53 protein-coding genes (1 of these 53 running past the window's edge) are annotated in these 57,671 nt (G+C 54.7%); 25 read left to right on the top strand and 28 right to left on the bottom strand.

Features of this window, described 5'->3' with window-relative positions:
* Positions 1–1,731, top strand: partial view of an excinuclease ABC subunit UvrA gene (uvrA, locus tag EDC54_RS11045; protein ID WP_132456107.1) — the 3' portion only. Its footprint begins 1,104 nt before the window's first position; the window shows 1,731 of its 2,835 coding nt (coding positions 1,105–2,835); its start codon lies beyond the left edge, outside the window; it ends in the stop codon at positions 1,729–1,731.
* A 49-nt stretch (positions 1,732–1,780) separates the two neighbouring features.
* On the opposite strand, the gene EDC54_RS11040 is transcribed toward uvrA, so the two are convergent.
* The 4 genes from EDC54_RS11040 to cfa form a co-directional block, all read right to left on the bottom strand.
* Positions 1,781–2,476 carry a LutC/YkgG family protein gene (locus EDC54_RS11040; RefSeq protein WP_132456105.1) on the bottom strand — a complete coding sequence of 232 codons (696 nt, stop codon included), beginning with the start codon at positions 2,474–2,476 and terminating at the stop codon, positions 1,781–1,783.
* Positions 2,476–3,909: a LutB/LldF family L-lactate oxidation iron-sulfur protein gene (locus EDC54_RS11035; RefSeq protein WP_132456103.1), complete on the bottom strand. Its 1,434-nt coding sequence runs from the start codon at positions 3,907–3,909 to the stop codon at positions 2,476–2,478. Before EDC54_RS11035 ends, EDC54_RS11040 begins: the two co-directional genes overlap by 1 nt.
* 9 nt (positions 3,910–3,918) lie before the next feature.
* A complete protein-coding gene (locus EDC54_RS11030; protein ID WP_132456101.1) occupies positions 3,919–4,638 on the bottom strand; it encodes a (Fe-S)-binding protein in 720 nt (239 codons plus the stop codon).
* A gap of 102 nt (positions 4,639–4,740) precedes the next feature.
* A complete protein-coding gene (cfa, locus tag EDC54_RS11025; RefSeq protein WP_132456408.1) occupies positions 4,741–5,889 on the bottom strand; it encodes a cyclopropane fatty acyl phospholipid synthase in 1,149 nt (382 codons plus the stop codon).
* A 362-nt stretch (positions 5,890–6,251) separates the two neighbouring features.
* On the opposite strand from cfa, the gene EDC54_RS11020 reads away from it, so the two are divergent.
* Positions 6,252–7,049: a helix-turn-helix domain-containing protein gene (locus tag EDC54_RS11020; protein WP_132456099.1), complete on the top strand. Its 798-nt coding sequence runs from the start codon at positions 6,252–6,254 to the stop codon at positions 7,047–7,049.
* Between the two features lie 7 nt (positions 7,050–7,056).
* Here the strand turns inward: EDC54_RS11020 and EDC54_RS11015 are convergent, their stop codons facing one another.
* The 8 genes from EDC54_RS11015 to dnaB form a co-directional block, all read right to left on the bottom strand.
* The gene (locus EDC54_RS11015; RefSeq protein WP_132456097.1) at positions 7,057–7,752 is read right to left on the bottom strand and encodes a CidB/LrgB family autolysis modulator; all 696 of its coding nucleotides are present in this window, start codon (positions 7,750–7,752) and stop codon (positions 7,057–7,059) included.
* Positions 7,742–8,158, bottom strand: coding sequence for a CidA/LrgA family protein (locus EDC54_RS11010; RefSeq protein ID WP_132456095.1), 417 nt, complete (start codon positions 8,156–8,158; stop codon positions 7,742–7,744). Before EDC54_RS11010 ends, EDC54_RS11015 begins: the two co-directional genes overlap by 11 nt.
* Positions 8,159–8,269: 111 nt before the next feature.
* Positions 8,270–8,773, bottom strand: coding sequence for a M48 family metallopeptidase (locus EDC54_RS11005; protein WP_132456406.1), 504 nt, complete (start codon positions 8,771–8,773; stop codon positions 8,270–8,272).
* Positions 8,774–8,982: 209 nt separating this feature from the next.
* A complete protein-coding gene (locus EDC54_RS11000) occupies positions 8,983–10,176 on the bottom strand; it encodes an amino acid aminotransferase (protein ID WP_132456093.1) in 1,194 nt (397 codons plus the stop codon).
* Positions 10,177–10,340: 164 nt separating this feature from the next.
* The gene (locus tag EDC54_RS10995; RefSeq protein WP_132456091.1) at positions 10,341–10,820 is read right to left on the bottom strand and encodes an Lrp/AsnC family transcriptional regulator; all 480 of its coding nucleotides are present in this window, start codon (positions 10,818–10,820) and stop codon (positions 10,341–10,343) included.
* 140 nt (positions 10,821–10,960) lie between these two features.
* Positions 10,961–12,604, bottom strand: coding sequence for an ABC1 kinase family protein (locus EDC54_RS10990; RefSeq protein WP_132456089.1), 1,644 nt, complete (start codon positions 12,602–12,604; stop codon positions 10,961–10,963).
* 212 nt (positions 12,605–12,816) lie between these two features.
* Positions 12,817–13,896, bottom strand: coding sequence for an alanine racemase (alr, locus tag EDC54_RS10985; RefSeq protein WP_132456087.1), 1,080 nt, complete (start codon positions 13,894–13,896; stop codon positions 12,817–12,819).
* A 41-nt stretch (positions 13,897–13,937) separates the two neighbouring features.
* Positions 13,938–15,344, bottom strand: coding sequence for a replicative DNA helicase (gene dnaB / locus EDC54_RS10980; protein WP_132456085.1), 1,407 nt, complete (start codon positions 15,342–15,344; stop codon positions 13,938–13,940).
* A 280-nt stretch (positions 15,345–15,624) separates the two neighbouring features.
* Between dnaB and EDC54_RS10975 the strand changes: the two genes are divergently transcribed.
* Positions 15,625–16,608 (top strand): quinone oxidoreductase, encoded by a 984-nt coding sequence (locus tag EDC54_RS10975; protein WP_132456083.1) that lies wholly within the window; start codon positions 15,625–15,627, stop codon positions 16,606–16,608.
* Positions 16,609–16,681: 73 nt separating this feature from the next.
* Positions 16,682–16,810, top strand: a complete 129-nt coding sequence (locus EDC54_RS18145) for a hypothetical protein (protein ID WP_268991106.1) — start codon at positions 16,682–16,684, stop codon at positions 16,808–16,810.
* A 135-nt stretch (positions 16,811–16,945) separates the two neighbouring features.
* Here the strand turns inward: EDC54_RS18145 and pspG are convergent, their stop codons facing one another.
* From pspG to EDC54_RS10955, 4 genes are all read right to left on the bottom strand, one after another.
* Entirely contained in the window at positions 16,946–17,218 is a 273-nt protein-coding gene (pspG, locus tag EDC54_RS10970; RefSeq protein ID WP_132456081.1) for an envelope stress response protein PspG, read from the bottom strand.
* Positions 17,219–17,398: 180 nt separating this feature from the next.
* Positions 17,399–18,427 carry a tRNA dihydrouridine(20/20a) synthase DusA gene (gene dusA / locus EDC54_RS10965; protein ID WP_268991105.1) on the bottom strand — a complete coding sequence of 343 codons (1,029 nt, stop codon included), beginning with the start codon at positions 18,425–18,427 and terminating at the stop codon, positions 17,399–17,401.
* A 211-nt stretch (positions 18,428–18,638) separates the two neighbouring features.
* Positions 18,639–19,292 (bottom strand): DsbA family protein, encoded by a 654-nt coding sequence (locus EDC54_RS10960; protein WP_132456079.1) that lies wholly within the window; start codon positions 19,290–19,292, stop codon positions 18,639–18,641.
* Positions 19,280–20,161 carry an MBL fold metallo-hydrolase gene (locus tag EDC54_RS10955; RefSeq protein ID WP_132456077.1) on the bottom strand — a complete coding sequence of 294 codons (882 nt, stop codon included), beginning with the start codon at positions 20,159–20,161 and terminating at the stop codon, positions 19,280–19,282. The genes EDC54_RS10960 and EDC54_RS10955 overlap by 13 nt, the downstream gene beginning before the upstream one ends.
* Positions 20,162–20,268: 107 nt before the next feature.
* Here EDC54_RS10955 and EDC54_RS10950 point away from each other — a divergent pair, with 107 nt between their 5' ends.
* Complete coding sequence (locus tag EDC54_RS10950) at positions 20,269–21,189, top strand: LysR family transcriptional regulator (RefSeq protein ID WP_132456075.1); 921 nt, start codon at positions 20,269–20,271, stop codon at positions 21,187–21,189.
* Positions 21,190–21,214: 25 nt separating this feature from the next.
* On the opposite strand, the gene EDC54_RS10945 is transcribed toward EDC54_RS10950, so the two are convergent.
* The gene (locus tag EDC54_RS10945) at positions 21,215–22,138 is read right to left on the bottom strand and encodes a LysR family transcriptional regulator (protein ID WP_132456073.1); all 924 of its coding nucleotides are present in this window, start codon (positions 22,136–22,138) and stop codon (positions 21,215–21,217) included.
* Between the two features lie 152 nt (positions 22,139–22,290).
* Between EDC54_RS10945 and lysA the strand changes: the two genes are divergently transcribed.
* Complete coding sequence (gene lysA, locus EDC54_RS10940) at positions 22,291–23,553, top strand: diaminopimelate decarboxylase (RefSeq protein ID WP_132456071.1); 1,263 nt, start codon at positions 22,291–22,293, stop codon at positions 23,551–23,553.
* A 77-nt stretch (positions 23,554–23,630) separates the two neighbouring features.
* Here the strand turns inward: lysA and EDC54_RS10935 are convergent, their stop codons facing one another.
* Positions 23,631–24,506 carry a DMT family transporter gene (locus EDC54_RS10935; protein WP_132456402.1) on the bottom strand — a complete coding sequence of 292 codons (876 nt, stop codon included), beginning with the start codon at positions 24,504–24,506 and terminating at the stop codon, positions 23,631–23,633.
* Positions 24,507–24,690: 184 nt separating this feature from the next.
* On the opposite strand from EDC54_RS10935, the gene EDC54_RS10930 reads away from it, so the two are divergent.
* From EDC54_RS10930 to EDC54_RS10910, 5 genes are all read left to right on the top strand, one after another.
* Positions 24,691–25,245, top strand: a complete 555-nt coding sequence (locus EDC54_RS10930) for a helix-turn-helix domain-containing protein (RefSeq protein WP_132456400.1) — start codon at positions 24,691–24,693, stop codon at positions 25,243–25,245.
* A gap of 387 nt (positions 25,246–25,632) precedes the next feature.
* Entirely contained in the window at positions 25,633–26,937 is a 1,305-nt protein-coding gene (locus EDC54_RS10925; protein ID WP_132456069.1) for a GntP family permease, read from the top strand.
* A 12-nt stretch (positions 26,938–26,949) separates the two neighbouring features.
* On the top strand, positions 26,950–28,107 hold the full coding sequence (locus tag EDC54_RS10920) for a glycerate kinase (RefSeq protein WP_230514504.1): 1,158 nt from the start codon (positions 26,950–26,952) through the stop codon (positions 28,105–28,107).
* A gap of 95 nt (positions 28,108–28,202) precedes the next feature.
* Positions 28,203–29,645 (top strand): pyruvate kinase, encoded by a 1,443-nt coding sequence (pyk, locus tag EDC54_RS10915; protein WP_132456067.1) that lies wholly within the window; start codon positions 28,203–28,205, stop codon positions 29,643–29,645.
* Between the two features lie 325 nt (positions 29,646–29,970).
* Positions 29,971–31,125, top strand: a complete 1,155-nt coding sequence (locus EDC54_RS10910) for a CdaR family transcriptional regulator (protein ID WP_132456065.1) — start codon at positions 29,971–29,973, stop codon at positions 31,123–31,125.
* 50 nt (positions 31,126–31,175) lie between these two features.
* Here the strand turns inward: EDC54_RS10910 and EDC54_RS10905 are convergent, their stop codons facing one another.
* Entirely contained in the window at positions 31,176–32,189 is a 1,014-nt protein-coding gene (locus EDC54_RS10905; RefSeq protein ID WP_132456063.1) for a LacI family DNA-binding transcriptional regulator, read from the bottom strand.
* 133 nt (positions 32,190–32,322) lie between these two features.
* Positions 32,323–32,634, bottom strand: coding sequence for a PTS lactose/cellobiose transporter subunit IIA (locus tag EDC54_RS10900; RefSeq protein WP_132456396.1), 312 nt, complete (start codon positions 32,632–32,634; stop codon positions 32,323–32,325).
* A 282-nt stretch (positions 32,635–32,916) separates the two neighbouring features.
* Here EDC54_RS10900 and EDC54_RS10895 point away from each other — a divergent pair, with 282 nt between their 5' ends.
* From EDC54_RS10895 to EDC54_RS10880, 4 genes are all read left to right on the top strand, one after another.
* Positions 32,917–34,254 carry a PTS sugar transporter subunit IIC gene (locus EDC54_RS10895; protein WP_132456061.1) on the top strand — a complete coding sequence of 446 codons (1,338 nt, stop codon included), beginning with the start codon at positions 32,917–32,919 and terminating at the stop codon, positions 34,252–34,254.
* Positions 34,255–34,278: 24 nt separating this feature from the next.
* Positions 34,279–35,715 (top strand): glycoside hydrolase family 1 protein, encoded by a 1,437-nt coding sequence (locus EDC54_RS10890; RefSeq protein WP_132456059.1) that lies wholly within the window; start codon positions 34,279–34,281, stop codon positions 35,713–35,715.
* A 29-nt stretch (positions 35,716–35,744) separates the two neighbouring features.
* Positions 35,745–36,062 carry a PTS sugar transporter subunit IIB gene (locus tag EDC54_RS10885; protein ID WP_132456057.1) on the top strand — a complete coding sequence of 106 codons (318 nt, stop codon included), beginning with the start codon at positions 35,745–35,747 and terminating at the stop codon, positions 36,060–36,062.
* Between the two features lie 121 nt (positions 36,063–36,183).
* A complete protein-coding gene (locus EDC54_RS10880; protein ID WP_132456055.1) occupies positions 36,184–36,951 on the top strand; it encodes an FCD domain-containing protein in 768 nt (255 codons plus the stop codon).
* A gap of 155 nt (positions 36,952–37,106) precedes the next feature.
* Here the strand turns inward: EDC54_RS10880 and EDC54_RS10875 are convergent, their stop codons facing one another.
* Positions 37,107–38,762 carry a methyl-accepting chemotaxis protein gene (locus EDC54_RS10875; protein ID WP_132456053.1) on the bottom strand — a complete coding sequence of 552 codons (1,656 nt, stop codon included), beginning with the start codon at positions 38,760–38,762 and terminating at the stop codon, positions 37,107–37,109.
* A 634-nt stretch (positions 38,763–39,396) separates the two neighbouring features.
* Here EDC54_RS10875 and aas point away from each other — a divergent pair.
* Genes aas through EDC54_RS10860 form a run of 3 tightly spaced genes read left to right on the top strand, consistent with a single transcriptional unit; the run spans position 39,397 to position 43,313 of the window.
* The gene (gene aas, locus EDC54_RS10870) at positions 39,397–41,613 is read left to right on the top strand and encodes a bifunctional acyl-ACP--phospholipid O-acyltransferase/long-chain-fatty-acid--ACP ligase (protein WP_230514502.1); all 2,217 of its coding nucleotides are present in this window, start codon (positions 39,397–39,399) and stop codon (positions 41,611–41,613) included.
* Entirely contained in the window at positions 41,610–42,830 is a 1,221-nt protein-coding gene (gene lplT, locus EDC54_RS10865) for a lysophospholipid transporter LplT (RefSeq protein ID WP_132456051.1), read from the top strand. The genes aas and lplT overlap by 4 nt, the downstream gene beginning before the upstream one ends.
* Positions 42,831–42,857: 27 nt before the next feature.
* Entirely contained in the window at positions 42,858–43,313 is a 456-nt protein-coding gene (locus EDC54_RS10860) for a GNAT family N-acetyltransferase (RefSeq protein ID WP_132456394.1), read from the top strand.
* A 100-nt stretch (positions 43,314–43,413) separates the two neighbouring features.
* Here EDC54_RS10860 and hemW read toward each other — a convergent pair whose 3' ends face one another.
* From hemW to EDC54_RS10830, 6 genes are all read right to left on the bottom strand, one after another.
* Positions 43,414–44,559 carry a radical SAM family heme chaperone HemW gene (gene hemW / locus EDC54_RS10855; protein ID WP_132456049.1) on the bottom strand — a complete coding sequence of 382 codons (1,146 nt, stop codon included), beginning with the start codon at positions 44,557–44,559 and terminating at the stop codon, positions 43,414–43,416.
* Complete coding sequence (gene rdgB, locus EDC54_RS10850; RefSeq protein ID WP_132456047.1) at positions 44,552–45,145, bottom strand: RdgB/HAM1 family non-canonical purine NTP pyrophosphatase; 594 nt, start codon at positions 45,143–45,145, stop codon at positions 44,552–44,554. Before rdgB ends, hemW begins: the two co-directional genes overlap by 8 nt.
* A gap of 16 nt (positions 45,146–45,161) precedes the next feature.
* Positions 45,162–45,452: a DUF167 family protein YggU gene (yggU, locus tag EDC54_RS10845; RefSeq protein ID WP_132456045.1), complete on the bottom strand. Its 291-nt coding sequence runs from the start codon at positions 45,450–45,452 to the stop codon at positions 45,162–45,164.
* Positions 45,449–46,003 carry a YggT family protein gene (locus EDC54_RS10840; protein ID WP_132456043.1) on the bottom strand — a complete coding sequence of 185 codons (555 nt, stop codon included), beginning with the start codon at positions 46,001–46,003 and terminating at the stop codon, positions 45,449–45,451. The genes yggU and EDC54_RS10840 overlap by 4 nt, the downstream gene beginning before the upstream one ends.
* A gap of 49 nt (positions 46,004–46,052) precedes the next feature.
* Entirely contained in the window at positions 46,053–46,874 is an 822-nt protein-coding gene (gene proC, locus EDC54_RS10835; RefSeq protein ID WP_132456041.1) for a pyrroline-5-carboxylate reductase, read from the bottom strand.
* Between the two features lie 67 nt (positions 46,875–46,941).
* Entirely contained in the window at positions 46,942–47,655 is a 714-nt protein-coding gene (locus tag EDC54_RS10830) for a YggS family pyridoxal phosphate-dependent enzyme (protein WP_132456039.1), read from the bottom strand.
* Between the two features lie 21 nt (positions 47,656–47,676).
* Between EDC54_RS10830 and EDC54_RS10825 the strand changes: the two genes are divergently transcribed.
* From EDC54_RS10825 to EDC54_RS10805, 5 genes are all read left to right on the top strand, one after another.
* Positions 47,677–48,693 (top strand): type IV pilus twitching motility protein PilT, encoded by a 1,017-nt coding sequence (locus EDC54_RS10825; RefSeq protein ID WP_132456037.1) that lies wholly within the window; start codon positions 47,677–47,679, stop codon positions 48,691–48,693.
* A gap of 429 nt (positions 48,694–49,122) precedes the next feature.
* On the top strand, positions 49,123–49,548 hold the full coding sequence (gene nsrR, locus EDC54_RS10820; protein WP_132456035.1) for a nitric oxide-sensing transcriptional repressor NsrR: 426 nt from the start codon (positions 49,123–49,125) through the stop codon (positions 49,546–49,548).
* Between the two features lie 41 nt (positions 49,549–49,589).
* Entirely contained in the window at positions 49,590–52,046 is a 2,457-nt protein-coding gene (rnr, locus tag EDC54_RS10815; protein ID WP_132456033.1) for a ribonuclease R, read from the top strand.
* 85 nt (positions 52,047–52,131) lie between these two features.
* Positions 52,132–52,863, top strand: coding sequence for a 23S rRNA (guanosine(2251)-2'-O)-methyltransferase RlmB (gene rlmB, locus EDC54_RS10810; protein WP_132456031.1), 732 nt, complete (start codon positions 52,132–52,134; stop codon positions 52,861–52,863).
* A 25-nt stretch (positions 52,864–52,888) separates the two neighbouring features.
* Positions 52,889–53,287 carry a DUF350 domain-containing protein gene (locus EDC54_RS10805; protein WP_132456029.1) on the top strand — a complete coding sequence of 133 codons (399 nt, stop codon included), beginning with the start codon at positions 52,889–52,891 and terminating at the stop codon, positions 53,285–53,287.
* 264 nt (positions 53,288–53,551) lie between these two features.
* Here EDC54_RS10805 and bsmA read toward each other — a convergent pair whose 3' ends face one another.
* Positions 53,552–53,857, bottom strand: a complete 306-nt coding sequence (gene bsmA, locus EDC54_RS10800) for a biofilm peroxide resistance protein BsmA (RefSeq protein ID WP_132456027.1) — start codon at positions 53,855–53,857, stop codon at positions 53,552–53,554.
* A 321-nt stretch (positions 53,858–54,178) separates the two neighbouring features.
* Between bsmA and yjfP the strand changes: the two genes are divergently transcribed.
* Both yjfP and EDC54_RS10790 read left to right on the top strand, forming a co-directional pair.
* Positions 54,179–54,949: an esterase gene (gene yjfP / locus EDC54_RS10795; RefSeq protein WP_132456025.1), complete on the top strand. Its 771-nt coding sequence runs from the start codon at positions 54,179–54,181 to the stop codon at positions 54,947–54,949.
* Between the two features lie 821 nt (positions 54,950–55,770).
* On the top strand, positions 55,771–57,671 hold a 1,901-nt coding region (locus EDC54_RS10790; RefSeq protein WP_132456024.1), incomplete at its 3' end, for an Ig-like domain-containing protein.

Below are 57,671 nucleotides of genomic sequence, written 5' to 3'. Positions count from 1 at the left end.
GTGCGCCGCCATCCGTTTGAAGGCGTGCTGCACAACATGGAACGCCGCTATAAAGAGACGGAATCCACGGCGGTGCGCGAGGAGCTGGCGAAATTCATCAGCAACCGCGCCTGCGCCAGCTGCGGCGGAACGCGTCTGCGTGAGGAAGCGCGCCACGTGTTCGTCGAGCAAACGACGCTGCCGCAGATTTCTGAGATGAGCATCGGCCATGCGATGACGTTTTTCCAGAATATGAAGCTCAGCGGGCAGCGTGCCAAAATCGCGGAGAAAGTGCTGAAAGAGATCGGAGATCGGCTGAAATTTCTGGTGAATGTCGGGTTGAACTACCTGTCGCTTTCCCGCTCGGCGGAAACGCTGTCCGGCGGCGAGGCGCAGCGTATCCGTCTGGCGAGCCAGATTGGCGCCGGGCTGGTCGGCGTGATGTACGTGTTGGACGAACCGTCCATCGGGCTGCACCAGCGGGACAACGAACGCCTGCTGGAAACGCTGATTCATCTGCGCAATCTGGGCAATACCGTGATTGTGGTGGAACACGATGAAGACGCGATTCGCGCCGCTGACCATGTGATCGACATTGGTCCCGGTGCGGGCGTGCACGGCGGTCGGATTGTCGCAGAAGGCACGATGGACGAGATTATGGCGGTGCCGGATTCGCTGACGGGGCAATTCCTCAGCGGTAAACGCAAAATCGAAATCCCTAAGCAGCGCGTGCCTGCCGATCCGACCAATGTGCTGAAGCTGATTGGCGCAAAGGGCAATAACCTGAAAGACGTCACGCTGACGCTGCCGGTTGGTCTGTTTACCTGCATCACCGGGGTGTCGGGGTCGGGGAAATCGACCTTGATCAACGATACCTTATTCCCTCTGGCCCAGCGCCAGTTGAATGGCGCAACGCTGGCGGAGCCCGCCGCCTACCGTGAAATTCAGGGGCTGGAACATTTCGATAAGGTGATCGACATCGATCAAAGTCCTATCGGGCGCACGCCGCGTTCCAACCCGGCGACTTACACCGGCATTTTTACGCCGATCCGCGAGCTGTTCGCCGGCGTGCCGGAGGCCCGTTCTCGTGGCTATAATCCCGGCCGTTTCAGCTTTAACGTGCGCGGCGGACGCTGCGAGGCCTGTCAGGGCGACGGCGTGATCAAAGTAGAAATGCACTTCCTGCCGGATATTTATGTGCCGTGTGACCAGTGTAAGGGCAAACGCTATAACCGCGAGACGCTGGAAATTAAATACAAAGGCAAAGGCATTCATGAAGTGCTGGATATGACCATTGAAGAAGCGCGTGAGTTCTTTGATGCCATTCCGGCGCTGGCGCGCAAACTGCAAACGCTGATCGATGTCGGGCTGTCCTATATTCGCCTTGGGCAGTCGGCCACGACGCTGTCCGGTGGGGAAGCGCAACGCGTGAAACTGGCGCGCGAACTGTCGAAGCGTGGAACCGGGCAGACGCTCTATATTCTTGATGAACCGACCACTGGCCTGCATTTTGCGGATATTCAGCAGCTTCTGGCCGTTTTGCATCAACTGCGCGATCAGGGCAATACTATCGTGGTGATTGAGCACAATCTGGACGTGATTAAAACGGCAGACTGGATTGTTGATTTGGGGCCGGAAGGCGGCAGCGGCGGTGGCGAGATTCTGGTCGCCGGCACGCCGGAAACGGTAGCGGCGTGCGAACAGTCTCACACCGCGCGTTTCCTGCGGCCTATTTTAGCGCAGGAAGGGTAAGTCTCTATCCCCCTGCCCGTGTGCGGTTCCCGGCGCGTTGTCAGGGGGATTAGCAATCCTCAATGATCAGGTACACCGCGTTTAGTGGTCCATGCACGCCCACCACTTTGATCAGTTCGATATCCGCCGTCGAGCTTGGCCCTGCTATCAGGTTGATACAGGACGGTAGCGCTTCCCCAGACTGTACCCGCTGGCGCAGGCGTTGAGCCAACTGCGCCACGCTCGGCAACAGGCGGCTTTTATGCAGAATGAACAGTGTCGAGGTGGGAAGCAGACTGATGGCGCGTCCTTGCTGCGGCGTTGAGAACACCACGACGCCGCCCGTTTCGCTCAGACCGTATTCGGCATAGACCACGCCGATATTGGCATCTTTCGCCACCCGCAGGTTTTCGTCACCGGCTTTGGGATCCCAGCACTGTGTCTGAAAGGCGTGTTGCAGGTGGTCGGTTACGCCGATTTCCTTCAGCCGGGCATCACCGCTGATGAGTAGCGGCGAGCCGCAATAGCGTTGGCATAAACGTTCGGCGGCCTGCGCGACCGTCGCCAGTGGAGTAAGCTCGCAGTGCGCCTGCATCACATGGGTGGCGTAAGCGATGAAATCATCACAGGATTGCTGCGGCGTCAGCCCGGCCCGCCGGTTAATGGCCGGGTGGTTTTTAACGGGCGGCAGCGGGTGCGGCGTCTGCCGTGGTTCCCGTCCCAGCCGCTGCGCGAGTTTATGCAGAAAGGCATCGCGGTTTTCCATTATTCTTTCTCCCCATTCCGGCGTTGTTGCCGATGTTTTTTGTACCAGCTACGGAAACTTTCACCGTCTGCGTCCGGTAGGTCGCGGGCTGCGGTCCACCCTTTGATCGCGCCAATGTTGAACGGCATCTTGCCGTCGCGAATCATCAACTGTGCTGCGCGTGCGCCAACCACCATACCCACCTTCCACAACCCGGAATGGCGGTTGGCGTAATTGAATAGCTGTACGGTGCGCCGTTCCAGCGTCGGCGTTATTCCGTTTTCCGCCATGGTGCGCCGATGTTGCAGAATCAGTGAAGACAAGGGGATGCTTACCGGACAGACATCGTCACAGGCGGTACACAATGAGCAGGCGTAAGGCAGATTTTTGAAGTCGTCATATCCACCCAATAACGGCGATAGCACCGCGCCCACCGGGCCGGGATAGATGGAGCCGTAACCGTGTCCGCCGATGTGACGATAGGCGGGGCAGGTATTCATGCAGGCGCCGCAGCGAATGCAGCGCAGAATATCGTGAAATGGCGATCCCAATACTTTCGAGCGGCCATTGTCCACGATGACCAGATGAAACGCTTCCGGGCCGTTGCTCTCCTCACTTCCTTTCGGACCGGTTAGCCAGGTGTTATAGCCGGTGAGTCGGGCGCCGACCGCGCTGCGTGCCAGCATGGTGAGAATGATGTCCAATTCTTCAAACGTGGGAACCACGCGTTCCATGCCCATGACGGCGATATGAGTGTGTGGCACGGTAGTGCAGAGCCGGGCGTTGCCTTCATTGCTGACCAGACTGAGCGTACCGGTTTCCGCAACCGCGAAGTTGCACCCGGTGATCCCGATGTCGGCGCTAAGAAAATCGTTACGGATTTTCTCACGAATGAAACGGGTCATGGCTTCCGGCGTTTCCGGGCCATCGTAGCCCAGCTTTTCCTGCAAGATGCGGCGAATTTGATGGCGATCTTTATGGATGGCGGGCACAACCACGTGGGAGGGCGCATCCTTATCCAGTTGCAGGATGTATTCACCCAAATCGGTTTCCACCACCTCAATGCCGGCTCCCTCTAACACGGCGTTCATGCCGATCTCTTCGGTCACCATGGATTTGGATTTTACGATTTTGCGCGCCTGCTTGGCCTGCGCCACTTGCAGAATATACTGCGTGGCGTCCTCACGCGTGTCGGCGAAAAAGACCGTTCCGCCGTTGGCGTGAACCTTTTCGCTCAACTGATACAGGTAGGCATCAAGATTGTCGAGTACGTGGGCGCGGATCTGGGCGGCGCGTGAACGCCAGTCGTCCCACTGTTCCAGCTCATCAACCATTTTCTGACGATTGGCGCCAATACGATCCTGCGCATTCGCGACCGCATGGCGCATAACAGGATCATCAATCTGCTGCTGTACCCGTTCGTAAAACGGGATGTTACTGGTTTTGAGATACATGGCGTTTCCTTAGCGGCTCATCAGAACTTCAGCGATATGTAACACCCGGACGTCATGGCCTTCACGATGCAGGCGTCCGGCGATATTGATAAGGCAACTGACATCGGCGCCGATCAGGTAGTCCGGTCTGGCTTCCATGATGTGGCCCACCTTTTCCTTTACCATCTCACCGGAGATCTCTGCCATTTTGACGGAAAAGGTGCCGCCGAAGCCGCAGCAGGTTTCCTGTGCGTTGAAGGGTAACAGTTCCAGTCCGCGTACCTGACGTAACAGGGCCAGCGGTTCTTCACGAACGCCCATCTTGCGAAACAGACTGCATGAGGGATGATAGACCGCCCGACCCGGCAGCCGGGCGCCAACGTCCGTGACGCCGAGATGGTTAACGATGAACGACGTAAGATCGATCATTCTGCTGGCTACCTGTCTGGCCCGCTGCGCCCATTCGGGGTCATCCACCAGCCAGTCGGCGTAGTGGCGAATGGCATTCGTGCAGGAGCCGGCGGGAGAGATAATCGGATCATCGTTCTCTTCCAGTGCGGCAATCTGCGTTTTCATGCCGGGCAGCGCGCTGCGAATGTAGCCGCTATTGATGGCGGGCTGGCCGCAGCAACACTGCTTTTCAGGGAAGTGGACATGGCAGCCGAGCTGCTCAAGCAGCAGTACGCTGTCTCGGGACATGCGCGATTTGAGCGCATCCCCTATGCAGGTGACAAAGAAATTGACGTTCATCTTGTTTTGCTTCCAGCTTTATGGGTAGGTATTCAGCGTAAAAAATCAGGCGTGACGACTAGCGCATACCCTGTTCGACGCCCGATATCGCTATGGCTATCTTTAACGCGGTACGCGCAACCCGTGCGCCACGCCGCGGCTAAACAGAATTTGCCAGAGCTGAATGTTTCTGGCGCGAAACGCGCCAGCGCAGGCGGTCAGGTAATAGCTGAACATCCGGCGAAATTCGGTGGCGTAATTGGCGGCCAGCTGTGGCCAGGCTTCGGTGAAACGGGAATGCCAGGCCATCAGCGTTTTGTCGTAATCGGCGCCAAAGTTGTGCCAATCCTCCATGATGAAATGGGGCTCACTGGCGGCTGCGATCTGTTTGACCGAAGGCAGACAGCCGTTGGGGAAGATGTATTTATTGATCCACGGATCAACGCTGTGCCCGGTTTTATTCGAGCCGATAGTGTGGAGCAAAAACAGGCCGTCCGGCTTCAGGCAGCGGTCTACCGCATCAAAATAGGCGGCGTAATTTTTCGGGCCGACGTGTTCGAACATACCCACTGAAACGATGCGGTCATACCGCTGGTGGAGATCGCGGTAATCCTGTAGCAGGATATGGATGTCTAATCCGTCACAGCGTGCTTCCACATAGGCTTTTTGCTCGGCGGAAATCGTGATGCCGTGTACCGTGACGCCATGGTGTCGGGCGGCGTACATCGCTAACCCGCCCCAGCCGCAGCCGATATCCAGCAGCGTCATGCCCGGTTTGAGCTGTAGCTTTTCACAGATCAGCGCCAGCTTGTGCTGCTGGGCGTCGAACAGGGTGTCGGCGTGTTTCCAGTAGCCGCAGGAGTATTGCATGTAGGGATCGAGCATGTGACTGAACAAGTCGTTGCCGAGGTCGTAGTGTACTTTCCCGACCTGCCAGGCCCGTTTTCGCGACTGCGGGTTGATCAGGCGCGCCAGCGCGATGCGTGCCAGGTCGGACATGCGTGAAGGACGTTGTTCATCAAGACGGGCATTCAGCAACAACTGAAAAAAGATGTCGAGCCGCGGGCAATCCCACCAGCCTTCCATATAACTTTCACCCAGGCCGAGCGAGCCCTGTTGCAATACGCGTTTGAAAAACCGCGGGTCATGTACCTGGATGTCCCAGGGGTTCGTCCCGTTAATGGCGATATCGGCTTGGGATAAGAGTTCCTGTACGATACGCTGCCATTCGCTTGGTTTACGGATATCATCGACGGCACATACATTACCCATCATATTTCCTTTAACTTTTAATTCAATAAGTTAGAAAAACACTACCGGCCCTCAGGCCCGACTGTCGTGAGTCGTATCCTGTTGTCGTCAGCCACGTCGTGTTTTCATCCCGAAGCGGATAATCTGTTGCGAAAAGAGGGGAGAACATGGCGAACAAGGTCTGTTTCATCGGTGACTTCCCTGCTTACGTCTTATTCAAGTGGTAACGCTATTCGCCAGATATCGCGTTGGCGTCTCATGCTGGTAGCATCGGTTTCACTGATGGATGAAAGCGGCCAAACGCCTGCTAATTATTCAGCAAAGCCGCTTTGCCTGCGTTACTCTATCAAGACAAACTTCATCGAATTGAGGTCAGGTTTTTTATGCGTCGTGTGGTTGTGTCTCCACCCCGTCGGCCAATCGCCGGGCAGCCTGCGCCCGTGCTGCTGTCGCTGCCGCGTCCGGTGTATTTCCGCAGCTATCCGTTGGGGAAGGAGACGGAAGTGGTGCAGCATCAACATCCGTTTGCTGAATTTCTCTATGCGCGTGAAGGTGGTATGCGGGTGGAGATTGAAGGGAAGACGATGGTTGTGCCGGTGCTCTACGGCGTTTGGATACCCGCTCATGTGCCGCACCGTATTCTGGCAAGCAGCGATGTGCTGTTGGAAAGCCTCTATATCGAATCTGATTTTGCCGCCATCGACCACAGCGGCTGTAAAGTGGTGATCGTGAGCGATTTCATCCGTGAATTTATTCACTACGCGACGGCGCACGTGCCGGAACAATATGATCCTGAAGGAGATGACGCACAGCTGGTTCGCGTCCTGATCACACTGTTGCAGCAATTGCCGGATGCCGGGCTTTCCTTACCGTGGCCTTATTCACCCGCGTTGATGAGCGTGTGTCAAAAGATACAGCAGACGCCGGATGAAGCTCACGGCATCGAACAGTGGGCGGACGAAACCGGAATGTCGGTGCGGACGTTTTCCCGCCGTTTCAAAAAGGAAACCGGCCTGGCGTTCAGCGAGTGGAAAAAGCGGATGCGGCTGCTTGAATCGGTGGTGATGTTAAAAAACAATCGTAGCGTCACGCAGGTGGCGCTGGATTTGGGGTATGCCAGCACCGCCTCGTTTACCTTCGCGTTCCGCCAGATGTTTGGCGTGCCGCCGACGCGCTATTAATCCGCGTTTATCGTGCGAGGGCGATTAATAGCGGGAACAGCAGCGGCGCCATCAGGGAAGTGATGATGCCGCAAATCACCAGTGCCAGTGAGCTGAACGCGCCCTCTTCATAGTCCAGTTCGGCACAGCGGGCGGTACCGAGCGCATGCGAGGCTGTCCCCATCGCCAGACCGCGCGCCGCTTTGGTGTGAATGTGTAAGGCGTTGAGTAAGGTGTGTCCGAATACCGCACCAAGGATGCCGACAAAGATGACGCACACGGCGCTGATGGCCGGAATGCCGCCGATGCTGCCGCCTACCGCCATGGCGATCGGCGTGGTGACCGATTTCGGCATAATCGACGCGGCGATCGCCGGCGTCGCCCCAAGGCGCAGCGCAATCCATGTACCGGTCACCATTGCCGTCGTACTGCCAATAAAACATACGCAGATGATTGACTTCCAGCGCATGCGGATTTGGTGTAACTGCTCGTAGAGTGGGAATGCCAGCGCCACCACGGCGGGTTGCAGCAGGCTATTGAGTACCGCGCTGCCCCGGAAGTAGTGTTGGTATGAAATATGGCTGATTAACAGAAAGGCGATCAGCACCACCATAGAGACCAGCAGCGGGTTCAGCAGCGGCGAATTCAGGCGTATGGCCAGCCGACGAGCCAGAAAGAACACCAGCAGCGTCAGCGGCAGCGACCAGACGATATCATACGGCATGGTCGACCCCTTTTTCGGCTTTAGTCGGATGACGGGGCGCACGGGGTCTGTGCACCAGATGCGAGCACCCGCTCACGGTGATGAGCACCACCAACGTACTGACGCTACAGGAAACAATCACCGGCGCGAACTGCGCGCGCAGAAGATCGAAATATTGCATGACGCCGACCCCGATTGGCACGAACAGGAGCGCCATATAACGGATCAACTGGTGACAACCCGGTTTGACCCACTGTGCCGGGATGATCTGGAATGACAGGAGTAGAAACAGGATCAGCATGCCGATGATGCTGCCCGGCAACGTGATAGGCAGTAATGCCGACAGCCCGATGCCGAGATATAAACAGGCATAAATCAGGAGAAATGCTCTGGCCTGATGCCAAAAGAGAGTAAGGAACGTCTTCATAGATACTGCCGCCACATCAGCAAGTCATGGGATAATGGCGTTGATTATCTCCCACTCGTTATGGCTTTGATGATCAAATCAGGACGATATCTATCGAATAAAAGCCAGATTTTAACGCGGCTCGATCTTCGTTTCTCTCCAACTCAACCAGATCCGCAGATCCAGTTCCAACTGGTGGTAGTTCGGATCCATGTGGCAACAGAGTTGATAAAAGGCCTTGTTGTGGTCTTTTTCTTTGAGGTGGGCGAGTTCGTGTATCACGATCATGCGCAGAAAGTCTTCCGGCCCGTCGCGAAACAGCGTCGCGATCCTGATTTCGTTGTTGGACTTAACTTTCCTGCCCTGTACGCGCGCGACAAATGTATTGGTTCCCAGCGTTCCTTTTATCGGGTTCTGTTTATTGTCGTATAACACCTTTGAGATCGCCGGGGCGTTTTTCAGATAGCGTTGTTTCAGCTGCGCGACAAATTGATAGAGCGATTTATCGCTCTGGATAAGATGGCGGTCAGGGTATTTGGTTTCCAGCCAGAGACCCAGCTTGCCTTGATCACACAGCGTTTGGACCTGCGCGACAATGGCGGGGGGATAACCGTTCAGATAGCGTAGCGGGGTCATGATACTTGCACTCATCATATTGGCGGCTGCATGGGGGCGGCGTGACCCGGCAGAGTTGCGCGCGTCTTATCTGGCGGATTCGTGACGGCTTTCTCGTCAGTCAGCATGCGGCCCCCGATGCGGCGTGGGTCATTCGCGGAAAACAGAGGCCACCGGCGCAATCCGCTTGATGAATCATCGATTGCTGCCGTGGCATTATCGTCTACGGTTTACTGCACCGCGGCAAAGGCGGCGGCGACGCGCTGGACGTTGCCGGGGTTCAGCCCCGCGACGCACATGCGACCGCTGGCGATGAGATAGACGCCGAATTCTTCCCGCAGGCGCGCCACCTGTGCCGGGCTGAAGCCGGTATAGCTGAACATGCCGCGCTGAGTCAACAGGTAGTCGAAATCACGGTTCGGTAGCGCGTCTTTCAATGCCGAAACCAGTGCCTGACGCATGCTCAGAATACGGGTTCGCATCGTTTCGACTTCCGCTTTCCAGTCGGCGCACAGCTGTGCGTCGTTCAGCACCCCGGAAACCACCTGCGCGCCGAAATTCGGCGGAGAAGAGTAGTTGCGGCGCACGGTCGCTTTCAACTGGCCCAGCACGCGCTGCGCGCTGTCTGCATTTTCACATATTACGGACAGACCCCCAACGCGTTCGCTGTAGAGAGAGAAAATCTTGGAGAATGAGTTAGCGATGAGCGCCGGGACGCCCGCGTTGGCAACGGCACGAATCGCATAGGCATCTTGTTCGATCCCCTGACCAAATCCCTGATAGGCGATGTCCATAAACGCGATCAGCTCGCGCTTGAGGAGGACTTCAATCACACGATCCCACTGGTCGGCGGTGAGGTCTGACCCCGTTGGGTTATGGCAGCACGGGTGTAAGAGTACAATGCTGCGAGCCGGCAGGGTTTGCAGGGTAGAGAGCATGGCGTCAAATTTCACGCCCAGCGTGTCGCTGTCGAAGTAAGGGTAGCTATGAACGCGAAAGCCTGCGCCTGAGAAGATGGCGATATGGTTTTCCCATGTTGGATCGCTGACCCACACTTCGGAATCCGGGAAGTAGCTTTTCAGGAAGTCGGCGCCGACTTTCAGCGCGCCGGAGCCGCCCAGCGTCTGGATCGTGGCGATGCGGTCAGCGGCGAGTGCCGCGTGATCTTCACCAAATAACAGGTGCTGGACCGCCGTGCGATAGGGCAGTAGTCCTTCCATCGGCAGATAGGAGCTCGCGCTTTGAGATGGCTGCTGTAGGCGACGTTCCGCTGCACTGACGGCACGTAACTGCGGGATAATGTTCTGTTCGTTGTAATAGAGCCCGATACTTAAATTGACTTTATCCGCTCTTGGATCCTGTTTGTATGTTTCCATCAGAGACAGGATAGGATCTCCGGCATAGGTATCAACGTTTTGAAACACGGTGTAGCTCTCCTGAGTGTGTCATTTTATGGGGACGGCAACCCCGGCAAGTGGGAGGTTATCAGACCTTATTATAGGGGCAATCAGCAAGGAACAGACTTATCACGAACAGGGAAGGGAGCACAATCACCACGTCAGATTCGGTGAATAAAAGCCGTTGCCCGCTAGGATCGCGCGGGCAGCTCCGGCACCATTAACCCGTTTTCTTTAAGGCGGTTCAATACCACGGAGGTCTTCAGATGGGCGATGCTCTTATTTTGCGACAAAATTTGACGAATCAGCGCGCTCAGACCGTGCAGATCCGCGACCGCGACTTTTAGCAGATAGTCGGCCTCCCCGGTGGTTTGATAGGCGTCAATAATGGCGTCGGCTTCCCCCAGCATCTGATGAAAACGCTCAATGTATTCGCTGGTGTGGTTGATCAGGCGAACCTCTATGAGCCCCAGACACGCCAGCCCGACGGCATTCGGCGCCAGACGGGCATGATAACCGAGGATCAGCTGCGCCTGTTCCAGCGCGATGCGGCGGCGAGAGCATTGTGAAGCGGAGAGCCCCACCAGATCGCTGAGCTCCTGATTGGTCAGGCGGCCATTCGTCTGTAACAACGTCAGGATTTTCAGATCGAAATCATCAATGTGGTACATCGCGTTTCCTAAACAGTGACAGCCAGTAAGTTAACAGACTACCAGTTTTTCAGGCCGCATGACCTATGCGTTTTTCGTCCCCCGACGTTGTCAGACCGTAGATAACCTCACACTGTCTTTGGTTGGCATGGTTTACCGCGCTAATGCGGACGTTGACTGTGCCAGATAAGCCAGCAGATCCCCGCGGCGAGCCCAACACCGCTGATGATCGGCAACACGGGGATGTCGGCCAGGCGGATATCCTGTTGAATAAACCATTCGCCCAGAATTAACGCCAGGATGGCGGTCAGTAAGGCCACCGCTAACGTCATGGCCGCGCGCTCCAGAGAGGCGCCGAGTTTTTCCAGATTCGTCAGCGATACGTCCGCCTGGATCCGACCATGCTGTAAGCGCCTTAGCGTCAAACGTAATGTTTGGGGTAACGATGTGCTGGCGTGTAAAAGCTGTTGTCCCAGCCGCGCGACACTACGTTGATTAAAGAGGGTGGTGGCACTGTTTTGTATCTGCTCGTGAATGACGGGACGTAGCGTGTCGATAATATCCATATTCGGATCGAGCCGGTGCAATACGCCGTCAGCGGTAATTAACGCTTTAAACAGTAAAACCAGATCGGGCGGCAGCATGAGCTTAAATTCACGTGCCGTCGTGAACATATCCGTCAGGGCCTTACTCAATTGCAACGGTAGATTTCCTTGCCGATCGAGAAAGAAAGAGGCGGCCAGCTCCAGCTCCGTCACGTTCAGGGCATCGGCGTAACACCAACCAATCAATACGTCCGTAATGCCAAGGACATCGCGTTCGCTGATGGCATACATGAGTGAGAGTAATTCATTGCGTCTGGATTCACTCAGCCTTCCCACCATGCCGAAATCGATAAAAGACACTTTATTTCCGGGCATCGCCATGACGTTCCCCGGATGGGGATCGGCGTGATAAAAACGGTGTTCAAATACCATTTTCATAAACGCATTGGCGCCCACTTTGGCAAGATGAGGACCGTCATAACCATACTGTGAAAGCGAATCGGGTTTTAGCGGAGAGTGGCCTGGCAAGTAATCCTGCACCAAGAGCATTGAAGAACTCCATTCCCAATAGATCTTTGGAATAATCACATCGGGATTATCGCTAAAATTGCGTCTGGCTTGCTCACCGTTGGCCGCCTCATAACAAAAATCCAGTTCCTGAATTAAGACCGTTTCTAAAAACAGAATTTGTTGGAGTGGACGAAAGCGCGCAATGTCATGGTTTTGCTGTTCGATACTTTCGGCGAGAAAGCGTAATAAGCGGAGGTCCGCGCGCAGTTTTTCGTCTAAGCCGGGACGCTGGATTTTAACGACGACCTCAGTGCCATCTTTAAGGCGAGCACGGTGAATCTGTCCAATTGACGCCGCCGCGAGCGGCGTGGTCTCCAGCGAGGAAAAAACGGACGCAGGATCGTTACCGAGCGCGTTTCGCATGACCTCTTCAGCGTCTTGCCAGGGAATGGGGGAGGCATGGCTGTGTAATCGCCCTAATGCCGCCGTCCATTCCGGGCTCAGTAGATCGCTGCGCGAGGCTAATATCTGGCCCAATTTCACAAACGTCGGTCCCAGCTCTTCAAGGGCTGCGCACAGGCGTTCGGGTAAAGCGGTTTCTGACGGTATTTTTTGCCGCACGCTGGGCGTGACCACATTTCGCAGACCAAGAAATTGGATAATATCTTGTAGCCCATGGCGAATTAAGATCGTGATTATTTCAGTCAGTCGCTTTCTGTCCCGCGCGGTAACCATAATCAGTTTTAACATCTCTTTATTGCTCCCCCATTCCTTACTGCTGTCACAAGTATGGTGGAGTTTTCTCAGACTGGTTAGCCCGGTCGCCATTTTGTTGGCTAGGTCATTGAGATAAAAAGCGAGTTTCAGGGGGCTGACGCCCCCCGATGCGGAGGGGCGATTGACGCCGGTGCGATTAAGCCCGGCGCTGACAAAGCGTCACGGTTGATTGATGTAGGGGGAGATTAGCTGTCTGTATAGGTTAACCGGGTTCGCTGCGTTAAGCGCGTGATCAGCTCGTAAGCGCTGATGCCGGTGTGCGTGGCAATACGCTCCACCGGTAGCGCTGGCCCCCACAGGATGACTTCATCGCCGACGTTATCCTGCGCATCCGGCCCCAAATCCACCGTCATCATATCCATTGATACCCGACCGGAAAGCGGCACCTCGCGCCCGTTGATGAGCACGGGCGTACCGGCTGGCGCGCTGCGCGGATAGCCATCGCCGTAGCCGACAGCGACGACGCCCAGACGCGTGTCGCGCGGGCTGGTCCAGATGCCGCCGTAACCGACCGCTTCACCTGCTTTGTGTTCACGCACGGCGATCAGATGAGAAGTAAAGGTCATCGCAGGCTGGAAACCGAGCTGGGCGGCGTCTTCGTTATCCAGTGGCGACACGCCATAGAGAATAATGCCGGGACGAACGCGGTCGCGGTGAGACGGCGGCCACAGCAGAATACCGCCGGAGGCGGCGATGGACTGCGCGCCGGGTTTATCCTGTGTAAACGCATCGAAGCAGGCGAGCTGGCGTTCGGTGGTTCCCGCTTCAGGTTCATCGGCGCGGCAAAAGTGGCTCATGATATTCACGGGCTGCGCGACATTGCGACATTCGGTCAGACGTTGCCAGAACGCGTCGGCGTACTCCGGCAGAACGCCAAGACGATGCATACCGGTATCGAGCTTCATCCACACGCGCAAGGGAGGCGATAGGTTGGCCTGCTCCAGCGCGACGAGCTGTTCGGGGCTGTGAACGGCGGTTTCTAACTGGTGCTCCACCAGTAGCGGGAGTTCGTCGGCGGAGAAAAAGCCTTCCAGCAAAACGATAGGTTTGGTGATGCCCGCAGCCCGTAACGCCAGGGCTTCGGAGAGTCGCGCAACGCCATAACAGTCGGCGTCGCCAAACGCTCTGGCGGACTCGATCATACCGTGGCCGTAAGCGTTGGCTTTCACGACGGCAACAATCTGGCTGTCAGGCGTGAGCTGACGGATACGTTGCAGGTTGTGGCGTAAAGCACGGCGGTTAATGACGGCGGTTGCCGTTTTCATTCTTGTTCCTTAGCGCAGTGTTGTCATCGCTGAGCGCTGCGTTACTCATCGTCATATTGTGGGCCGGCATAATTATCGAAGCGCGACCACTGCCCGTTGAAGGTCAAACGCACGGTCCCGATCGGGCCGTTACGTTGTTTCCCCAGAATGATTTCAGCGATACCTTTTAGGTCGCTATTCTCATGATAAACCTCATCGCGATAGATAAACATAATCAGGTCGGCATCCTGCTCGATGGAGCCGGATTCGCGCAGGTCTGAGTTAACCGGACGCTTATCGGCGCGCTGCTCCAGACTACGGTTAAGCTGCGACAGCGCGACGACCGGCACCTGTAGTTCTTTGGCCAGCGCCTTGAGTGAACGTGAAATTTCGGCGATTTCCAATGTCCGGTTATCTGACAGCGACGGCACGCGCATCAATTGCAGATAGTCGATCATGATCAGGCTCAGGCCGTCATGCTCACGGAATACGCGGCGGGCGCGGGAACGCACTTCGGTTGGCGTCAGCCCGGAAGAGTCATCGATGTACATATTCCGCTTCTCCAGCAGGATCCCCATGGTGCTGGAAATACGCGCCCAGTCTTCGTCATCCAATTGGCCGGTACGAATGCGGGTCTGATCCACGCGGGAAAGGGAGGCGAGCATACGCATCATAATCTGCTCGCCGGGCATCTCCAGACTGAAGATTAGCACCGGTTTATCCTGCATCATCGCGGCGTTTTCACACAGGTTCATGGCAAACGTCGTTTTCCCCATGGAGGGACGGGCCGCGACGATGATCAGATCGGATTTCTGCAAGCCTGCCGTCTTTTTATCCAGATCCTGATAGCCGGTGGACACGCCGGTAACGCCGTCATGCGGCCGTTGATAAAGCTGTTCGATACGCGAAACCGTATCTTCCAGAATGCGATCGATGCTCTTTGGCCCTTCATCTTTGCTGGCGCGGTTTTCCGCGATCTGGAACACGCGGGATTCCGCCAGATCGAGCAGATCTTCACTGCTGCGCCCTTGCGGATCGTAACCCGCATCGGCGATCTCATTGGCGACGGAGATCATTTCACGGACCACGGCGCGTTCACGCACGATGTCGGCATAGGCGCTGATGTTCGCGGCGCTGGGGGTGTTCTTCGCCAGTTCGGCCAGATAAGCGAACCCCCCGGCGGATTCCAGCGAACCTTGCAGTTCGAGCGATTCGGACAAGGTGATCAGGTCGATCGGCTTGTTCATTTCCAGCAGGCGCTGCATCTCGGTGAAGATCAGGCGATGGCTGCGGTTATAGAAATCATTCGCGACAACACGCTCGGCAACGTTATCCCAGCGTTCATTGTCGAGCATCAGGCCACCCAATACCGATTGCTCCGCTTCCAGCGAATGGGGAGGAAGTTTCAGACCTTCCATCTGACGGTCACGGGGTTCATTCGATTTCTTGATGGGTCTTTTTTCAGCCATGAAACAGGTTCTTTACCGGTTGATTTGCCATTGAATAAAGAGGCATTGTATATGCGGCACGTCCGAAATAACACAATATACCCGTCATACTTCACGTTGCATGTGCATTGACTACGATACTCGGCGCACTCGCGTTTGTCTCGCCGCGTTGACTCGCGGCAAGCCGCCGACAAATCTGCCTCTGGCGGCGTTTAGTCCGTCACCAGCCTGAAACTCGCAGTATTTAGGGTATACGTGTTATAGAGAGACAACGAACCTGTCATGATTAAGGAGACAACCTATGGCAAAACGCATTCAATTCCGCGCTTATGGCGGCCCGGAAGTCCTGCAATATGTCGATTTCACGCCTGCCGAGCCGGCTGCGGGAGAGGTGCAGATTGAGAACCGCGCCATCGGCATTAATTTTATCGACACCTATATTCGCAGCGGCCTGTATCCGGTGCCGGATTTGCCGTCCGGACTGGGAACCGAGGCGGCGGGCGTCGTGACCAAAGTCGGGGCTGGGGTGAGCGTGCTGAAGGTCGGCGATCGCGTCGTGTATGCGCAGTCCGGGCTGGGCGCGTATAGCGAGGTGCATAACGTGGCGGAGGAGAAGGTGGCGCGGTTGCCGGATGCCATCAGCTTTGAGCAGGCGGCGGCCTCTTTTATGAAAGGGCTGACGGTTTACTATCTGCTGCGCCAGACCTATGACATCAAGCCCAATGAAATCTTCCTGTTCCATGCCGCGGCGGGCGGCGTTGGGCTGATTGCCTGCCAGTGGGCGAAAGCGCTCGGCGCGAAGCTGATCGGCACGGTGGGCTCGGATGAGAAAGCGGAGCGGGCAAAACAGGCCGGTGCCTGGGCGACCATTAATTACCGCACGGAGAACATCGCGCAGCGCGTTGCGGAACTGACCGATGGGGAGAAGGTGGGCGTCGTGTATGACTCGGTCGGGAAAGAGACCTGGGAAGCTTCGCTCGATAGCCTGCGTCGTCGTGGATTGATGGTCAGCTTCGGGAATGCTTCAGGACCGGTGACCGGCGTCAATTTGGGGATTTTGAACCAGAAAGGTTCGCTGTACGTCACGCGTCCGTCGCTGTTTGGTTACGTGACGAACCGTGCCGAACTCGAACAGGCCAGCAACGAACTGTTTTCATTGCTGGCCAGCGGCGCGATTACGGTCGATGTCCCGCACAGCCAGACATTTGCGCTGTCGGATGCGCAGGCCGCGCATCGGACGCTGGAAAGCCGTGGTACTCAGGGCTCCTGCTTGTTGATTCCCTGAAAGCAGAAGGCCTCCCATCGGGAGGCCTTTGCTATTACGCTCATTTCATCAACGGTATGTAGGGTACAGTCGCGTGCTCGTCATGACGGTGCCGCTGGGCGGCTTTATTTTACTGACGGCGATGAAATCGTGTCGTTTGCTTGCGGCACCGCGTTTTCACGGCTTACCGACGAAAAACATCAAACAGTGGGCGATATCCTAGCAGCCACAATAGGGAAAAAATATCTGCCTGCGCACACTTTTGCATTAAAAAATCGGCGTATTAAACACCAGAGTATATTAAACGCAGCGTTGCGCGTTCTTTCCGCACGTAATCCTGTTTTTTCCCTTTCAGGTATTACCACTCATTTCTTCTACGCTGGCGGTAAACGTATTTCCGATACGTGTCGCGATGAGAGTGGTATACCGGCCGTCCATTAAACTTGCGCCACAGCCATACCGCGACGACGGCCAAAATCAGCCACGGCAGCACTTTTATCGCCATGGAGAACAGCCCGCCAATCAGCATAAAAAGGGACGCGACAAACAGGGCGGCAATGACCCCCAGCAGTGACACGCCGGTTAACATCAGCATGATAAAAAAGCCAATAACGAAGAAAATTTCCAACATGGTAAGGCGCTCCTGTCGCAGTTAAACCGCATTGATTGACGCAGGGAGAGGATCGCTGCGTACAACTAAGCAATACAAGAAGCGTGCCAGGATGTATTGCTGATAAGGCTCTGATTTATCAGCAATGCCGGAAAAGGAAATGGATGGTTATTAGTCAATAATACTAATTGTTGGTCTTTTTTAAGCTAAGTTGACCAGCGCCAGCGCACGTTCTACCACGGCAACACCGGCGCCGGGTTTGTGGGCGTTTTCACTCAGGTAGCGCCGCCACTGACGCGCGCCGGGTATGCCCTGAAACAGGCCGAGCATATGACGGGTAATGTGGCCCAATGACGCGCCGTCGGAGAGTTCGCGCTCGATATAGGGATACATGGCCTGTACCACGCCAGCCGGATCGGCCGCTGCGGCGTCGAGGCCGAACAGTTCGCGGTCAACCTGCGCCAGAATACCGGGGTTTTGGTAGGCCTCACGTCCCATCATCACGCCGTCCAGATGCTGTAAATGCGTTTTGGCCTCTTCCAGCGTTTTGACGCCGCCGTTAATCGCAATAGTCAGCGTGGGGAAATCACGCTTGAGCTGGTAAACGCGCGCGTAGTCCAGCGGGGGAATTTCCCGATTCTCTTTCGGGCTCAGGCCGGACAGCCAGGCTTTACGCGCGTGAACGATAAAGGTATCGCACTCGCCGCGTTCGGCAACGGTTTGAATAAATTCGCACAGAAATTCATAGCTGTCCTGATCGTCAATGCCGATGCGGGTTTTTACCGTGACCGGGATTGATGTGCTGTCCTTCATCGCCTTGACGCAGTCGGCGACCAGTTGCGCTTCGCCCATCAGACAGGCGCCAAAACGACCATTCTGTACGCGGTCAGACGGGCAGCCGACGTTGAGGTTAACTTCATCATAGCCGCGCTGTTCTGCACGTTTGGCACATTGCGCCAGCGCGTGCGGATCGCTACCGCCCAGTTGCAGCGCCAGCGGATGTTCTTCTTCGCTATAAGCCAGATAGTCGCCTTTACCGTGAAGAATCGCACCGGTCGTGACCATTTCGGTGTACAGCAGCGTCTGACCCGTCAGTTGGCGATGGAAGTAACGGCAATGGCGGTCCGTCCAGTCCAACATCGGCGCGATGGAGAAGCGTTGACGGGCGCGGTGGGGATCAACCTCGGTAAAGGGGGCAACGGCATGTTCAGGGGGCGGTGTTTGACGCATTCTCTATCTCTATTTCCAGTCAGTCTCTTTTGTTGCGAACCAAGGCTAAGCGCTAAATGCAAGCGGGGTAGTATACCCGAATCGCCCCCGTTTGGCAGAGTCGCGGTGTTCGAATCATGGCGCGCCAGTCGTGGGTAACGATCGGGTTATTTATGTCTGTGAGTGACGGGGGCGAGATTAATGTGCTCCCGTCGTGGTGGAGGGCGGTTGATTAACTGGCATGGTCAATCTGCTTTCTCAGAAAGTGACGCCATGCGTCCACCTGACCGAGATAGTTTGCCGCCGGGATGTGCTGGAGATTTCCGTTGACGTCTTCCAACGCAAACGTGGGGAAGCCTTGCCCGCGCACTTTCGCCAGTAATTCCCGGCTGGCGCGGATATGTTTTGACAGCGCTTCTACCTGAATAAAGGCGAACTCGCTGCTGAAAGCCTCGCCATCCAGACCGATGGCTTCCGCACATTGACGCAGCACGGCAGCCTCGGCGATCCTGAGCCCGTCAACATAGTGGGCGCGCTCGATCTGGTGCAACATCATCATGGCTTTGTCATCCATCGCTTCCGCAGCGAGTACGGCCGCCGTTGGCGGCGCGGAGTCCAGCACGACACGGGTATCGCGCAGCAGCCCTTGGTAATAATTTTCCCCGAAGGTCTGTCCGGTCATTTGCGCGATGCGGCGATCGTGGGGGATCACGTAATCGCGCCACTCCGGTGTGATGGTGCGACTATTGCTGCCCGTCATCATGCCGCCGCCGTGCAGGACGAGCTCCAACCCCTCAATCGTCTGCGCGGCCAGCGCGAGTGGCGCGGCGCCGTAGCACCAGCCACATAAAGGATCGTAAATGTAATGGAGCTTTACTGGGGCCACGTCATTTCCCCTTTCAGGACTTTGGCGCTCAGTTCAAGACCTGATTCATCTTTCAGCGTCGGATAGTGTTTTTTCATGGCGGCGATCAGCTCGTCTGCGTCTTTGGTTGCGGCCAGCGCTTTTTCCACGCTATCCAGATATTGCAGCGTGAACGTCACATTCTTTAGCGTGTAATCGGTTGGCGCGATGAAGTGACCCGGCACGACGGTGGTCGGTTTGAGCGCTTCAATGGATTTTAGCGTGTCGCGCCAGTGAGCGCGCGATGCCGGCGTTTGGGTATCGGCAAGCCAGACGTGAATATTGGCAGATACCGGAATACCGCCGACAACGGCTTTCAGCGACGGGATCCAGAGATAAGTGCGATCCGGCGTTGGCCCTTGCAGTTCTTTCACTTCCAGTTTTTTGCCGTCAACGGTAAAGCTATCGCCTTCCAGCGGTTCAGGAATGATGATCGCTTTCGGCGCGTTTTCTTTCAAAACCGGGCCCCAGTGCGCCACTTTACCGTCTTTGCTGGCATTGATCGCGTCGATAGTGGCCTGGGTTGCAATGATCTTCGCGTCCGGGAAGGCGGCTCTGATCACGTCCAGACCAAAGTAGTAATCCGGGTCGGAATGGCTGATGTAGACCGTCGTCAGTTTTTTGCCGGTGGCTTTGATGCGATCGACCAGCGTTTGGGCATCATTACGCTGGAATTGTGCATCGATCAGCGCGACTTCGCGATCGCCGCTGATTATCTCAGAGGAAACGGGAAAGATGCTGGCTTCACCGGGATTAAAGACGTCGATTTTCAATCCGGCGGCGTTAGCCGCAGAAGCCAGCCCCAACGATGCTGCGAGTAAAGAGACGCTAAAAGCGATAGATTTAGACATGATGAGACTCCACAGGTATGACAGAAAGTGGGGTCATGTTATGTTGCATTTCCCGTGCGAAAAACCGCAAAAAAGGCAATTGTTTGTTGCATAAAACGGACTAATCTATGGATCGCATTACGGCAGCTGAAGTGTTTGTGACGATTATTGAGCGCGGCAGCATGAGCGCGGCGGCAGAAACGCTGGATATGTCGCGGGCGATGGTGACGCGCTATCTGGCAGAGATGGAAAACTGGGCAGGGGCGCGGTTATTGCACCGTACGACGCGCAAGTTGAGCCTGACGGATGCCGGCGAAAAAACGCTGGCGCGCTGTCGGGAGATGCTGGCATTGACGGCGGATATGCGCATCGAAAATGAGACCGACGATACCGCATTAAGCGGCCTGCTGCGCCTTAGTTGTTCACAGTCGCTGGCGCAGGGGGCGCTTGGGATGGCGGTAGCGGCTTTCCTGCGGCACCACCCTCGGCTCGCTATCGATCTGCAAATGAATAACCGCGCGGTGAATCTGGTCGAGGAACGTATCGATCTGGCGCTGCGCATCACCAACGAGCTGGATCCCAACCTGATCGCCCGACCGCTGGCACGCTGCGAGTCGGTGCTGTGCGCCTCGCCTTCTTATCTGAATGCGCACGGCATTCCGCGACAGCTGACCGATCTCTCGATTCATAACTGCCTGACCTACAACTATTTTGGCAAAAGCCTGTGGCATTTTTCCCGCGGTAATGAAAAATTTACGATCCCCGTCAGCGGTAATCTGAGCGGCAACGAGTCGCTGGTACTGTTGGCAGGCGCGCTGGAAGGGGCGGGGATGACGCTGCAACCGCACTATTCGGTTGCGACCTATCTCGCCAGCGGACAGCTGGTGGCGCTGTTGCCGGAGTATCGTCCGCAGGCGATGGGAATTTACGGCATTTACACCTCACGTCGCCAGATGCCGCTCGCGCTACGTACCCTGCTGGATTTTCTGGTGGACTGGTTTGCGCACGATCCGCGCTGGCAGGCGCTGACGCAACCCGCGACGCAGTGACGGCGCTGACAGCACTGGCCGCACGTTAGCGCCGCAAGATCTGCTCCAGACGTGTGGGCACACCGGCGGCGTACTGCCTGAGCCGATCAATCACTGTATCGACCAGCGCCGACGCAGGACGGTGCAGTGGGCGAATCAGGCTGACCGTAAAGGGTACGTCAATGCTGAAAGGCCGCACGACCACGCCGGAGGCGGCATAATCCAATGCGGTGAGCGGGTTGACGATGGACAGTCCGATGCCCGCCCGCACCATCGCGCATACCGACGCCGCGCTGTGGGTTTCCAGCACCATCCGGCGCGACACGCCTTGTTCCTGAAACAGCGTGTCCAGCAACTGACGATAGCTGTCGGCGCTCGACAGGCTGATAAAGGGCTCGTCGGCAAAATCCTGCGGCGTGAGCAGCGGTTTTTGCGCCAGCGGATGCCCGGCAGGTAGCACGCACACTTCATTTAACCGCATCAGCGTTTGCCGTTCTGTACCGGCTGGCGTGAGGCTGTTTTCCGTTAAACCCAGGTCGTGGCGCTGGGCGGAAAGCCACTCTTCCAGCAGCGGCGACTCCTGCGGAATGATGTGCAGCGTCAGCTGCGGGTAGCGCGCCAGCAGCGGCTTGCAGACGTCTGGCAGCAGCGACTGTGAGAACACAGGCAGACAGGCAATGGAAAGCTGTGCCTGTTGAAAACGGCGGATATCGCGGGCGGCGTTGACGATCCGGTCTAATCCATAATAAGAACGCTGTACTTCTTCAAACAGTTGTAATCCCTGCGCCGTCGGATAAAGCCTGCCGCGCAGCCGTTCAAACAGCGTCATCTCAATGAGTTTCTCGAAGCGCGCCAGTTCACGGCTGACGGTCGGCTGAGACGTCTTCAGGAGCGCCGCCGCTTCCGTCAGATTGCCGGTGGTCATGACCGCGTGAAAAATCTCGATGTGCCGTAAGGATATTGCCGCCATGCCGCTTTCTTCTCATACGTTGCGATAAATCGTGTGTTGCCATAAACCATATCAGAAATGAATAGAATCTGCTTAAAACGATATTTGTTTACCTGCGAGGTAATTTTTATAGTGATTCTTAACCACAATTAATCCGTAATTGGTCATTATTTATGCCTCACGATCTGAATGACGTCACACACGCCCTCAACGCGCAAAGCCTGCGTGAACTGCCTGCCCGCTTTGGTTGCCCGGTCTGGGCCTACGACGCGCAGACCATCGTTAACCGCATTGCGCAACTGCGCCGCTTCGATACGATCCGCTTTGCGCAGAAAGCGTGTTCCAACACGCACATTTTGCGCCTGATGCGTGAACAGGGGGTGAAAGTCGATTCGGTATCGCTGGGGGAAATTGAACGTGCGCTGGTGGCCGGGTTTGTGCCGGGGACCGACGAACACGAGATCGTGTTTACGGCCGATCTGCTGGATCGCCCGACGCTGCAACGCGTTGCCGAACTGAACATTTCGGTGAACGCCGGTTCGGTCGATATGCTGGAACAGCTAGGGCAGCAGTCGCCGGGGCATCCGGTGTGGCTGCGCGTGAATCCGGGCTTTGGTCATGGCCACAGCCAGAAAACCAATACCGGCGGCGAGAACAGCAAGCACGGTATTTGGCACGGCGATTTACCGCTGGCGCTGGCGCACATTCAGCGCTATCAACTGAAACTGGTCGGGATCCATATGCACATCGGTTCCGGCGTCGATTACGGCCATCTGGAACAGGTGTGCGAGGCGATGGTACGACAGGTCGTTGAGCTGGGTCAGGATATTGCGGCGATTTCAGCGGGCGGCGGGCTGTCGATACCTTACCGCCACGGTGAAGAAGCGATTGATACCGAACACTATTACGGACTGTGGAACGCGGCGCGTGAGAAAATTGCCGCGCACCTTGGCCACCCGGTGACGCTGGAAATCGAGCCGGGGCGTTTTCTGGTCGCGGAATCCGGCGTGCTGGTGGCGGAAGTTCGGGCGGTCAAATCCATGGGGAGCCGTCACTTTGTGTTGGTGGATGCCGGGTTTAACGATCTGATGCGGCCGGCGATGTACGGCAGCTATCATCATATCTCCCTGCTGCCGGGCGATGGCCGGGATATCCGCCTGTCTACACTGCGCGACAGCGTGATTGCCGGACCGCTGTGCGAATCCGGCGATGTGTTTACCCAACAGGCGGGCGGCGGCGTAGAAACGTTCCCGCTGCCGGATGCGCAGGTTGGCGACTATCTGGTTTTCCACGATACCGGCGCATACGGCGCTTCCATGTCCTCAAACTACAACAGCCGTCCGCTGCTGCCGGAAGTGCTGTTTGAAAACGGCGAGCCGCGCCTGATCCGCCGTCGTCAAACGCTGGAAGAACTGTTGGCGCTGGAAGTGCTTTAATCAATATTGTTTGACTGTGTCGGGGGAAAGGCGTGCTGCTTTTCCCCTGAACGTGGCGCATAACGCAGGCCATCCCATTACCGATTGAACCTGATGTGCCAGCCGAACGTCATCCCTGCGGCAGACAGCAGAATCGCAACGGCTCCTGCAAGCTGCATTCCATCCAGTTTATGTCCAAAGGCTGCCCAGTCTACTAGCGCCGCAATGACGGGATAGACAAACGACAGTGCGCCAACCTGTGCGGTCGGGATCTTCTGGATCGCGCTGTATAACAGTGTCGACATCAGGCCGGTATGAAACACGCCGATAGCCACGAGAATTGCCCATTGTGACCCTGCCGGAGAGGTGGGAACCGCAGCGAAGGGGGCAAGAACCACGACGCCAACGAGTAGCTGTATTAACACAAGCACGTGCGGCGGGATCCCTGAGAGCTTTTTCGTGATGGCGGCCGCCACGGCATAAAAGAACGCCGCACCCAATGCCATCAGGACGCCAGACAGATAGCCTTGACTATTACTCTCTGCCCCTGTCTGAGCGCTGACGATCAAGAGGATGCCGCCAAAGGCGCACAGTAGCCAACAGGTTTTGTTGAGGGTTAGTGTTTCCCTGAAAAAGATTGCGCCTAGTCCCAGCAGCATAAAGGGTTGTGTGTGATAAACCACGGTGGCAACAGCAATAGACGCCTGCGAGTAAGCGCTAAACAGCAGCGTCCAATTGAGTACCAGGGCCAGGCCGCCGAGTACAGCAATGCCAGCCTGCTTCCTGTTAATCACGCCTCGTCGCAATAAGCCCAATAGCCCGCATACCACCAGCATCGTTAATGCGCCGAACGCGCAGCGCCAGAAGACTACCGTCATCGCGGGTTGCCTTGCCGTCAGGACAAACCAGCCAACCGTACCGGAAATGATCATCGCGATCGCCATTTCTATCGTGCCGCGAGTCTGGGGTGTCATCATTTTCCTGCCTGTTAGTGTGAAAAAATCAGTGTGAGAGTGCTTTTATATCGAGCGAAGTTTTTTATAATGAACGATAGGACGAAATAATGAACATGAATTCATTGTTCGTCAAGTCGAACAATTGGTCGTTATGGTGAACATTATGAAGGTCGATAATCAGGAAAATAGCGCGCAAGCGGGTATGCAGGTCACCACGCCTATCGCACGGCTGGCAGTCTCTATTCGACGCGAGCGTGAGCGGTTACACCTGTCGGTGACCGAGCTGGCAAAGCGTGCGGGGCTGGCTAAATCAACGCTTTCACAGTTGGAAACCGGAATCGGCAACCCGAGTCTGGAAACGCTCTGGGCGCTGGCAATGGCGCTGGACGTGCAGGTGAGTCAACTGATTGGGCAGTCTCGCCAGCATGTGCAGGTGATTCGGGCTAACGAAGGTGTGGCTACCTACTCGGAGCAGGCAAATTATGCCGCGACGCTGCTGGCCGCCTGTCCGGCTGGCGTGCAGCGTGATATCTATCGGCTTAAGGTGCAGCCGGGGGAGGCCAGAATCTCTCAGCCGCACAGGCCGGGAACGATAGAGCATGTGATTCTGAGCCACGGCCGCGCCAGAATCGGGCCTGTTACACAGCCCATTGAACTCTGCGCAGGGGATTACATCAGTTATTCTGCGGATGTTCCGCATCTGTTTGATGCGCTGGAAGCGGATACGACAGCGGTAATGCTGATTGAACAGGGTTAGCAACGTGCGCCAGTCATGTCAGGAGGCTGTTTGGATTAGCATACCGCTTCCTGCTCGCGATGGTCTTCTGTGCCTTTCGCTTCTTCCTGACAAACCCTCGTTTCTGCTGTAGCCAAATCACAATGTGATAAACCTCTCGCTATCTTGTTCTCTGACACAGTTTTTTTTATTCAAATGCCCATTTTTTTCGTGTCTGGACACATAGGTCTATTTATTAGGAAAGCATAGAATAACTATCGTGAAATATTAATAGGGCGAGGTTTTAACGTTATTATTTATTAAGCTTTAATAAAATTAAAAACATCATGTAATGCAAATCGGCCAGGAAAAGATTTGTATTCGTACCCTGCTGTCTATTTTTTATAAAAAACAAGAAGAGGTTTAATTATGCATGCAATGGAACCCCTTGGCTGGTATGGGGCTTTAATAGGCTTGTTTATTGCTATACTTCTTATTCTCAGAAAGGTTAATCCCGTCTATTCTTTGTTTTTGGGTGCCATTATTGGTGCGATGATTGGCGGCGCCAATTTAGAACAAACTATTTCATTATTAACCTCCGGCACACAAAGTGTAATGGGCACCGTTATCCGTGTATTGGCGGCTGGTGTTTTAGCGGGTGTGATGATGGAGTCTGGGGCCGCAGAAACGATTGCTCAGGCAATCGTAAGGAAAATGGGGGAAGGGAAAGCCATTTTAGCTCTGACGTTGGCGACGATGATTATTACTTCCGTTGGCGTATTTATTCCCGTTGCCGTGTTAATTGTGGCCCCGATCGCACTGTCTGTTGGGAATAAAATGGGTGTGTCAAAGTTAGCATTGTTATTGGCACTGTCTGGCGGGGGAAAAGCGGGCAATATTATTTCACCGAATCCGAATACTATTGCAGCCGCAAATGGGTTTCACCTGAGCTTGAGTGATGTGATGATTGCCGGTTTTATCCCTGCGGTTTGCGGCATGATAATGGCTGTGGTCGTCGCTACGCTATTGAAGAACAAAGGCGTCAAAGTCAGCGAACACGAAGCGAATGCCTTGTCAGCTATGTCTAGCGAAAGGGCTTATCCGACGCTTGGCAAAGCGATTGTGGCACCGCTGGTTGCCGTTGTTCTGCTGATGCTTAATCCTATTGGTTCTATTTTGCATATTAGCCTGCTCTCTTCTTTTAAACTTGATGCGATGTATGTATTACCGCTGGCGGGATTTATTGGTTTGGTCGCGATGGGGCAACAGCATAAAATGTTGGCTTATACAGCATCTGGTTTGGAGAAAATGACCGCTACCGTGCTGATTTTAATTGGTGCAGGTGCGATTGCTGGGTTAATTGCTGCTTCAAATTTATCGATACAGGTTGTCGCATTAATTAATGCTCTTGGTATTTCTGGCACGTTCCTGGCACCGATATCGGGTATTTTGATGGCTGCGGCCACGGCATCAACATCCACTGGCGTTATTTTAGCGACAGGAACATTTGGCGATGCTATTTCGCATATTGGCGCACCTCCTATTGCCTCCGCCGTCATGGTTCATACTGGTGCTACCGTTATTGATTCTTTGCCGCAGGGTAATTATTTCCACGTCACAGCACAAAGCATGAATATGAGTATTCGGCAACGTATGGCCTTAATTCCTTATGAGGCGCTGGTAGGGGGGACGATGGTGATTGTCTCAACGGTTTTGTACGGTTTTGTTTTATAAGGTAGCGAGATAATGAGCATGAAAAATGAAACGTTTGTTTTGGCACCAGACTCCTTCAAGGAAAGCATGACGGCAAAAGAAGTGTGTATTGCCATGGAAAAAGGTCTGAAAAAGATATTCCCTGAAGCGACGTATATTCACGTACCCATGGCAGATGGCGGTGAAGGCACCGTGCAATCATTGATTGATGCGACACAAGGCCAGATTTTTCAGCAAACGGTGGTTGGTCCATTGGGCGAGCCGGTTGAAGCAACCTATGGTGTGATGGGCGACGGTAACATTGCCGTGATTGAAATGGCCTCTGCCAGTGGTATTCACCATGTTAATCAGGACACCAAAAATCCTTTGATCACGACGACTTACGGCACCGGCCAGTTGATTCGTGCCTGCCTGGATAAGGGGATCAAAAAGATCATCCTGGGTATCGGTGGTAGCGCAACCAATGATGGTGGCGCAGGGATGGCGGAAGCGCTGGGGGTGAAATTCTATGATGAAGCCGGCGAACGGTTAAGCCGTGGCGGTGGTGCATTAGGAAGACTACATCATATTGATATTTCAGGCATTGATGAACGCCTGGCTAACATCGATATTCTGGTGGCGTGTGATGTGACTAACCCATTGTGTGGTGAAAATGGTGCCTCACATATTTTTGGGCCGCAAAAGGGAGCAACGCCTGAAATGGTCAGCATGCTCGACGGCAATCTGTCTCACTATGCCAATCTTATCAAGGTACAGTTGGGTAAAGATATTGCCAGCCAGCCCGGTGCGGGAGCGGCGGGGGGATTGGGAGCAGGCTTGATGGCGTTTACTGATTGCACGTTGCAAAAAGGCATTGAGATTGTGATTGAGTACAGCGGGCTAAGGGAAAAATTGTCTGAAGCCGATTTTTGTTTTACAGGGGAAGGGCGTATTGATAGCCAGACCAAATTTGGTAAAACCCCTTACGGTGTGGCAAGAACGGCGAAGGAAAATGGCGTCCCGGTGATTGCGGTATCTGGCTGTGTAGGAAGCGGTGTTGAAGATCTCTATCAGGAAGGTATTGATGCCATCTTCGGTATTATTCCCCATGCAAAAAGTATTGATGGTTTATTAAAAGAAGGGGCGTTAAATATGGAACGCGCCTGTGAAAATATTGGACGTTTAATTAAGACGATGTCTATCTATCATTAGTCCCTATTTTTGTAATTATTTTTTCAGCGAATTGCTTTCCATTTTTATACAGATGGATACACAGCATCGCTTTTAGAATAAAAACAGGAAAGAAAATGACTGCGTTTTTAAGAAGAACCAAAATTGTTGCAACACTGGGGCCAGCCACCGATCGTGATGATAATCTGGAAAAAATTATTAGAGCAGGCGTAAATGTTGTTCGATTTAATTTTTCCCATGGAACATCAGACGATCATATTTCTCGTGCGGAAAAAATTCGTAATATTGCACGTAAACTTAATAAACATGTGGCGATTTTAGGTGATTTACAGGGGCCTAAAATCAGAGTGTCAACGTTCAAAGAGGGTAAGGTTTTTTTGAGCGTTGGTGATACGTTTATTCTGGATGCCCGTCTGGAAAGAGGGCTAGGTGATAATCGTCAGGTTGGTATTGATTATAAAAATCTGCCAAACGATGTTGTACCCGATGATATTTTGCTGTTGGATGATGGTCGCGTTCAGTTAAAAGTGATGGGGGTGGCAGATGAAAAAATTACCACTCTCGTTACTGTCGGCGGCGTTTTATCCAATAATAAAGGGGTTAACAAACTGGGCGGTGGGTTATTTGCTGATGCACTGACCGAAAAAGACAAAGCCGATATTTTGGTTGCCGCGAAGATTAACGTCGATTTTCTGGCCGTGTCATTCCCACGTAATGGTGACGATCTCCGTTATGCCCGCCAGTTGGCGCGCGAGGCGGGTTGTCAGGCTGCCATTGTAGCCAAGGTTGAACGGGCTGAGGCAGTCGCCACACCAGAATGTATGGATGATATCATTTTGGCATCTGATGTGGTGATGGTAGCGCGTGGCGATCTGGGGGTGGAGATTGGTGATGCTGCGCTGGTTGGTGTGCAGAAAGCGCTGATCCAACGCGCTCGTCGCCTTAATCGCGTTGTGATTACGGCGACACAAATGATGGAATCGATGATTGCCAGCCCGATGCCAACGCGTGCTGAAGTGATGGATGTCGCGAATGCCGTGCTGGACGGCACTGATGCCGTCATGCTATCGGCAGAAACCGCCGCAGGGAACTACCCGGAAGAAACGGTTACCGCCATGGCGAAAGTCTGTTTGGGAGCAGAAAAAGAGCCTCAGGTCACCGTTTCTAAGCACCGGCTTGACGTTGAATTCGATAATGTGGAAGAGACGATCGCCATGTCGACCATGTATGCAGCAAATCACCTTAAAGGTGTAAAAGCGATTGTCACTATGACTGAATCAGGGCGCACTGCACGGATGACCTCGCGTATTACGTCGGGCTTACCGATTTTTGCGCTATCCCGTCATGAGAAGACGCTGAATCTCGCGGCACTCTATCGTGGTGTAACGCCGCTATTTTTTGCTAGCAAAGCTGAAGGGGTTGCGGCTGCGCACGATGCCATTACGCTACTGCGTGAAAAGGGCTATCTGGCTGCTGGAGATTTAGTATTACTCACGCAGGGCGATCAAATGAGTCAGGTTGGCAGCTCAAATACCTGCCGTATCATGCGAGTCTCCTAATATATCGCCATATATTAAATTGCAAATGCATTGGCTATGTGCCTGAAATGTGAATTGTTTCAGGTATAAAATACCTTTTAATTCATTTTCATTGATGGTTTTATTTGGTTTTTTATGTTGGTGATCATAAATGATTGCTAACAGTTAATTTAACTAATTAAAGTTGATTTTCATTCCCGTCGGGAAACAATGAGTGGCTGTTTTCTTTTTTATAATAATGATTGGAGTGGTTTTACTAACGTGAAACATGATGACGATAAATAGACATTAAATGAGAGCTTGATTTTCACGTTATATTTTATGCCACCTACGCCGGGGATAATTTATGGCTGACTATGATTTTGATGATAAATTGGCGTGCTCTATTGTGACGAGGACAATGCAGATTATTGATTGCAATGTGAATGTCATGGATGCACGAGGGCGAATTATCGGTAGTGGTGATAAGGAACGTGTTGGCGAAATACATGAAGGTGCATTGTTAGCGCTCACTCAGGAACGCGTTGTTAATATTGATGACGCATCCGTGCATATGCTACAGGGTGTCAAGCCAGGTGTTAATTTGCCGCTACGCTTGAATGGGAATATTGTCGGTGTGATCGGGCTAACGGGGACGCCGACGAGATTGCGTCAGTATGGCGAATTGGTCTGTATGGCGGCGGAAATGATGCTGGAACAGGCGCGATTACTCCAACTACTAGCACAAAATAGCCGTTTGCGAGAAGAGTTGGTACTCAGTCTGGTGCGCAGTTCTGCCTATTCAGCTACTCAGTGCGAATGGGCGCAGCGATTAGGGGTCGATCTGCAAAAGCCTCGGATTGCGATGGTTGTTGAATTGGACAGCGGGCAACTGGGGGTCAGCACCGCGATGACAGAACTCCAGCAATTGCAGTCACTGTTGATGGAAACCGATAAAGACGACCTGATGGCGATAGTCTCTCTGACTGAGATGGTGGTACTTAAGCCTGCGTTTATCCATGCGGAAAGATGGGAACCCGAAGAACATAAACGGCGGATGGAAAAATTATATCATCGGCTGCAAGAAGGAAGTTCTCTGCGTGTGCGCCTGGCATTAGGCAACTTTTTCCCCGGTGACGGCGGCGTTGAACGTTCATACCATACGGCAAAAACGACGATGAAAGTGGGTAAGCAGCGCATGCCAGACACACCATGCTACTGCTATCAGGATATGGAGTTACCTGTCCTGCTTGATAGCTTACGTGGAGGATGGCAGGCCAATGAACTGGTGCGTCCACTGCGTCGTTTAAAAGCGATGGATAACAATGGGGTATTTAGAAAAACGCTGCATATCTGGTTCAGGCATAATTTACAGGCCGCCGTGACTGCGAATGCACTCTATATTCATAAAAATACGCTGGAATACCGACTGCGGCGTATTTCTGAACTGACAGGACTCAATCTGGCAAATTTTGACGATCGTTTTTTGCTTTACGTCGCGGTACAACTGGACGATGACTAAGGCGTGAAACGGGAATGCCCATTATGTGAATGACGTGCTGAAGTGTCTTATCAGACGGTAAAGTATGGTCCTTTCTGTACCGACTCACGTAGCTTCAGTTCGCCAGTAAAAGGTTGCAGCGGTTCGACCGGCTTATCTGCAACCAGAGCCAGCACCTGCGTAATGGCGGTGGCGATCATCTCTTCAATCGGCATGTAGACGGTGGAGAGCGCGGGATGAAGAAAAGCCGCGCTGGGTTCATCGTCAAAGCCGAAGAGAGAGACGTCCTGCGGCAATTTTTTCCCCGCTTCATAGAGGGCTTTCATGGCGCCAATCGCCATATGGTCATTACTGACGAACAGGGCGCTGAAATCAATGCCGTTTTCCAGTAGCTCGCGCGCAGCCTGATAGCCGCTATCGACCATGCTGGTGCCGTAGGCGATGCGGCGTGGTTCAGGTGCGATGTGATTGGCCGTTAGCGCCTGCTGATAGCCTGCGAGCCGCGCTTGCGCCGTCGGCGTTTGCATTAGCGCGGTGATGAAGGCGATTTCGCGGTGTCCTTGTCCGATCAGGTAATTCACCACATCAAACGCGGCTTGCTGTTGGCGGAAGAAAATGCAGCGATCCCGCGCCTGAGGCAGATCGCGATTCATGACGATCATCGGTATGCTCAGGGTGTTGAGCAGCGCCATAAGATCCGTTTCGGACATATAGCGGGTATAGAGAATAATGGCGTCGCACTGCCGGTCGGCCAGAAGCTGCACGGCACTCTGTTCATCCTGTGGCGTATTGTGCCCGTCGGTGACGATCAGGTGCTTACCGTGGCTTTCCGCCATTTCGGCGGCGCGGCGCAGCAGACGGCCAAAGTAGGGACCGTCGAAATTCGAAATGACGAGACCGATGCTGTTTGACGTGCGGTGAGCCAGCGCGCGCGCCAGAAAGTTAGGGCGATAGCCGAGTTCTTCCATCGCCTGAAAAACCGCATCACGCGTTGCCTGTTTGACCTGACCGGTGCCATTCAGTACCCGTGATACCGTGGCTTTGGATACGCGCGCGCGCTTGGCTACCTCAAGCATGGTTTTCATGGCGTCTATCCTTATGAACATGATGACGGACGGAAAACGCCTTTTCGTTTCCTGTCTCGCCGCGTGATGAAAATCATACCACACGTCCGGAGTGAGATTTAGCGGCGGATATACGTTTCCTCGCCAGATTTTTTCAGTTTTGTGATACGGCCATTTCACGGCGCAATAAGACGATTTCTTCCGCCAAATCGCGGCATAGCATGGCGGTCATCAAATGATCCTGAGCGTGCACCATGATCAGATTGACGGGCACTTTTCCTTCTCCTTCATCCAACCCGATTAGCTGTGTTTGAACGCGATGGGCCGCGCGGGCTGCCTCCAGCGAGGCGGCGAGCAGTTCATCAGCCTGCTGCCATGCGTGTTGACGTGCGGCCTGAATGGCCATCATCGCATGCGAGCGAGCTTCGCCGGCGTTGATCAATAGCTCCATTACCGTTTGTTCCATATCGAATGCAGGAAGGGGGGTTGTCTCTTTCACGGCTGGCTGTTCCTTATATTGTTAAGAGTAGGGCATCAGCGAATGGATTTATGGTATGCCAAAAATCACACTTTCATCATATTGGAATTCCAATATCGTCTTGTGAGAGTCCTGTCACAGAAAAATAATTCGTTATAGTTGATTTTTGGTATGCCAAACGCGCAAGCGCGGTACCTGCATTTACCCTACGCGTAACGGCCATCCCGCGTGTCAAGCACGATATAACAATATGATGAAAGAGGTGGTGTTATGTCATTTAAGGACCAACTGATTGATTCATTGGGCTCCTTTGCCAATAAATTTAATAGCCTGCGCTACATTATGGCGATTAAGGCATCCTTTATTACGCTGATGCCGGTGATTATCGTCGGCGCGTTTTCCGTCCTGATTTCCAACATGGTGCTGGATCCGAAAAATGGTCTGGCCAGTTTTTCCCTGTTTTCGTTTCTGGCGGAACTCAAGCCGATCATGAGCGGTATCAACTATGCCACGCTCAGTTTTCTGACGATTGGCGCCGTTTTCCTGATTGGCATCGAACTTGGGAAAATTAATGGATCGCGCGGTCTGTTCCCCGGCCTGCTGGCGGTGATCTGCTTTATTGCCGTCACCCCCACCACGATCGAGATGGCCGTGAACGGCCAGATGATGGTGGTCAAAGATGTGCTGGCGAAACAGTTTTCCGATACCAAGAGCCTGTTTTTGGGGATGTTCATCGCCATCCTGTCAGTCGAAATGTATACCCGGTTGGAGCGTGTCGATGGGCTGCGCATTAAAATGCCGGACAGCGTGCCGCCTAACGTCTCGGCCTCTTTTTCCGCCCTGTTCCCTTCTATTATCACGGTTGTCGCTATCGCCACCTTTGGTTTTGTGTTTCATCGGGTGACGGGCATGTACCTGTATGACGCCGTCTATCAGGTCGTGCAACAGCCGCTGGAATCGGTGGTGCAGAGCCTGCCCGGTTTACTGGTGCTGATGTTTGTCGCCCAACTGTTCTGGGTTATCGGGATCCACGGCAACCAGATGATTAAGCCGATTCGTGAGCCGCTGTTGCTGGGGGCGATTGCCGTCAATATGACCGCGTTCGAGCAGGGGCATGAGGTGCCTAACATTATCACGATGCCGTTCTGGGACGTGTACATGAGCATTGGCGGTTCCGGCCTGACGATTGGCCTGCTGCTGGCGGTGATGATTGCCTCCAAACGTAAAGAGATGAAGGAGATTGCGAAAATCTCTTTCGGTCCGTGCGTGTTCAATATTAATGAGCCGGTCATTTTTGGTATGCCGATTATGCTCAACCCGATTCTGGCGATCCCCTTCATCGTCACACCGTTAGTCACCGGCACGATTGGGTATTTCGCCACCAGTCTGGGGTTTGCAGGCAAAGCGGTGGTCATGGTGCCGTGGACGACGCCGCCGATTATTAACGCCTGGCTGTCGACGGCCGGCTCAATGGGCGCGGTCGTGACACAGATCGTGTGCATCCTTGTCGCCACGCTTATCTATCTGCCGTTCGTGAAGGTGGCATCCCGCCGTGCTGATCTGGCACAGCGGGAAGCGGAAAAACAATCCACAGCAGAACACGCTTGAAAGACATGAAAAGAGAGGTAATGCATGAGTAAGGTTTCACTCACTATTCCGTCTGATTTCATGTTGGGCGCGGCGGCGTCGGCATGGCAAACGGAAGGATGGAGCGGTAAGAAAGCCGGGCAGGATTCCTATCTGGACCTTTGGTACAAGCAGGACCGTCAGGTATGGCACAACGGCTACGGCCCGGCGAAAGCGACAGATTTCTTTAACCGCTACCGCGAAGATGTCGCGCTGATGAAGCAGGCGGGGCTGACGCACTATCGCACGTCAATTAACTGGTCGCGCTTTATGCTGGACTATGAAAAAGGCGTGGTGGACGAGGCGTATGCGGCCTATATCGATAAGTTTCTGGATGAAATGCACCGGCAGGGAATCGAACCGATGATCTGCCTTGAACATTACGAACTACCTGCCTACCTGTTGGAGAAATATCAGGGGTGGTCATCAAAGCAGGTGGTGGAGTGGTTTGTTCTGTACGCCGATGCCGTGTTTGCCCGCTACGCCGGCAAAGTGAAGCGTTGGTTTACCTTCAATGAACCCATTGTGGTGCAGACGCGCGTTTATCTGGACGCACAGCGTTATCCTTATGAGCAGAATACGCACACCTGGATGCTGTGGAATCACCATAAAAACCTGGCGAGTGCAAAAGTGGTACAGCGTTTTCGCCAGCAGGGCTATCACCGGCAAGGCGGCTCGATTGGCGTGATCCTCAATCCTGAAGTGACCTATCCGCGATCCCGTGCGGCGCACGATGTGAAGGCGGCGCACCTTTACGATCTGTTCTATAACCGGGTTTTTCTCGATCCGGCGCTGAAAGGGGAATATCCGGCGGAGCTGATGGCGCTGCTGGCGCAACATCAGGTGAAGTGGGATTACACGGAAGAAGAGCTGGCGATCATTCGCGACAATACGGTCGATGAGGTGGGGATCAACCTGTATTACCCGCACCGGGTAAAAGCGCCCAGCCGCGAGTGGAACAAGGACACGCCATTCCATCCGGCCTGCTACTACGAGCATTTTGAGCTGCCGGGACGTCGTATGAACACCTCACGCGGCTGGGAGATCAACCCCAAAATCATTTACGACATGGCGAAACGTATGGCGCAGGAATACGGCAATGCGCCGTGGTTCGTGGCGGAAAACGGCATCGGTATCGAGAACGAAGCACGCTTTAAAGACGACGCGGGCGTGATTCAAGACGACTACCGCATCGACTTTATTGCCGAACACCTTTACTGGGCGCTGAAAGCGAAGGAAGAAGGGGCGAACTGCCGCGGCTATATGCTGTGGGCGTTCACCGACAACGTGTCGCCGATGAACGCGTTTAAAAACCGCTACGGCCTGATTGAAATCGATCTGGAACAGGATCGGCGGCGTCGGCCGAAAAAATCCGCCGCCTGGTTTCGTCAGTTACATGATACGCGCCGGCTTGAATTGACGCTGGATGATGAAGAGAAGTGAGTGCAGATACCCAAAATGAGGAACAGCACATGAAGAGAATCCTACTGGCCTGCTCGGCAGGCATGTCGACCTCACTGGTGGTCACCAAAATGGAGAAGGAGGCGCAAGCGCGGGGCATGGCGCTGAAGATCTATGCGATCCCGGAACAGAACCTGCGGGACGAGCTACAGGACTATGGTGGCGAGATTATCGCGGTTTTGCTGGGGCCGCAGGTGCGCTTTAAACTGGCGGAGAACAAGAAGCTGACGGAGAGCTATCAGATCCCTATCGCGGTGATCGATCCGGTTGCCTATGGCACATTAAATGGCGCAAAAGTACTCGATCAGGCGTTGAGTTTGGTAGACTAGCGCGCCACCGTGATGTCAGTACGCGTGGGAGCAAGCCGGATGAGTGAATAGACCTCAGGGTATCAATTCGTGCGGGCGCGACGCCCGCATACAGAGCGACCAGTGTATGTAGGGTGAAAGCGTGGCGAAGGATGTGGTTCTGCAAGAGAAGAAGCAATATCAGGAAATTGGCTGTGATTTACGCCGGAAGATTCAGGCGGGAGATTACCCCGTCGGCTCCCGCCTTCCCCCTGAGCGCAATATTGCGGAAATCTATGGCGTCAGCCGGACGATTGTGCGTGAAGCGCTGCTGATGCTTGAACTGGAGGGGACCGTCGATATTCGTCAGGGGTCCGGGGTTTATGTGTTGCGTATGCCCAATGACGACGAGGCGGCGGACGGCGGCAAAAATCGTATCGGCGCGTTTGAAATGCTACAGGCGCGCCAATTACTGGAAAGCAATATTGCGGCATTTGCCGCGCGGATGGCCACGCGGGCGGATATCGAAAATCTGCGTAAGACGCTGGAGCAGGAACAGGCGGCCATTGCCGAAAAGGATTACCGTGGCGATTACGATCGTCTGTTTCATCTGCAAATCGCTGGCGCGACGCAAAACCAGATGTTACTGGAAACGGTTAGCAATATCTGGGCGTGCCGCGATGATAATGCGCTCTGGCAACAGCTCTACACCCACGTTGGAACGCAGGGCTATCGCCTGAAATGGTTGGCGGATCATCAGGCCATTCTGGCGGCGCTACGGCGTCGTGATGTGTCCGGAGCTTATCAGGCCATGTGGGAACACCTCGAAAACGTCAAAAATACGCTGATGGAAATCTCTGACGCCGATGCGCCGGAGTTTGACGGTTATCTCTTTGACTCTGTGCCCATTTTTCAGGGTAAGCTGGTGTAGGCATCGCCGACGTTTTTTCCGTCGGCCCTCCGTATCAGGAACTAACTCCCGGCCTGCGGTGGTATCTCGCGGTATCTTCTCAGCCCCCTGACGCTTGAGGACGGTGCGGCACTCTGCGCGCCGCACTGCGGTGGGCTGAATCTCCCGCCATCACATCAGAAAGATGTCCACTCGCCTTCGCTGGCCGTCGCGTTCTTTGTACCCGGTGCAGCCAGTGCGGACTGAAGGGCTAACGGGGGCGTCGTCGTTGGCGAAGCCGCCGGTTTAGGGCCGTGATCTAATCGGAACTGGCTGACCACGAGGGACAACTGGGCGGCTTGCTGTTGCAGAGACTGCGTGGCCGCGGCGGCCTCATGCACCAGAGAGGCGTTTTGCTGGGTGGTCGCTTCCATCTGGTTCACCGCAACGTTTACCTGATCGATGCCCTGCGTTTGTTCGCTGCTGGCGGAACTGATTTCCCCTACCAGATCGCTGACTTTATGCACGCTGTTAACGACATCCTGTATCGACGTTCCCGCTTGTATCACCAGCCGGTTCCCCGTCCCCACGATCTGGACTGAACGATCGATAAGTTCTTTGATCTCCTTGGCGGCGGAAGCGCTGCGCTGCGCCAGATTGCGTACTTCGCTGGCGACGACGGCGAAGCCGCGACCTTGCTCACCCGCACGAGCGGCTTCCACGGCGGCATTCAGCGCCAGAATGTTGGTCTGGAATGCAATGCTGTCGATGACGCCGATGATATCGACGATCTTTTGAGATGAAGCGTCGATCGCGCTCATGGTTTCCACCACTTCCGCCACCCCTTTCCCGCCCGACAGGGCTTGCTGACGGGTGGCTTGAGCTAACTGATTCGCCTGACGAGCGTTATCGGCGTTTTGCCTGACCGTCGAACTGAACTGCTCAATGGCGGCTGCCGTTTCCTGTAGCGCGCTGGCCTGTTCTTCCGTGCGGCTGGATAAGTCAATGTTGCCTGCGGCTATCTGTGAAGAGGCTCCGGCGATGGACTCGGCGCCCTGACGAACCTCGCCGACGATAGTACGCAAGCGCACCGTCATGTCTTGCAGTGCGCGTAGCAGTTGGGACGCCTCATCTCGTCCTTCCGGCTGGATGTTATGCGTCAAATCTCCCGCCGCTACGGCCTGCGTCGCGTGAACGGCTCGCGCCAGCGGCTGTACGATGCTGCGAGTAAGCGCCCAGGCGACCAGCACGCCAACAATGGCGCTCACAATGCCCGTGATGGCAAGGATCAGATCGCCGCGTTCGGCGCCGGCATGGATATCTCGTCCCATCTCGTCGATGCTGGCGCGCTGATGGTCGCGCAAAGCTTCTACGCTCATCAGATAACCCTTGGCGGCGGGGATGAACTCATCATCGAACAACGCTCTGGCGCGATCGACATGACCCGCCCCTTTTTCCGTGATAATGGCATCGCGTTTTTGGATGTAAAACTGACGATATTCGCCGACCTTGTCGAATAAGGCGCGTTCTTCGGGCGTGGCGATCAGGTTGGCGAACTGCGCCTGCCGCTTGCTGCTTTCTTTGCTGGCGCGGGCATTTTCGGCGGCAAACAGCCCGACCAGTGAATCATCGTTACTACGCGCGACGGCCATACTGCGTTGGACGCCCGCAACCAGCGTGGCATGCCAGTCCGATGCCAATCGCTCTTTGCGCAGCGGTTCCTGCATCATTTGCTGCGTATTGTGGGACACCTGGTTGAGTTGATAAATGCCGCTGGTCAGCATGATCAGCGACAGCGCAATGAGAAGGCCAAAACCGCCGGCCAGCCGGGTACCTATTTTGTAGTTCTTCATTATGAGTTATACACACCTGGTTGAGTTCACGGTCTGCCCGATGCAGACCCGGCGAGTTTACTCCTTACTTACTAATTGATTCTGTTGATAAAGTGGACGTATATCCCTGTGTTTAAGTGGTCATTTATCCGAGAAAATTTTGGCTTTGTGACCGGGAAATCATTTGGGCGTAAAAGATGGAAAGTAGAGAATGAGGGGGAAATAGACCCGTTGGATGAAAAGTAGCGATTTATATGGCGGCAGGGAAAAGGCCTTACATGATTCGCTGGAATTTTACAGTTGGTTGCACTTATAGAATAACTCTTTCGATTCATCGCTGGTGCAGATGAGTGCCGCTCTTTAGAGTAATAAGTCCCAGAGGTATTGATTGGTGATATATCAATGTACTCTGTACATTGAACCATTTGATTACACCAACCTACGCGGATGCGTAGGTTTTTTTTTGCCTGAATTTCCCACTTTCGCCATCCCTGTCGGCATTCGCGCTGATGAGGGGATGTGCCGACGGCAGTCACCGGGCGATGTCAACGAGTCCACAATTTGAAAGATGGCGAGGATGTAGTATTTTGACGTACCACCCGGTGGTTTTGCGCTTCGTCAGGCTGCCCCGTTTATCTGTCTATTGGGAGAAGACATGATTTTTACCCTGTTACGTTGGGTGTTCCAGCGTCTGTACCGCATCCAGATCGAAGGCGACAGAAGCCAGTTTCAGCAACCTAAGTTGCTCATTACTCCTAACCACGTTTCTTTCCTCGACGGCGTCCTGCTGGCGTTATTTTTACCGATAAAACCCGTTTTTGCCGTGTACTCCTCAGTTACCGATCGCTGGTTTATGCGCTGGCTGAGGCCTTATGTCGATTTTGTCGCGTTAGATCCCACCAAACCGTTGGCGATCAAAGGGCTTATCAAGGTTATCGAACGCGGGCAGCCGGTGGTGGTCTTCCCGGAAGGGCGCATTAGCGTCACGGGATCGCTGATGAAAATTTACAGCGGTGCGGCGTTTGTGGCCGCCAAATCGGGGGCGACGATTATTCCCGTGCGCATTGACGGCGCGGAGTTCACGCCGTTTGGTCGGCTGTCTGGCGTGGTTAAACGCCGCTGTTTTCCTCAGATCCGCATTACCTATCTGCCGCCCACCGTCTTACCGATGCCGGAGGCGAACAGCGCCAGAGAGCGGCGTGCGCTGGCGGGAGAGCGACTGCACGACATTATGATGAAAGCGCGGATGGACACTCGTCCTCATCATACGCTGTATCAGGCGTTTCTGGCGGCGAGAACCCGCTACGGACGACATTCCGCCAGCATTGCCGATATCTCATTTAATGAGGACAGCTATCAGGGGTTACTGAAAAAATCGCTCGGCGTGTCGCGCATTTTGCAGCGTTTCACCCGTGCGGATGAATATGTCGGCATGCTGTTGCCGAATGCGACCATTACCGCCGCCGCGATCCTGGGCGCGTCGTTACGTAACCGGGTTCCCGCGATGCTTAACTACACCGCGGGCGCAAAAGGGATACAAAGCGCGATGAGCGCGGCGGGGATCAAAACCATCGTGACGTCGCGCCAGTTTCTTGATAAGGGCAAGCTGACGGATCTGCCGAATCAGGTCAGCGAGGCGAACTGGGTTTATCTGGAAGATTTAAAAGACACCGTCACGCTGGCGGATAAGCTGTGGATCCTGTTCCATCTGTGGTTTCCCGCCCGTGCGATGCTGGCGCAGAAGCCGGATGACGCCGCTATTGTGCTGTTTACCTCCGGTTCGGAGGGGAACCCAAAAGGGGTGGTGCATTCCCATGACAGCCTGTTGGCGAATGTCGAGCAGATTCGTACCGTGTCGGATTTCACGCCGCGCGACCGCTTTATGTCCGCGCTGCCGTTGTTCCATGCGTTTGGCCTGACGGTTGGGCTACTCACTCCACTGATGACCGGCGCACGGGTGTTCCTCTATCCCAGCCCGTTGCACTATCGCATTGTGCCGGAACTGGTTTACGACCAGAACTGTACCGTGCTGTTTGGGACGTCTACGTTTTTAGGCCACTACGCACGCTTTGCCCACCCGTATGATTTTGCCCGTCTGCGCTATGTGGTTGCCGGCGCGGAAAAGCTGTCTGAAGCGACGCGGCTGTTGTGGCAGGACAAATTCGGCATTCGCATTCTGGAAGGATACGGCGTGACCGAGTGTGCGCCGGTGGTGGCCATCAACGTGCCGATGGCGACAAAAATCCATTCCGTTGGCCGACTGTTGCCGGAAATCGAATCGCGTCTGATGACGGTGCCGGGGATCAATCGCGGTGGCCGCCTGCAACTGCGCGGGCCGAATATCATGAAAGGCTATCTGCGGGTAGAAAATCCCGGCGTGCTTGAAGCGCCGGCGGCGGAGAGTGCGCAGGGTGAATTGCAGTCGGGCTGGTATGACACGGGGGATATCGTCGAACTGGATGAAAAAGGGTTCTGCACTATTCTTGGTCGTGTGAAGCGCTTCGCGAAGCTGGCAGGGGAGATGGTCTCACTTGAAAGCGTCGAACAGCTGGCGGCCAACGTGTCACCGGATGGGCAACATGCGGCCAGTGCGAAAAGCGACAGCAGTAAGGGCGAAGCGCTGGTGCTGTTCACGACGGACAACCAGATAACCCGCGAGGCGCTGCTTGCACAGGCGCGCAGCAGCGGCATTCCGGAACTGGCCGTGCCGCGTGATATTCGCTATGTGAAAGCGTTGCCGCTGCTTGGTAGCGGTAAGCCTGATTTTGTTACGCTGCGCCAGATGGCTGAACAAGCGGGGGGTGAGCCACCGGTTTCCGCACTGCCAGACTCAGCGCAACCGACGACGGACGCATCGGAGAGAACGGTATGAAACAAGCTGGGCCGGCGACGCCGTTGCTGTCGCGCAGTATGAGCGCGGTGATTATCGCGCAGTTTTTTTCCGCGTTTGGCGATAACGCGTTGCTGTTTGCCACGTTGGCGTTAATCAAACAGTTGCTGTATCCCGACTGGAGCCAGCCGTTTTTGCAGATGGGGTTTGTGGCGGCATACATCATTCTGGCGCCGTTTGTCGGGCAGATTGCGGATAGTTTCGCCAAAGGCCGGGTGATGATGTTCTCCAATACCCTAAAACTGGCCGGGGCGCTGCTGATTTGCGTGGGCGGGAACCCCTTTCTGGGCTACACGCTGGTCGGCATTGGCGCCGCCGCATATTCGCCGGCGAAATACGGCATTCTGGGCGAGATCGCGCGTGGCGATCAACTGGTCAAAGCGAACGGGTTGATGGAGGCCTCGACCATTGCGGCGATTCTGACCGGTTCCGTGGCTGGCGGCGTGCTGGCAGACTGGAATATTTATGCGGCGCTGCTGATTTGCGCGGTGGCCTACGGCGTTGCGCTGGGGGCAAACATGTTGATCCCCCATCTTGACGCCGCGCGCCCGGGACAGCCCTGGCATCCGGTGCGGATGGTGAGCAGCTTCTTTTCCGCTAGTCGGACACTGTGGCGTGACCGGGAGGCGCGTCTGTCGTTGATTGGCACCAGCATGTTCTGGGGGGCGGGGGTGACGCTGCGCTTCCTGCTGGTGCTGTGGGTACCGCAAGCGCTCGGTATTACCGATAATGCCACCCCGACATTGCTGAACGCGATGGTCGCCGTGGGCATCGTTTTAGGGGCCGGCGCGGCGGCCAGACTGGTCACGCTCGATAGCGTCCGGCGTTGTCTGCCCGCAGGGTTTCTGATTGGCGTGGTGGTGGTGATTTTCACGCTTCAGCATAACCTGATGAGCGCTTATTCCCTGTTGATTTTGCTGGGGGCGTTGGGTGGGTTCTTCATTGTCCCGCTGAATGCGCTGTTGCAGGAGCGTGGGAAAGCCAGCGTTGGCGCGGGGAATGCCATCGCCGTACAGAATTTGGGCGAGAATGGCGCGATGCTGTTAATGCTGGGGCTCTACTCACTGGTGGTAAAACTCGGCGTTTCGGTTATCACTATCGGAATGGGCTTTGGCATTTTGTTTGCGCTGGCGATCGCGGCGCTCTGGGCATGGATGATTCTGACCCGGCGCCGTGTTCATTCCGCTGGCGAAGAATAATTCATGGTCGAACAGAAAAGGGCGCAGATGAGTCTGACGTGGCACGACTGGGATGTGACAGACCTTAACGTGAATTCACTGTATGACATTCTGATGTTGCGCAATCAGGTATTCGTGGTCGAGCAAACCTGTCCCTATCTGGATATTGACGGCCGCGATCTGGTGGAAGGCAATCGTCATATTACGGCGTACCGTGACGGCAAGCTGGCGGCGTGCGCCCGATTGCTCGCGCCCCATCCGAACAATGATGTGGTGACGATTGGGCGCGTGATTGTCGCGCCGCATACCCGCGGACAACATCTGGGGCATCAACTGATGGAGCAGGTGATGATTGCGTGCGCGCGCCACTGGCCGCAAACGTCTCTTTTCCTGTCCGCGCAGGCGCATCTGCAATCGTTCTACGGCGCATTTGGTTTTGTGGCGACCGGTGAGGTGTACGATGAAGACGGCATCCCGCATATTGATATGCGGTCGGCGTTTTAGGCCCATCGTTTCCGTCAGACGGTGGAAACATTGTAAAAGGATCAAGGGGTGGGAAGCGGTGGGCCGTTTTGCCTAAGAAAACGTGCCCACGGAATGATGGCTACTCTTCATCTTCCGCCAGAAACAGCTCCAGCAGGGAATTCAGGAACAGTTTACCGTGCTCGGTGATTTGCCAGTGGGTGGCCGTTTCCGTCAGATAGCCTTGCGCCAGCGCCTGATCCAACTGCGGGCGGATGCTAGGTTCCTCTAAACCGGTATAGGCCGTGAAATCCGCGCGCGGGGCGGCTTCCAGCAGGCGAAAGCGGTTCATAAAAAATTCAAAAGGCCGATCGTCGTTGGCGACGTCGTGCTGTTTATCCAGATACCTGCCTTCCATGTAGCCACGCGGATGACGGACTTTCACCGTGCGCAGAATGCGTCCGTCGCTGAAGGTCAGCTTGCCGTGCGCGCCACAGCCAATCCCCATATAGTCGCCGAAGCGCCAGTAGTTCAGGTTGTGCTGGCACGAGTAGCCCGGTTTGGCATAGGCGGAAGTTTCGTATTGCTGGTAGCCGGCGGCGCTCAGCAGCGCGTGACCCTGCTCGTAGATGTCCCACAGCGCGTCGTCGTCCGGCAGTGTCGGCGGGCGAGAGCTAAACAGCGTATTGGGTTCGATGGTCAACTGATACCAGGACAGGTGCGGCGGGTTAAGCGCAATCGCCTGACGCAGGTCGTCTAATGCTTCATCCAGCGATTGGTCCGGCAGGCCATGCATCAGATCTAAATTAAAGCTACGTAATCCCAGACCGGCAGCCAACTGCGCCGCGCGTCTGGCTTCGTCCGGGCCGTGGATACGCCCCAGACGCGTCAGTTTTTGCGGATCGAAACTCTGAACGCCAATGGAGATCCGATTAATCCCCGCGCGTTGATAGCCGCTGAAGCGGTCGGCTTCAACCGTACCGGGATTGGCTTCCATCGTGATTTCGGCGTTCGCTGTTAGCGGGATCCTTGCCCGAACGCCGTCGAGCAGCGTTTGCATCGCCTGCGCGCTCAGCAGACTGGGGGTGCCGCCGCCGATAAAAATCGAGTGCAGTTCACGACCGCCCGTCAACGGTAAATCGGCATCCAGATCCGCCAGAAGATGGTCGACGTATTCCTGATGCGGCACCTCGCCTTTCAGCGCGTGAGAGTTGAAGTCGCAATAGGGGCATTTTTGTACGCACCACGGAATATGGATGTAAAGGCTGAGCGGCGGAAGCTTAAGCATTACGCAGCGCATCCAGCAGTAAACGCAGCGCCTGACCGCGATGAGATCGCGCGTTCTTCTCTTCGCGCGTCAATTCTGCTGCCGTTTTACCCAGTTCAGGCACGAAAAAGATGGGATCATAACCGAAGCCGCCGCTGCCTGCCGCGTCATGCGCCAGCACGCCTTGCCAGCATCCGTGGCAGACGATCGGCGTGGGATCTTCCGCATGACGCAGATAAACCAGCACGCAGTGGAAGCTGGCGCGACGTTGCTCATCCGGTACGTCTTTGACGGTCAGCAGCAGCTTATCCAGATTTTGCTGGTCGCTGGCTTCAGCACCTGCGTAGCGTGCCGAGTAAATGCCCGGCGCGCCGCCTAATGCATCGACAGCCAACCCGGAATCATCGGCGATGGTCGGTAATCCGGTTATTTGCGCCGCATGACGTGCTTTCAGGATGGCATTTTCAATGAAGGTCAGGCCGGTTTCCTCTGCGGAATCGACGCCCAGTTCGGTTTGGGCGACAATATCCAGCCCAAAGTCGGCCAGCAGGCTGGCGAGTTCGCGCACTTTACCGAGGTTTCCGGTAGCCAAAACCACTTTTTGCATCGTTCTTGTCCTGCGTCTATTCAATGAGCTCCGCGACCGCGGTCGGGATATGTTGCGGCTGGGTAATTCTAATCTGTTTATGTCGTCCGAGTTCGCCTTTTTCAATCACGACCAGACTCTTGGCGACGCGAAACTGTTTGGCGAGGAATTTGGTCAGATGGGCGTTGGCCTGCCCATCGACCGGTGGCGCGGTGATAGCGATTTTCAGTTCGTCGCCATGCAACCCCACAATCTGATCCCGGCTGGCTTTCGGCTGAATGTACAGCCGGATCACCAGCGCATCGCCGTGGCGGGTGACCGCGCTCACAGCAGGAACCACAGTCCCGGGAACAGATCCATCCCCAGATAATTGAGCATATATAAGATCAAAATGACGGCCATCGCGGAGAAATCAATGCCGCCCATGACCGGAATAATGCGACGCAGCGGCGCCATCAGCGGTTCGGTGAGCTGATGCAACAGGTATTCGATAGGGCTACGACCCTGACTGACCCAGCTCATGATGGAACGAATAATTACCACCCAGAACACCAGATAACCGGCGGATTTTATCAGCGAAATCAACCCAACCAGCAGGTTCATCGTGCTAAGAGAGATGGCGCCGACCTGAATCAATAACAGCAGAGGGTATTTGAGCGTCGTGAGTATAAAAGCCAACAGCAGCGAAGCGCTGTCAATCGGCCCTAACGACGGCAGAATACGGCGCAGCGGCCCGACAATCGGCTGGGTGATTTTGACGACAAACTGCGATAGTGGATTATAGAAATCGCTGCGTGACCACTGCATCCAGATGCGCAACAGCAGAACCATTACATAGAGGTCAACCAGCGTTTTGACCAGAAAAGTCAGGGTGAGCATAAATATGTCTTTTCCTTATAAGATAAAAAATCAGGGATACCGTCTGGGCTTAAAAAAGCGTTTCCATTTCCTGTGCACGAGCAATCGCGGCCTGCATCGCCTCGGCCACGGTTTGCGTTAGCTGGCGTTCGTGAAATACCCGCAGCGCTTCTGCCGTAGTGCCGCCTTTAGAGGTGACATTCTCCCGCAGCGTTGACAGCGGCGTATCGGGATTGGCCTCCACCAGCGCGCTCGCGCCCGATGCGGCCTGTTGCACCAGCAGACGGGCCGTTTCTCGATCGAAACCCTGACGGATGGCTTCCTGCTCCATGGCTTCCATAAACAGGAAGAAATAGGCCGGCGCACTGCCCGCCGCCGCGATCACGCCGTTGATGGCTTGTTCGCTCTCTACCCAGCAAATTTTACCGACGCTCTGCATCAGCCGTGCGCTGAAGTCCTGGTCGGCCTGACTGACCGACGCCGGCGCATACATTCCGCTCATGCCTTTGCCGACCAGCGACGGCGTATTGGGCATGATGCGGATAATATTCAGCGGTTCGCCCAGCAGCGCCTGAAAACGGGCGATACTGACTCCCGCCGCAATCGACAGCACCAGTTTGCCTGCGAAATTAACCTGCTCGCGCAGCGGCTCGCACACCGACGCCATCATCTGCGGTTTGACGGCCAGCACAATGACGTCCGCGCCCTGAGCGCCGCGTACATTGTCCGCACAACTGATAACGCCATATTTTGCCGCCAGCGCATCGCGGTTCTTACCCGAAGGCGCGCAGACGCTGATGTGCTGAGCGGGGTAACCGCCGTTGACCAATCCGGCGATAATGGCCTGCGCCATGTTGCCGGCGCCAATAAACGCTATTTTACGTTGCTGCATCTGCATTCTCGTTGCTCACCTGTTTGTCAAAACTGACGTGCCTTTGCGGTTTATGCGCGCTGACTGTTTATGCACTTCGGGCTGAATAGTCCCGCGCGCCAAAGATGGCCGTACCAATACGCACCAGCGTGCTGCCGGCGGTAATCGCGGCACGCATGTCGTCCGTCATCCCCATCGAGAGTGTATCAATCTGCGGATAATTGACGGACAACGTTTGAAACAGCAGCGCCATTTGTTTGAAAACCGCAAGCTGCTGCTCATAATCGGTTTCCGGCGCGGGGATCGCCATCAGGCCGCGCAGGCGCAGATTGGGCAGCGTGGCGACGCTGGCGGCGAGTTCGGCTAATTCATCAACCCTAATGCCGGATTTGCTCGGTTCGTTGCTGATATTAATCTGCAACAGCACATTCAGCGGCGGCAAGTTAACCGGGCGCTGTTCACTCAGACGCTGTGCGATGCGCAGACGATCGACGGTATGAAACCAGTCAAAATTTTCGGCCACCAGTCGGCTTTTATTTGACTGTAACGGGCCAATAAAGTGCCACGACAGCGGGATTTCCGCATGGCGCTCACGAAAATAATGAATTTTCTCCACGCCTTCCTGAACGTAATTTTCGCCAAACGCGCGCTGGCCCGCCGCAATGGCTTCTTCGATCGCGCTCACGGGTTTGGTTTTACTGACTGCAAGTAGCGTAATGTCTTCTGGCGCCCGTGCGCAGTGCGCGGCGGCGGTGGCGATTTGCTGCCGGATATCCTGTAGATTCTGCTGGATTGTCGTCATGGTGATTCAGGCGGTTGATCTATGGAGTTAGATGAGTGGATAGCACGTAGTGTAAAACATAATGCATCGGATCTGCACCTCTGTAGCGGGCATCCTCCGGTATTACGGGCGGATGGGAGGCTACAGCCTGAAAACACCTTACCACATTTAACCCCCGAACAGGTGGCGCAATGGTGCGATAACTGGCTCACACCGGCTCAGAGCGCGCAGCTACAGCGGGACGGGCAGGTGGACGGCGCATTAATGCTGCCCGGCGGGCAACGGCTACGGGCGAATGTTTTTCGCCAACGGGAAGGGCTATCCGCGGCGCTGCGTATTATCCCTTCCGTTCAGCCTTCGCTGGAGGAGATGCATGCGCCTGCGATTTTATCGACGCTGCTGGAAAAATCGAACGGGCTGATCCTGATTACCGGCGCGACGGGCAGCGGTAAATCCACGACGCTGGCGGCGATGGTGGGGGCGCTGAACGACAGCCGCGATCGTCACATCATTACGCTGGAGGATCCGATCGAGTTTATTCATGTCAGTCGACGCAGCCTGATTCAGCAGCGAGAAATGGGATCGCACTGCGCGTCTTTTGCTCAGGCGTTACGCGCGGCGCTGAGAGAAGATCCCGACGTGATTCTGCTGGGGGAATTGCGCGATACCGAGACGATTCGGCTGGCGCTGACGGCGGCGGAAACCGGCCATCTGGTGTTATCGACGCTACATACGCGCACGGCGTCGCAGGCGGTCGAACGTCTGATTGACGTTTTTCCCGGTGAGGAAAAAGCCTATGTTCGCAGCCAACTGGCAACCTGTTTACAGGCCGTGGTGACGCAAACACTGTTACCCGCCGCACAAGGCGGTCGCATTGCGATCTATGAAGTGCTGACGGCGACGACGGCGGTGACTAACCTGATCCGGGAAGGGAAAACGCATCAGTTGCCCGGATTGATTCAGACGGGCGCCGCGGCGGGGATGCAAACGTTCGAGCAAAACTATCAGCAGCGCCGCAGGGACGGACTGATTTCACACCGTTGTGTCCTGGCCGTTTAGCGGAATACTTTTTTCATCAGGACCCGGTGTTTTTTAAACGGCGCAAATCTTTTCGTTTTTAAGCGAATTGCGGCGATTCGCGTAAAATCTTACCGGGATAATATTGTTATTACGTTATAAAATGGTTCAGTGTCCTCAGAAGTCAGTCGCGCTACCTCGCGCTTTATTTCGTATGGAGACGAAACGATTGAGCGATGACAGCATGACGTCCTCGCAGCGATAGCGGCGTTATGTTTCGTGAGGTAAAAAAGCTAGCCGGTATCATATCGTTCTGGCAGGACGGGACGGTAACCTTCCGCCTCTTGCAACATGTGGGGATAAATCATTAGCCGTAGCGTTTACGGCTGGTTTATTATCTGCTAATCACGTTGGTTTTCAGCGGCGTATTTATCACACCAGTCAATGATACCCAGAGGTATCGAGGTTTATGTGCAGTTAACAAGTTTCACGGATTATGGTTTGCGGGCGTTGATCTACATGGCGTCACTGCCGGACGGGAAAATGACCAGCATTTCGGAGGTCACTGAAGTATATGGCGTGTCCCGTAATCATATGGTCAAAATTATCAATCAACTTAGTCGTGCCGGCTTGGTGATGGCCGTGCGCGGTAAGAATGGCGGCATCCGCCTTGGAAAGCCGGCAGAGACCATTCGAATCGGTGATGTCGTGCGCGAGCTGGAGCCGCTCACGTTGGTTAACTGTAGCGGCGAGTTTTGCCACATTACACCCGCCTGCCGACTGAAGCAGGTGCTGCACCAAGCGGTGCAGAATTTTTTGCATGAGTTGGATCAATACACGTTGGCTGATATGGTCAAAGAAAACCCGCCACTCTATAAATTGTTGTTGGTTGAATGAATTCAATTCAGCCTCCTGCTGATGACAACGGAGGAACCGCAATGTCACAAGATCCGTTTCTGGAACGAGAAGCAGAAAAATACGCATCCCCCATTCCCAGCCGTGAATATATTCTGGCGCACCTCGCCAAACGCGCTACCCCTATTGGCCGTGAAGAATTAGCCGCCGACCTGAAATTATCCGGTGAAGAAGCGCTTGAAGCGCTGCGTCGCCGTCTGCGTGCGATGGAGCGAGATGGTCAACTGATTTTCACCCGCCGCCAATGTTATGCCCTACCGGAAAAACTCGACCTGCTGCGTGGTACCGTTATCGGCCACCGTGATGGCTACGGTTTTCTGCGCGTTGAGGGTCGTAAAGATGATTTGTACCTGTCGGCTGAGGAGATGAAACGTGCGATCCACGGTGATGTGGTGCTGGCGCAGCCGTTGGGCGCTGACCGCAAAGGGCGTCGTGAAGGTCGTATCGTGCGCGTGCTGGAGCCGAGAACCGGGCAAATCGTTGGCCGTTATTTTGTCGATGCCGGCGTTGGGTTTGTGGTGCCGGACGATAGCCGCCTGAGTTTTGATATTCTGATTCCGAAAGAAGAGATTAACGGCGCTCGCATGGGCTTCGTGGTGGTGGTTGAGCTGACGCAGCGTGCTACGCGTCGCACGAAAGCGATTGGTAAGATCGTCGAGATCCTCGGTGACAATATGGGCACCGGGCTGGCGGTGGATATCGCCCTGCGCACGCATGATATTCCGCACACCTGGCCACCTAAAGTGGAAGAGCAGGTCGCCGATCTCGCGGAAGAGGTGCCGGAAGCGGCGAAAAAAGGCCGCGTGGATTTACGCAAGCTGCCATTGGTCACGATTGACGGCGAAGATGCCCGCGATTTTGATGACGCCGTGTACTGTGAGAAAAAACGCGGCGGCGGCTGGCGACTGTGGGTGGCTATCGCGGACGTGAGCCATTACGTCCGCCCGAACACGCCGCTCGACCATGAAGCGCGCGCGCGCGGCACCTCGGTGTACTTTCCGTCGCAAGTGGTGCCGATGCTGCCGGAAGTGTTGTCAAACGGGCTCTGTTCACTCAATCCACAGGTCGATCGCCTGTGTATGGTCTGTGAAATGACCGTTTCGGCGCAGGGCAAGCTGTCGTCCTACAAATTTTATGAAGCGGTAATGAGTTCACACGCGCGCCTCACCTACACCAAAGTGTGGAACATCCTGCAGGGCGACGTTGAGCTGCGTGAGCATTATCAGCCGCTGGTTGGTGGGCTGGAAGAACTGCACCACATGTATAAAGCGTTGGAGCACGCGCGCGAAGAGCGCGGCGGTATCGCGTTTGAAACCGAAGAGGCGAAGTTTATTTTCAACGCCGAGCGACGCATTGAGCGTGTTGAAGCGGTGGTACGTAATGATGCGCACAAACTGATCGAAGAGTGCATGATTCTGGCGAATATCTCCGCTGCGAAATTTGTGGAGAAAAACCAGGAGCCGGCGCTGTTCCGCGTACATGATCAACCCAGTGAAGATCACGTCCTGGCGCTGCGCAGCGTGTTGGGTGAACTGGGATTGACCCTGAAAGGGGGAATGAAGCCGCAGCCGAAAGACTATGCGGCGTTAATGAATGACGTCGCCGATCGGCCCGACCGCGACATGTTGCAAACCATGCTGCTGCGTTCGATGAAGCAGGCCATTTATGATCCGGAAAATCGCGGTCACTTTGGTCTGGCGTTGACGTCTTATGCTCACTTTACGTCGCCGATTCGTCGCTACCCGGATTTGTCGCTGCATCGCGCAATCAAATATCTGCTGAGTGACCGTCAGGCGCGCTGGACGCCAACGGGCGGCTGGCACAGCGATATGAACGAAATGCTGCAACTGGGTATGCACTGTTCAATGACGGAGCGGCGTGCGGATGAAGCGACGCGCGACGTAGCCGACTGGCTGAAATGCGACTTCATGCAGGACCACGTAGGGGAAGTGTTTACGGGGATCATCTCCAGTGTGACCGGCTTCGGTTTCTTCGTGCGTCTTAACGATCTGTTTATCGACGGTCTGGTACACGTCTCCACGCTGGATAACGACTATTATCGCTACGATAATATTGGCCAGCGCCTGATCGGCGAATCGCGCGGACAGGTGTATCGTCTGGGTGATGAAGTGGAAATCCGTGTTGAAGCGGTGCATATGGATGAACGCAACATCGATTTTGCACTGGTTTCCAGCACGCGTAAGGTACGCGGCGAAGGTAAAACGGCGCGCGATCGCGCGAAGAGACCGGAAGTGCGCGAGGCCAAGCCAGCCCGCCGTCGCCGTAGCGCCAGCAAAGCGGCGGCAAATTTTGAGCCGGATGCCGCGTTCCGCAAAGAAGGCGATCGCAACGCAAAATCGGATAAGCCAAAAGCCAAGCCGAAAAAGAACCGCGACAAAGCGAAAAAGAACGCGGAAAAAACGCGTAAAATCGCCGCCGCGACTAAAGCGAAACGCGCAAAGAAAAAATCTGAGGGATAAGGGCCGTCCTGGCGTTGCCGCGGCCTGCGTCGCCGTAACGCCACGATGAACCGCTATCTCGCTTTACACTATTTAAAGAGTATCAATGAGCGAAATTATTTACGGTATTCATGCTGTTAAGGCATTGCTTGAACGCGATCCCCAGCGTTTTATGGAAGTCTTTATTCTGAAAGGACGGGATGACCGTCGCCTCCAACCTGTTATTGCCGATCTGGAAGCGCAAGGCATCGTGATTCAGGTGGCGAACCGTCAGTGGCTGGATAAGCAGGTCGATGGTGCGGTGCATCAGGGGATTGTGGCAAAAGTCAAAGAAGGGCGTAGGTATCAGGAAAACGATCTGCCCACGCTGTTAGACAATCTGGAAACGCCTTTCCTGCTGATCCTGGACGGCGTGACGGACCCGCATAATCTGGGCGCCTGCCTGCGTAATGCCGATGCGGCGGGCGTGCATGCGGTAATTGTGCCGCGCGATCGTTCCGCGCAGTTGAATGCCACGGTGAAAAAAGTGGCCTGTGGCGCGGCGGAAACCGTGCCGCTTATCAGCGTGACCAATCTGGCCCGTACCCTGCGTTTATTGCAGGAACGTAATATCTGGATCGTCGGCACGGCAGGAGAAGCGGATCATACCCTTTATCAAAGCAAACTGACGGGGCCACTGGCGCTGGTGATGGGCGCGGAAGGGGAAGGGATGCGTCGCCTGACCCGAGAGCACTGTGATGAATTGATCAGCATCCCGATGGCGGGCAGCGTGTCGTCGCTGAATGTGTCTGTGGCGACCGGCGTGTGTTTGTTTGAAGCCGTTCGTCAGCGAAGCTGACGAACCCTATGATAAAGAGGAACCTATGCCAATACTGAGTGCTTTGTTAGCTTTCGCGTCCTATTTCTTTATCGGGTTTGCCCTAGTGCTGGCCTTTCTGTTTATTTATACGCGCGTGACGCCGCATGATGAATGGGCGCTGATTAAAGAAAACAACAGTACGGCGGCAATTGGGTTTGGCGGCGCGTTAGTGGGTTATGTGATCCCGCTTTCCAGTGCGGCCATCAATTCAGTGGGTTTACTGGATTACCTGACCTGGGGGGCGGTGGCACTGGTGGTGCAACTGGTGATTTATTTCGCTGTGCGCCTGTATATGCCGCGCCTTAGCCAGCATATCCAGAATAACGACATTGCCTCTGGCGTGTTTCTCTGTGCCGCTTCGCTCAGCGGCGGGATTTTGAATGCAGCGTGCATGTCGTATTAATGATGTATTGAGATAACTACCGGGCGACAGCCCGGTTCAGACCCTTGACAACCCCATCATCTTTTATCGAACGGTGATAATGGAATGGAAGAGTAAAGCGTCCGCGCCAGGGATGGCGCGGTTCGAGCTTACAGGGACGTACTTGCAGCGTCTTTACGATCCATCCATTATCGCCGCTTATCGGGCTTTGCCAACAAACTCCTACCGGGTGATAGGCGCGGCTTCTCTGATTGCGGCCCCGTTCTCCTCCGCCATTTTTTCCTTTCAACGATACAGAACGGCGCGTGCGTACCATGTGTCGGTAAACGTCGATTCAGATTTCAATACAATGACATAGTAACGTGCACCGGCATCATCGGCTTTTTGCTGTATGGCGCGATCGGCGTCATCTGCGTTTCCACGTACGCTCACTGAGATGGTGCCCATTCTCGCCAATTGGCTGGTTTGCGCGTAGCTAATTTCCAGCGCGTTATCCGCCGGCGGCGGTGCAGGGGTAGGCGAGCCCTGTATCGCCTGACAGCCGGCTATCATCAATATGAGCGGTAAGAAAAACATCCGTACTCTGTGCATAAGGGAAGTCCGGTCGGGGTGAGATTGGGGGGAGTATAGCGTTATCATCAGGCTCATCGCGAACAAAAATCGTTGAGATCGTATGAGCGCGGTTGATGCAATCCCACTGTCCTCCGGGTGTAAAAGAAAGTCCCATCATCGCGTTATCTCTTATGGCGGTGATTTTTAGTCTTATTCCACATGCGTTAATGGCAATCAGTGAAGAAAAATCAATCATGGAATATCACTATCTATTTTTATCATTGATATTGCGCTATGCCATTTTTGTGGTTTCATTGAACAAGTCATGACGGGCTTGGTTAAACGTGCAGGAGGAAAAACATGGTCGAAATGTCAGTGGATAAAATTCACAATCAGATTGAGGCGATTCACGCGGTGCCTGCGGGGAAAAGCGCCCAGCCCTTACCGACGATTTTTTTCTTCCATGGTTACAGCTCGTCAAAAGAGGTCTATTCCTATTTTGGCTATGCGCTGGCTCAGGCTGGATTCAGAGTGATTCTGCCTGATGCGGCAATGCACGGGGCTCGCTATGACGGTGACGACGCGCGTCGGCTACGTCATTTCTGGGATATTTTGCAAACCAATATCGAAGAGTTCCCCGATTATGTGGCGGAGTATCGGCAGCGCGGTTTGATCGCTGGCGAACGTATCGGCGTTTGCGGCGCGTCGCTTGGTGGAATGAGCGCGCTGGGATGCATGGCGCGTTACCCCTGGATTACAGCGGCGGCGTCGTTTATGGGTTCCGGCTACTTCTCTACGTTGTCGCAAACCTTATTCCCGCCCGTTGCCGGCGATAATGAAGAACATCTGGCGACGCTTCAGGCATTGGCAACCAGACTGGCTGATTATGATATCGCCACGCGTCTGGATGCTTTGTCTGACAGACCGTTGTTTGTCTGGCATGGTGATGCCGATGATGTGGTCCCTGCGAGGGAAAGTGAACGGCTATATTACGCATTACAGGCGCGCCATAAACTGGCAAACCTGACGTATTTAACGGAAGCGGGCGTGACTCACCGCATAACCCCCTTTGCTTTACAGGCCGGCGTGGAATTTTTTACGAGATGCCTCTCTGCAAAACCATCAGTCTGATAATTATGTCGTTGTCACACGGGTGACATAATCCGCATTCGAAAATATGTAATAAAACGAAATTGCGTGAAAATAATCGGGTGATAATGGCTATAAAGCCTTTTAATTAGCATGGTTATTTTCTGTTTTTGAGCGTACTACGCCGATTTTTATTGCCTTAAGTAAAATTTTTTTTGGTATCGCCTTGCATCCCGTTAAGCATGTGCTAAAAATATAAAGTAATTATTATATTTCAGTCGATATATTTTAATATGCTAGGCGTGGAAGGTATTTTATTTGATTGATTCCCAAAAAATAAATTTTGCGCTCTAAGCGCTCGGTCATCATAAATGGTTTCGCCTTTTTATATAAGGGGAGATAGCTTTTCCTTATAGGGTGCGATCCAATTATTCGAGTGACTTTCGTTTAGATTATGTTGTCAGGGCGTGATTATATTTAATTAATGCCTTTTCATGATTTTGTCGTGGACGAAAGGTTTAACTGTCACTTTTTCCAGAGTGACTCGATGGTATGGTGTTTTTTTAAAATCATATCTATATGAATTTTTTATTATGCTGTCGGTTTTGATTTCGCTATTTATTTTAGATTAAAGTAGATTTAGTGATTTATTTTAATTAATTGATTTTGTTGGTTATTGTTTTGTTTCCTGCCGTTGATGTTTTCTCCCCTTTCTGGTGTGGTTTTATTGTTATCATCATTTCTAATGGTTGTTTGTTGTTATCTTCCGGGGAATGGGGGTTTTTCCAAATAGTATCAAAATCATATTCTTTGATTTTTCATGATTTATGTATTGAAAATACTTCATTGGGAGTGAGAGAGAAATGAACAATCCTTCCGTTATTTTGAAAGAAAATAGTGAGAGTTTCTCCGCGAGCGTTTCTTCTGGAGAACTGAATGTACCGCCTTCTTCAATTATAAAATTACAGGTTAGCCGACAAGAAATTGCATCACTATCTCGTGTGGGTAACGATTTGGTTGTGACGACGCATTCCGGTGAAAAACTCGTATTAAAGAATTTTTATTTGGCCGGAGAGCATGGCGACAATGAGTTGGTGCTGCAAGAAGATGATGGTGCGCTTTGGTGGGCGAAGGAACCGACAATCTCATCCTCCTATGAATCCATTTCCAGTATTGATGAACTTATGCTCGGTATTGGTGGAACTGAATCCTCCGGCGCGGGGATATTTCCGTACTTTTTAGCTGGCGCGGCGGGCGTGGCCGGGATTGCTGGCGTTGTCGCTATGTCGTCCGGGAGCGGCGGCAATAGAGATCTGAGTGCAAATGAACCGAACGTCACGGCGCCGGCTGCGCCGACAGTGACGGTCAGTGGCGATGGCCGCAGCGTCAGCGGCACCGCGGAGACGGGCAACATCATTATTCTCACCGACGAGGCGGGTAATGAACTCGGGCGCGTAGCGGTAGGCGAGGATGGCACCTTCAACGTCTCGTTGCCACAGGAACTGACCAACGGTGAGGTCGTCACCGTCGTCGTGACTGATGCAGTGGGTAACCGCAGCGAACCGGTGACGGTGATCGCGCCGGACACCACGCCACCCGCCGAACCGGGTGAGCTGGCGGTAACGGAAGACGGCACATCGGTGAGCGGCACGGCGGAGGCCGGCAGCACGGTGACGGTCACCGATGGGGCTGGTAATGAGCTGGGTCGTGTCACGGTGGGCGAGGATGGCACTTTCAACGTGCCGCTGTCACCGACGCTGACCAACGGTGAGGCGGTCACCGTAGTGGTCACCGATGCAGCGGGCAACGTATCTGAATCGACGACGATAACTGCGCCAGACAGCACGATCCCCGCTGTCCCGGGTGAATTGGCGATCGCGGAAGACGGCACATCGGTGAGCGGCACGGCGGAAGCCGGCAGCACGGTGACGGTCACCGATGGGGCAGGTAATGAACTGGGCAGCGTCACGGTGGGCGAGGACGGCACTTTCAACGTGCCGCTGTCACCGGCGCTGACCAACGGCGAGACGATCACCACGGTGGTGACCGATACCGCGGGCAACGTATCTGAATCGACGACGATAACTGCGCCAGACAGCACGATCCCCGCTGTCCCGGGGGAACTGGCGATTGCGGAAGATGGCACATCGGTGAGCGGCACGGCGGAAGCCGGCAGTACGGTCACGGTGACTGATGCAGCCGGTAATGAACTGGGCAGCGTAACGGTGGGTGAGGATGGTTCCTTCAGCGTGCCGCTGTCGCCGGCGCTGACCAACGGTGAGACGATCACCACGGTGGTGACCGATACCGCGGGCAACGTATCTGAATCGACGACGATAACTGCGCCAGACAGCACGATCCCCGCTGTCCCGGGTGAATTGGCGATCGCGCAAGACGGCACATCGGTGAGCGGCACGGCAGAGGCGGGCAGCACGGTCACGGTCACTGATGGGGCAGGCAATGAGTTGGGCAGCGTGACGGTGGGCGAGGATGGTTCCTTCAGCGTACCGCTGTCGCCGGCGCTGACCAACGGCGAGACGATCACCACGGTGGTGACCGATGCGGCGGGCAACGTGTCTGAATCGACGACGATAACTGCGCCAGACAGCACGATCCCCGCTGTCCCGGGCGAACTGGCGATCGCGCAAGACGGCACATCGGTGAGCGGCACGGCGGAAGCTGGCAGCACGGTGACGGTGACCGATGCAGCCGGTAATGAACTGGGCAGCGTCACGGTGGGCGAGGACGGCACTTTCAACGTGCC

The organism is Samsonia erythrinae (genome assembly GCF_004342665.1).
GTDB classification, from domain to species: Bacteria; Pseudomonadota; Gammaproteobacteria; order Enterobacterales; family Enterobacteriaceae; genus Samsonia; species Samsonia erythrinae.
The sequence above is the reverse complement of the archived record's forward strand: the minus strand, read 5'-3'. Positions and strand labels throughout refer to the sequence as shown.

Coding starts and splice junctions, on each gene's coding strand:
- pyk (WP_132456067.1), top strand. CDS start 28,203: ATGACTGCGTTTTTAAGAAGAACCAAAATTGTTGCAACACTGGGGCCA.
- alr (WP_132456087.1), bottom strand. CDS start 13,896: ATGAAAACGGCAACCGCCGTCATTAACCGCCGTGCTTTACGCCACAAC.
- EDC54_RS10885 (WP_132456057.1), top strand. CDS start 35,745: ATGAAGAGAATCCTACTGGCCTGCTCGGCAGGCATGTCGACCTCACTG.
- EDC54_RS11005 (WP_132456406.1), bottom strand. CDS start 8,773: ATGACCCCGCTACGCTATCTGAACGGTTATCCCCCCGCCATTGTCGCG.
- bsmA (WP_132456027.1), bottom strand. CDS start 53,857: ATGCACAGAGTACGGATGTTTTTCTTACCGCTCATATTGATGATAGCC.
- dusA (WP_268991105.1), bottom strand. CDS start 18,427: ATGCGTCAAACACCGCCCCCTGAACATGCCGTTGCCCCCTTTACCGAG.
- lplT (WP_132456051.1), top strand. CDS start 41,610: ATGAAACAAGCTGGGCCGGCGACGCCGTTGCTGTCGCGCAGTATGAGC.
- dnaB (WP_132456085.1), bottom strand. CDS start 15,344: ATGGCTGAAAAAAGACCCATCAAGAAATCGAATGAACCCCGTGACCGT.
- EDC54_RS10895 (WP_132456061.1), top strand. CDS start 32,917: ATGTCATTTAAGGACCAACTGATTGATTCATTGGGCTCCTTTGCCAAT.
- EDC54_RS10860 (WP_132456394.1), top strand. CDS start 42,858: ATGAGTCTGACGTGGCACGACTGGGATGTGACAGACCTTAACGTGAAT.
- EDC54_RS10910 (WP_132456065.1), top strand. CDS start 29,971: ATGGCTGACTATGATTTTGATGATAAATTGGCGTGCTCTATTGTGACG.
- EDC54_RS10950 (WP_132456075.1), top strand. CDS start 20,269: ATGGATCGCATTACGGCAGCTGAAGTGTTTGTGACGATTATTGAGCGC.
- rdgB (WP_132456047.1), bottom strand. CDS start 45,145: ATGCAAAAAGTGGTTTTGGCTACCGGAAACCTCGGTAAAGTGCGCGAA.
- pspG (WP_132456081.1), bottom strand. CDS start 17,218: ATGTTGGAAATTTTCTTCGTTATTGGCTTTTTTATCATGCTGATGTTA.
- EDC54_RS10905 (WP_132456063.1), bottom strand. CDS start 32,189: ATGAAAACCATGCTTGAGGTAGCCAAGCGCGCGCGCGTATCCAAAGCC.
- EDC54_RS10805 (WP_132456029.1), top strand. CDS start 52,889: ATGCCAATACTGAGTGCTTTGTTAGCTTTCGCGTCCTATTTCTTTATC.
- EDC54_RS10955 (WP_132456077.1), bottom strand. CDS start 20,161: ATGTCTAAATCTATCGCTTTTAGCGTCTCTTTACTCGCAGCATCGTTG.
- EDC54_RS11035 (WP_132456103.1), bottom strand. CDS start 3,909: ATGTATCTCAAAACCAGTAACATCCCGTTTTACGAACGGGTACAGCAG.
- EDC54_RS11015 (WP_132456097.1), bottom strand. CDS start 7,752: ATGCCGTATGATATCGTCTGGTCGCTGCCGCTGACGCTGCTGGTGTTC.
- EDC54_RS10930 (WP_132456400.1), top strand. CDS start 24,691: ATGCAGGTCACCACGCCTATCGCACGGCTGGCAGTCTCTATTCGACGC.
- EDC54_RS10990 (WP_132456089.1), bottom strand. CDS start 12,604: ATGTTAAAACTGATTATGGTTACCGCGCGGGACAGAAAGCGACTGACT.
- EDC54_RS10925 (WP_132456069.1), top strand. CDS start 25,633: ATGCATGCAATGGAACCCCTTGGCTGGTATGGGGCTTTAATAGGCTTG.
- EDC54_RS11010 (WP_132456095.1), bottom strand. CDS start 8,158: ATGAAGACGTTCCTTACTCTCTTTTGGCATCAGGCCAGAGCATTTCTC.
- rnr (WP_132456033.1), top strand. CDS start 49,590: ATGTCACAAGATCCGTTTCTGGAACGAGAAGCAGAAAAATACGCATCC.
- EDC54_RS10840 (WP_132456043.1), bottom strand. CDS start 46,003: ATGCTCACCCTGACTTTTCTGGTCAAAACGCTGGTTGACCTCTATGTA.
- EDC54_RS10875 (WP_132456053.1), bottom strand. CDS start 38,762: ATGAAGAACTACAAAATAGGTACCCGGCTGGCCGGCGGTTTTGGCCTT.
- EDC54_RS10995 (WP_132456091.1), bottom strand. CDS start 10,820: ATGTACCACATTGATGATTTCGATCTGAAAATCCTGACGTTGTTACAG.
- EDC54_RS10935 (WP_132456402.1), bottom strand. CDS start 24,506: ATGACACCCCAGACTCGCGGCACGATAGAAATGGCGATCGCGATGATC.
- EDC54_RS11040 (WP_132456105.1), bottom strand. CDS start 2,476: ATGGAAAACCGCGATGCCTTTCTGCATAAACTCGCGCAGCGGCTGGGA.
- yjfP (WP_132456025.1), top strand. CDS start 54,179: ATGGTCGAAATGTCAGTGGATAAAATTCACAATCAGATTGAGGCGATT.
- EDC54_RS10920 (WP_230514504.1), top strand. CDS start 26,950: ATGAGCATGAAAAATGAAACGTTTGTTTTGGCACCAGACTCCTTCAAG.
- lysA (WP_132456071.1), top strand. CDS start 22,291: ATGCCTCACGATCTGAATGACGTCACACACGCCCTCAACGCGCAAAGC.
- EDC54_RS10975 (WP_132456083.1), top strand. CDS start 15,625: ATGGCAAAACGCATTCAATTCCGCGCTTATGGCGGCCCGGAAGTCCTG.
- aas (WP_230514502.1), top strand. CDS start 39,397: ATGATTTTTACCCTGTTACGTTGGGTGTTCCAGCGTCTGTACCGCATC.
- rlmB (WP_132456031.1), top strand. CDS start 52,132: ATGAGCGAAATTATTTACGGTATTCATGCTGTTAAGGCATTGCTTGAA.
- EDC54_RS10890 (WP_132456059.1), top strand. CDS start 34,279: ATGAGTAAGGTTTCACTCACTATTCCGTCTGATTTCATGTTGGGCGCG.
- EDC54_RS10830 (WP_132456039.1), bottom strand. CDS start 47,655: ATGACGACAATCCAGCAGAATCTACAGGATATCCGGCAGCAAATCGCC.
- EDC54_RS10945 (WP_132456073.1), bottom strand. CDS start 22,138: ATGGCGGCAATATCCTTACGGCACATCGAGATTTTTCACGCGGTCATG.
- EDC54_RS11030 (WP_132456101.1), bottom strand. CDS start 4,638: ATGAACGTCAATTTCTTTGTCACCTGCATAGGGGATGCGCTCAAATCG.
- EDC54_RS10900 (WP_132456396.1), bottom strand. CDS start 32,634: ATGGAACAAACGGTAATGGAGCTATTGATCAACGCCGGCGAAGCTCGC.
- hemW (WP_132456049.1), bottom strand. CDS start 44,559: ATGCTTAAGCTTCCGCCGCTCAGCCTTTACATCCATATTCCGTGGTGC.
- EDC54_RS11020 (WP_132456099.1), top strand. CDS start 6,252: ATGCGTCGTGTGGTTGTGTCTCCACCCCGTCGGCCAATCGCCGGGCAG.
- EDC54_RS10825 (WP_132456037.1), top strand. CDS start 47,677: ATGGAGTTAGATGAGTGGATAGCACGTAGTGTAAAACATAATGCATCG.
- proC (WP_132456041.1), bottom strand. CDS start 46,874: ATGCAGCAACGTAAAATAGCGTTTATTGGCGCCGGCAACATGGCGCAG.
- cfa (WP_132456408.1), bottom strand. CDS start 5,889: ATGGGTAATGTATGTGCCGTCGATGATATCCGTAAACCAAGCGAATGG.